The 54,944-nt window shown below is 67.5% G+C and carries 55 protein-coding genes (1 of these 55 running past the window's edge); 14 read left to right on the forward strand and 41 right to left on the reverse strand.

Going from position 1 to position 54,944, the window contains the following annotated elements; translation table 11 throughout:
* Positions 1-210 precede the first annotated feature (210 nt).
* The 3 genes from XarbCFBP7408_RS15955 to arfB are packed head-to-tail and all read right to left on the reverse strand — an operon-like array spanning position 211 to position 1,608.
* Positions 211-495, reverse strand: coding sequence for a DUF6881 domain-containing protein (locus tag XarbCFBP7408_RS15955; protein ID WP_104563788.1), 285 nt, complete (start codon positions 493-495; stop codon positions 211-213).
* A gap of 49 nt (positions 496-544) precedes the next feature.
* On the reverse strand, positions 545-1,174 hold the full coding sequence (locus XarbCFBP7408_RS15960) for a lysophosphatidylcholine acyltransferase (protein ID WP_104563789.1): 630 nt from the start codon (positions 1,172-1,174) through the stop codon (positions 545-547).
* Positions 1,175-1,176: 2 nt separating this feature from the next.
* On the reverse strand, positions 1,177-1,608 hold the full coding sequence (arfB, locus tag XarbCFBP7408_RS15965; RefSeq protein ID WP_006449817.1) for an alternative ribosome rescue aminoacyl-tRNA hydrolase ArfB: 432 nt from the start codon (positions 1,606-1,608) through the stop codon (positions 1,177-1,179).
* Between the two features lie 55 nt (positions 1,609-1,663).
* Here arfB and XarbCFBP7408_RS15970 point away from each other — a divergent pair, with 55 nt between their 5' ends.
* A complete protein-coding gene (locus XarbCFBP7408_RS15970; RefSeq protein ID WP_181106689.1) occupies positions 1,664-2,248 on the forward strand; it encodes a DUF2059 domain-containing protein in 585 nt (194 codons plus the stop codon).
* Between the two features lie 246 nt (positions 2,249-2,494).
* Here the strand turns inward: XarbCFBP7408_RS15970 and XarbCFBP7408_RS15980 are convergent, their stop codons facing one another.
* From XarbCFBP7408_RS15980 to XarbCFBP7408_RS15995, 4 genes are all read right to left on the reverse strand, one after another.
* Positions 2,495-3,265, reverse strand: a complete 771-nt coding sequence (locus tag XarbCFBP7408_RS15980) for a pseudouridine synthase (protein ID WP_181106688.1) — start codon at positions 3,263-3,265, stop codon at positions 2,495-2,497.
* Positions 3,266-3,376: 111 nt separating this feature from the next.
* The gene (locus tag XarbCFBP7408_RS15985; protein ID WP_104563792.1) at positions 3,377-3,964 is read right to left on the reverse strand and encodes an O-methyltransferase; all 588 of its coding nucleotides are present in this window, start codon (positions 3,962-3,964) and stop codon (positions 3,377-3,379) included.
* Positions 3,965-4,062: 98 nt separating this feature from the next.
* A complete protein-coding gene (gene ubiB, locus XarbCFBP7408_RS15990) occupies positions 4,063-5,736 on the reverse strand; it encodes a ubiquinone biosynthesis regulatory protein kinase UbiB (protein WP_104563793.1) in 1,674 nt (557 codons plus the stop codon).
* Positions 5,733-6,377, reverse strand: coding sequence for a ubiquinone biosynthesis accessory factor UbiJ (locus tag XarbCFBP7408_RS15995; protein ID WP_104563794.1), 645 nt, complete (start codon positions 6,375-6,377; stop codon positions 5,733-5,735). The genes ubiB and XarbCFBP7408_RS15995 overlap by 4 nt, the downstream gene beginning before the upstream one ends.
* Positions 6,378-6,570: 193 nt before the next feature.
* On the opposite strand from XarbCFBP7408_RS15995, the gene ddlA reads away from it, so the two are divergent.
* Positions 6,571-7,677, forward strand: coding sequence for a D-alanine--D-alanine ligase (ddlA, locus tag XarbCFBP7408_RS16000; protein ID WP_104563795.1), 1,107 nt, complete (start codon positions 6,571-6,573; stop codon positions 7,675-7,677).
* Complete coding sequence (locus XarbCFBP7408_RS16005) at positions 7,674-8,156, forward strand: GNAT family N-acetyltransferase (protein WP_104563796.1); 483 nt, start codon at positions 7,674-7,676, stop codon at positions 8,154-8,156. Before ddlA ends, XarbCFBP7408_RS16005 begins: the two co-directional genes overlap by 4 nt.
* A gap of 117 nt (positions 8,157-8,273) precedes the next feature.
* Here the strand turns inward: XarbCFBP7408_RS16005 and XarbCFBP7408_RS16010 are convergent, their stop codons facing one another.
* From XarbCFBP7408_RS16010 to oleC, 3 genes are all read right to left on the reverse strand, one after another.
* Entirely contained in the window at positions 8,274-8,432 is a 159-nt protein-coding gene (locus tag XarbCFBP7408_RS16010; protein WP_003468167.1) for a DUF1328 domain-containing protein, read from the reverse strand.
* 64 nt (positions 8,433-8,496) lie between these two features.
* On the reverse strand, positions 8,497-9,507 hold the full coding sequence (gene oleD / locus XarbCFBP7408_RS16015; RefSeq protein ID WP_026064697.1) for a 2-alkyl-3-oxoalkanoate reductase: 1,011 nt from the start codon (positions 9,505-9,507) through the stop codon (positions 8,497-8,499).
* Positions 9,508-9,597: 90 nt separating this feature from the next.
* On the reverse strand, positions 9,598-11,256 hold the full coding sequence (gene oleC / locus XarbCFBP7408_RS16020) for an olefin beta-lactone synthetase (protein ID WP_104563797.1): 1,659 nt from the start codon (positions 11,254-11,256) through the stop codon (positions 9,598-9,600).
* A gap of 311 nt (positions 11,257-11,567) precedes the next feature.
* Here oleC and XarbCFBP7408_RS16025 point away from each other — a divergent pair, with 311 nt between their 5' ends.
* Positions 11,568-11,951: a YkgJ family cysteine cluster protein gene (locus XarbCFBP7408_RS16025; protein WP_104563798.1), complete on the forward strand. Its 384-nt coding sequence runs from the start codon at positions 11,568-11,570 to the stop codon at positions 11,949-11,951.
* 146 nt (positions 11,952-12,097) lie between these two features.
* Here XarbCFBP7408_RS16025 and XarbCFBP7408_RS16030 read toward each other — a convergent pair whose 3' ends face one another.
* The 4 genes from XarbCFBP7408_RS16030 to XarbCFBP7408_RS16045 all read right to left on the reverse strand — a co-directional run bounded on the left by XarbCFBP7408_RS16030 (position 12,098) and on the right by XarbCFBP7408_RS16045 (position 15,854).
* Complete coding sequence (locus tag XarbCFBP7408_RS16030) at positions 12,098-13,000, reverse strand: alpha/beta fold hydrolase (RefSeq protein WP_104563799.1); 903 nt, start codon at positions 12,998-13,000, stop codon at positions 12,098-12,100.
* 129 nt (positions 13,001-13,129) lie between these two features.
* Positions 13,130-14,299: a Fic family protein gene (locus tag XarbCFBP7408_RS16035; RefSeq protein WP_181106686.1), complete on the reverse strand. Its 1,170-nt coding sequence runs from the start codon at positions 14,297-14,299 to the stop codon at positions 13,130-13,132.
* A gap of 115 nt (positions 14,300-14,414) precedes the next feature.
* Positions 14,415-15,431 carry a 3-oxoacyl-ACP synthase III gene (locus XarbCFBP7408_RS16040; protein ID WP_016903994.1) on the reverse strand — a complete coding sequence of 339 codons (1,017 nt, stop codon included), beginning with the start codon at positions 15,429-15,431 and terminating at the stop codon, positions 14,415-14,417.
* A 102-nt stretch (positions 15,432-15,533) separates the two neighbouring features.
* The gene (locus tag XarbCFBP7408_RS16045; protein WP_104538928.1) at positions 15,534-15,854 is read right to left on the reverse strand and encodes a DUF4156 domain-containing protein; all 321 of its coding nucleotides are present in this window, start codon (positions 15,852-15,854) and stop codon (positions 15,534-15,536) included.
* A 397-nt stretch (positions 15,855-16,251) separates the two neighbouring features.
* Here XarbCFBP7408_RS16045 and XarbCFBP7408_RS16050 point away from each other — a divergent pair, with 397 nt between their 5' ends.
* Entirely contained in the window at positions 16,252-16,713 is a 462-nt protein-coding gene (locus XarbCFBP7408_RS16050) for a hypothetical protein (RefSeq protein ID WP_104563801.1), read from the forward strand.
* Positions 16,714-16,738: 25 nt separating this feature from the next.
* Positions 16,739-17,215, forward strand: a complete 477-nt coding sequence (locus tag XarbCFBP7408_RS16055) for a tRNA (cytidine(34)-2'-O)-methyltransferase (protein WP_104563802.1) — start codon at positions 16,739-16,741, stop codon at positions 17,213-17,215.
* 161 nt (positions 17,216-17,376) lie between these two features.
* Here the strand turns inward: XarbCFBP7408_RS16055 and XarbCFBP7408_RS16060 are convergent, their stop codons facing one another.
* The 6 genes from XarbCFBP7408_RS16060 to poxB all read right to left on the reverse strand — a co-directional run bounded on the left by XarbCFBP7408_RS16060 (position 17,377) and on the right by poxB (position 25,205).
* Positions 17,377-18,600 (reverse strand): MFS transporter, encoded by a 1,224-nt coding sequence (locus tag XarbCFBP7408_RS16060; RefSeq protein WP_104563803.1) that lies wholly within the window; start codon positions 18,598-18,600, stop codon positions 17,377-17,379.
* A gap of 104 nt (positions 18,601-18,704) precedes the next feature.
* The gene (locus XarbCFBP7408_RS16065) at positions 18,705-19,319 is read right to left on the reverse strand and encodes a hypothetical protein (RefSeq protein WP_104563804.1); all 615 of its coding nucleotides are present in this window, start codon (positions 19,317-19,319) and stop codon (positions 18,705-18,707) included.
* 131 nt (positions 19,320-19,450) lie between these two features.
* Complete coding sequence (locus tag XarbCFBP7408_RS16070) at positions 19,451-20,248, reverse strand: hypothetical protein (RefSeq protein ID WP_104563805.1); 798 nt, start codon at positions 20,246-20,248, stop codon at positions 19,451-19,453.
* Between the two features lie 436 nt (positions 20,249-20,684).
* Positions 20,685-22,022 (reverse strand): sigma-54-dependent transcriptional regulator, encoded by a 1,338-nt coding sequence (locus XarbCFBP7408_RS16075; protein WP_104563806.1) that lies wholly within the window; start codon positions 22,020-22,022, stop codon positions 20,685-20,687.
* A complete protein-coding gene (locus tag XarbCFBP7408_RS16080) occupies positions 22,007-23,449 on the reverse strand; it encodes an ATP-binding protein (protein WP_104563807.1) in 1,443 nt (480 codons plus the stop codon). The genes XarbCFBP7408_RS16075 and XarbCFBP7408_RS16080 overlap by 16 nt, the downstream gene beginning before the upstream one ends.
* A gap of 46 nt (positions 23,450-23,495) precedes the next feature.
* Positions 23,496-25,205, reverse strand: coding sequence for a ubiquinone-dependent pyruvate dehydrogenase (poxB, locus tag XarbCFBP7408_RS16085; RefSeq protein WP_181106690.1), 1,710 nt, complete (start codon positions 25,203-25,205; stop codon positions 23,496-23,498).
* A gap of 364 nt (positions 25,206-25,569) precedes the next feature.
* Between poxB and XarbCFBP7408_RS16090 the strand changes: the two genes are divergently transcribed.
* Positions 25,570-26,166 carry a diffusible signal factor-reguated Ax21 faimly virulence factor gene (locus XarbCFBP7408_RS16090; protein ID WP_016904049.1) on the forward strand — a complete coding sequence of 199 codons (597 nt, stop codon included), beginning with the start codon at positions 25,570-25,572 and terminating at the stop codon, positions 26,164-26,166.
* 272 nt (positions 26,167-26,438) lie between these two features.
* On the opposite strand, the gene XarbCFBP7408_RS16095 is transcribed toward XarbCFBP7408_RS16090, so the two are convergent.
* From XarbCFBP7408_RS16095 to XarbCFBP7408_RS16115, 5 genes are all read right to left on the reverse strand, one after another.
* Positions 26,439-27,464: an NAD(P)H-dependent glycerol-3-phosphate dehydrogenase gene (locus XarbCFBP7408_RS16095; RefSeq protein WP_104563844.1), complete on the reverse strand. Its 1,026-nt coding sequence runs from the start codon at positions 27,462-27,464 to the stop codon at positions 26,439-26,441.
* Positions 27,465-27,479: 15 nt separating this feature from the next.
* Positions 27,480-27,995, reverse strand: coding sequence for a protein-export chaperone SecB (secB, locus tag XarbCFBP7408_RS16100; protein ID WP_065033159.1), 516 nt, complete (start codon positions 27,993-27,995; stop codon positions 27,480-27,482).
* Positions 27,996-28,105: 110 nt separating this feature from the next.
* Entirely contained in the window at positions 28,106-28,543 is a 438-nt protein-coding gene (locus XarbCFBP7408_RS16105; RefSeq protein WP_016903395.1) for a rhodanese-like domain-containing protein, read from the reverse strand.
* Positions 28,544-28,618: 75 nt separating this feature from the next.
* On the reverse strand, positions 28,619-29,041 hold the full coding sequence (locus tag XarbCFBP7408_RS16110) for a hypothetical protein (protein ID WP_104563845.1): 423 nt from the start codon (positions 29,039-29,041) through the stop codon (positions 28,619-28,621).
* Positions 29,042-29,069: 28 nt separating this feature from the next.
* Positions 29,070-29,540 (reverse strand): YiiD C-terminal domain-containing protein, encoded by a 471-nt coding sequence (locus XarbCFBP7408_RS16115; protein WP_104563846.1) that lies wholly within the window; start codon positions 29,538-29,540, stop codon positions 29,070-29,072.
* Between the two features lie 139 nt (positions 29,541-29,679).
* On the opposite strand from XarbCFBP7408_RS16115, the gene XarbCFBP7408_RS16120 reads away from it, so the two are divergent.
* The 3 genes from XarbCFBP7408_RS16120 (at position 29,680) to XarbCFBP7408_RS16130 (ending at position 32,922) form a co-directional block, all read left to right on the forward strand.
* Complete coding sequence (locus XarbCFBP7408_RS16120) at positions 29,680-30,579, forward strand: uroporphyrinogen-III synthase (RefSeq protein ID WP_308632324.1); 900 nt, start codon at positions 29,680-29,682, stop codon at positions 30,577-30,579.
* A 103-nt stretch (positions 30,580-30,682) separates the two neighbouring features.
* A complete protein-coding gene (locus tag XarbCFBP7408_RS16125) occupies positions 30,683-31,660 on the forward strand; it encodes a uroporphyrinogen-III C-methyltransferase (protein WP_104563810.1) in 978 nt (325 codons plus the stop codon).
* Positions 31,657-32,922 (forward strand): heme biosynthesis protein HemY, encoded by a 1,266-nt coding sequence (locus XarbCFBP7408_RS16130; protein WP_104563811.1) that lies wholly within the window; start codon positions 31,657-31,659, stop codon positions 32,920-32,922. Before XarbCFBP7408_RS16125 ends, XarbCFBP7408_RS16130 begins: the two co-directional genes overlap by 4 nt.
* 183 nt (positions 32,923-33,105) lie before the next feature.
* Here the strand turns inward: XarbCFBP7408_RS16130 and XarbCFBP7408_RS16135 are convergent, their stop codons facing one another.
* On the reverse strand, positions 33,106-33,648 hold the full coding sequence (locus tag XarbCFBP7408_RS16135) for a hypothetical protein (RefSeq protein WP_104563812.1): 543 nt from the start codon (positions 33,646-33,648) through the stop codon (positions 33,106-33,108).
* A 132-nt stretch (positions 33,649-33,780) separates the two neighbouring features.
* Positions 33,781-35,076, reverse strand: a complete 1,296-nt coding sequence (locus tag XarbCFBP7408_RS16140) for an acetyl-CoA C-acetyltransferase (RefSeq protein ID WP_104563813.1) — start codon at positions 35,074-35,076, stop codon at positions 33,781-33,783.
* An 88-nt stretch (positions 35,077-35,164) separates the two neighbouring features.
* Between XarbCFBP7408_RS16140 and XarbCFBP7408_RS16145 the strand changes: the two genes are divergently transcribed.
* Together XarbCFBP7408_RS16145 and XarbCFBP7408_RS16150 are read left to right on the forward strand one after the other, a co-directional pair.
* Positions 35,165-36,049: a hypothetical protein gene (locus XarbCFBP7408_RS16145; RefSeq protein ID WP_181106684.1), complete on the forward strand. Its 885-nt coding sequence runs from the start codon at positions 35,165-35,167 to the stop codon at positions 36,047-36,049.
* A complete protein-coding gene (locus XarbCFBP7408_RS16150) occupies positions 36,046-36,483 on the forward strand; it encodes a VOC family protein (RefSeq protein ID WP_181106682.1) in 438 nt (145 codons plus the stop codon). Before XarbCFBP7408_RS16145 ends, XarbCFBP7408_RS16150 begins: the two co-directional genes overlap by 4 nt.
* A gap of 264 nt (positions 36,484-36,747) precedes the next feature.
* Here the strand turns inward: XarbCFBP7408_RS16150 and XarbCFBP7408_RS16155 are convergent, their stop codons facing one another.
* From XarbCFBP7408_RS16155 to glnA, 8 genes are all read right to left on the reverse strand, one after another.
* Positions 36,748-37,395 carry a superoxide dismutase family protein gene (locus XarbCFBP7408_RS16155; RefSeq protein ID WP_024940497.1) on the reverse strand — a complete coding sequence of 216 codons (648 nt, stop codon included), beginning with the start codon at positions 37,393-37,395 and terminating at the stop codon, positions 36,748-36,750.
* A 48-nt stretch (positions 37,396-37,443) separates the two neighbouring features.
* Positions 37,444-38,043, reverse strand: a complete 600-nt coding sequence (locus XarbCFBP7408_RS16160; protein WP_181106680.1) for a superoxide dismutase family protein — start codon at positions 38,041-38,043, stop codon at positions 37,444-37,446.
* A gap of 304 nt (positions 38,044-38,347) precedes the next feature.
* A complete protein-coding gene (ntrC, locus tag XarbCFBP7408_RS16165) occupies positions 38,348-39,778 on the reverse strand; it encodes a nitrogen regulation protein NR(I) (RefSeq protein WP_104563815.1) in 1,431 nt (476 codons plus the stop codon).
* On the reverse strand, positions 39,771-40,826 hold the full coding sequence (locus XarbCFBP7408_RS16170) for a two-component system sensor histidine kinase NtrB (protein WP_104563816.1): 1,056 nt from the start codon (positions 40,824-40,826) through the stop codon (positions 39,771-39,773). Before XarbCFBP7408_RS16170 ends, ntrC begins: the two co-directional genes overlap by 8 nt.
* Positions 40,820-40,972, reverse strand: coding sequence for a hypothetical protein (locus XarbCFBP7408_RS22975; protein WP_181106678.1), 153 nt, complete (start codon positions 40,970-40,972; stop codon positions 40,820-40,822). Before XarbCFBP7408_RS22975 ends, XarbCFBP7408_RS16170 begins: the two co-directional genes overlap by 7 nt.
* A 118-nt stretch (positions 40,973-41,090) precedes the next feature.
* Complete coding sequence (locus XarbCFBP7408_RS16175; RefSeq protein WP_181106676.1) at positions 41,091-42,533, reverse strand: ammonium transporter; 1,443 nt, start codon at positions 42,531-42,533, stop codon at positions 41,091-41,093.
* A gap of 22 nt (positions 42,534-42,555) precedes the next feature.
* Positions 42,556-42,894: a P-II family nitrogen regulator gene (locus tag XarbCFBP7408_RS16180; protein ID WP_002808480.1), complete on the reverse strand. Its 339-nt coding sequence runs from the start codon at positions 42,892-42,894 to the stop codon at positions 42,556-42,558.
* A 276-nt stretch (positions 42,895-43,170) separates the two neighbouring features.
* Complete coding sequence (glnA, locus tag XarbCFBP7408_RS16185; RefSeq protein WP_016903411.1) at positions 43,171-44,580, reverse strand: type I glutamate--ammonia ligase; 1,410 nt, start codon at positions 44,578-44,580, stop codon at positions 43,171-43,173.
* Between the two features lie 221 nt (positions 44,581-44,801).
* Between glnA and XarbCFBP7408_RS16190 the strand changes: the two genes are divergently transcribed.
* Together XarbCFBP7408_RS16190 and XarbCFBP7408_RS16195 are read left to right on the forward strand one after the other, a co-directional pair.
* Positions 44,802-45,596 (forward strand): undecaprenyl-diphosphate phosphatase, encoded by a 795-nt coding sequence (locus XarbCFBP7408_RS16190; protein WP_104563818.1) that lies wholly within the window; start codon positions 44,802-44,804, stop codon positions 45,594-45,596.
* Between the two features lie 124 nt (positions 45,597-45,720).
* Complete coding sequence (locus tag XarbCFBP7408_RS16195) at positions 45,721-46,533, forward strand: META domain-containing protein (RefSeq protein WP_104563819.1); 813 nt, start codon at positions 45,721-45,723, stop codon at positions 46,531-46,533.
* Positions 46,534-46,640: 107 nt separating this feature from the next.
* Here the strand turns inward: XarbCFBP7408_RS16195 and XarbCFBP7408_RS16200 are convergent, their stop codons facing one another.
* The 6 genes from XarbCFBP7408_RS16200 to XarbCFBP7408_RS16230 form a co-directional block, all read right to left on the reverse strand.
* The gene (locus tag XarbCFBP7408_RS16200) at positions 46,641-47,252 is read right to left on the reverse strand and encodes a YbhB/YbcL family Raf kinase inhibitor-like protein (protein WP_104563820.1); all 612 of its coding nucleotides are present in this window, start codon (positions 47,250-47,252) and stop codon (positions 46,641-46,643) included.
* A 992-nt stretch (positions 47,253-48,244) separates the two neighbouring features.
* Entirely contained in the window at positions 48,245-50,317 is a 2,073-nt protein-coding gene (locus XarbCFBP7408_RS16205; RefSeq protein ID WP_104563821.1) for a tetratricopeptide repeat protein, read from the reverse strand.
* A gap of 58 nt (positions 50,318-50,375) precedes the next feature.
* Entirely contained in the window at positions 50,376-51,362 is a 987-nt protein-coding gene (locus XarbCFBP7408_RS16210) for a YheT family hydrolase (RefSeq protein WP_104563822.1), read from the reverse strand.
* A 63-nt stretch (positions 51,363-51,425) separates the two neighbouring features.
* On the reverse strand, positions 51,426-52,325 hold the full coding sequence (locus XarbCFBP7408_RS16215) for a lysophospholipid acyltransferase family protein (protein ID WP_181106674.1): 900 nt from the start codon (positions 52,323-52,325) through the stop codon (positions 51,426-51,428).
* A 21-nt stretch (positions 52,326-52,346) separates the two neighbouring features.
* Complete coding sequence (locus XarbCFBP7408_RS16220) at positions 52,347-52,775, reverse strand: hotdog fold thioesterase (RefSeq protein WP_104563823.1); 429 nt, start codon at positions 52,773-52,775, stop codon at positions 52,347-52,349.
* 291 nt (positions 52,776-53,066) lie between these two features.
* Positions 53,067-54,944 carry the 3' portion of a phospholipase D family protein gene (locus XarbCFBP7408_RS16230; RefSeq protein ID WP_104563825.1) on the reverse strand. Its footprint extends 144 nt past the window's final position, so 1,878 of the gene's 2,022 nt are visible here — the last part of the coding sequence; its start codon lies off the right edge, out of view; the stop codon is at positions 53,067-53,069.

The raw sequence follows: 54,944 nt of genomic DNA on the forward strand, positions 1-54,944 counted from the left end.
CCAAAGCGCACTAGGGATCTCGTTGCGACGTGTCATGCCGGCAATGTTGTCGCCGACTCAACAGAATTCAAGGGTTTTGTTAGCCGCTCTTAGTTCGACGCCGGCCAATGCGCCATATCGAATGCATGCATGGCTCAAAATGATGCCTCCCACGATTGGCCAAATACCAGAGTTAGCAGACTCGCGACACGGCGTTGTCTTGAGTAAGTGTTAGGCCTTCACCGGTGCATGAGCCGCCCACAGGCTCTCAAATATCTGAGCGCTGATGCAAACTCCATTGAACTCGGATGATTGGTTGACCTCCGCAAGTGGAGGTATTGCAGTGCTGCTTAGTTCGGTCCCAGGGGAGTTGATGTGCCGGGTCGCAAAACCGACCTTGCCATCTAGGAAGAACTCAAGTTTGCGGATCTCGCAGCGGTGGTGATCAAGCTCCAACACCAACCGTGTCGGCTCATCGATATTTTGATGCTTCCACTCAACGTCAATGTATTTCACGTGACCTGACACCTGTTGGCAAGGCGCATGGGCGCCACTAGACGCTCACCTACAGCGTATCGCGATGCTTGCCGCGCCACGGCCGGTACCAGGTGCGGATGGCGGCGATATCGGCGGCCATGTCGGTGCCGGTCCAGAACGGCTCGCCAATGCCCACGGTCTTGCTGGGGTAGTCGAAATACACCGGCAGGATCGGCACCTTGGAATCGGAGGCAATCTTCCAGAAGCCGGCCTTCCAGTGCTCCACCCGCTTGCGGGTGCCCTCGGGGGTGATCACGTACCACATCTGTTCGGAATTGCGGATCAGCCGCACCGCCTGGCCGATGGTGCCCTGCGGCGAGCTGCGGTCCAGCGGGATGCCGCCGAGCTTGCGCAGCAGCGGGCCCAGCGGCCACCAGAACAGCTGCGCCTTGCCCAGCACGCGCACGTCGAAGCCCAGCGCGAACTTGGCCGCAAAGCCCAGGAAGCCGTCCCAGTTGGACGAATGCGGGGCGACGATCATCACCAGCTTGGGTTCGTCGGGCAGCCGGCCGAGCAGGCGCCAGCCGGTCAGACGCAGCGCCGTGCGCCCCAGCCAGCGGCCGAAGCGGCCATGGGCGCGTGGCATTCTGGGTGGAGAGGGCTGCAGCAGGATGTTGGCCTGTGTTACCGGTGGCAACGACGGGTCGGTGTGACTCACGCTTACTCCCAGTGGGACGCAGAGCGTCCACGCTTGATATGGCTGCGCTCACGCTTGGCATCCAGCCGCCGCAGCTTGGCACCATGACTCGGTTTGGTGGCGACCCGGCGCTTGGGCACCGACAGGCAGGCACTGATGATCTCGACCAGCCGCTCGCGTGCATCCTCGCGGTTGCGGTCCTGGGTGCGGAAGCGCTGCGCGTCGATCACCAGCACGCCATCGGCGGTCATGCGCCGGTCGCGCCGCGACAGCAGCCGCGCGCGCAGGGGCTCGGGCAGCGACGGCGACCCGGCCACGTCGAAACGCAGCTCCACCGCGGTGGAGACCTTGTTGACGTTCTGCCCGCCCGCGCCGCTGGCGCGCACGAAGCGCTCGACGATCTCGCTGGGCGGGATCGTCAGGCTGGGGGTGATCTGGATCGGGTCGCTGGCCATCGGGCCGATTGTATCGGCACCGGCGTGGACGCGCGCGCGAACGCCGGCTTCCCGTATGCTGCGGCCGGTTCCCCCGACTGTGCAGGATGCTCCGATGACACCGCCCCGTTCCGTTGCCGCCGCCCGCGCCTTGGCGCGCCGCCTGATCGTGCTGGCCGCGCTGGCGCTGGCCACGCCCGCCGCGTTTGCGCAGGCGCCCAGCGATGCCGACATCAACCGCCTGCTGGCTGCCTCACGTGCGCAGACCATGCTGGACACGATGCTGCCGCAGATCGAAGCGATGCAGCAGCAGCAATTCGCCCAGCTCACCGCCCAGCGCCAGCTCAATGCCGACCAGCAGGCCCAGCTGCAGCGCATTCAGGAGCGCACCCGCCAGACAGTGCGCAAGGCGTTGTCGTGGTCGGAGCTGCGCCCGATGTATGTGGACATCTACAAGCGCTCGTTCTCGCGCGAGGACGTGCTGGCCATGGCCGAGTTCTACGAGAGCTCGGCCGGCCAGAGCCTGCTGGACAAGACCCCGGCGCTGACCCAGAACCTGATGGGCGCGATCCAGCAGAAGATGCTGCCACTGTTTGCCGACCTGCAGAAGGATCTGGAAAAGATCGTCAATGAGCCGGCGGCGGCACCGCAGAAGCCCTGAAGGGCGGGGAATGGGGAATGGGGAATCGGAACAGCGTGCCTGCTGCGGCGGTTGCTGCTTGCGACGGTGGCGTTGGTGGCGTTGGTGGCGTTGGTGGCGTTGACGATGATTGCGCCAACCCGCTTGTCCCACTCGGTGAGGAGGCGCTTGGCCCCTCTCCTGCGGGAGAGGGGTTGGGGTGAGGGTACGCTTGCGCGGATCTTCAGCAGATCCAGTGGGCTGGTTGACCGTTAGCCGCATACCGCATCAAGCCGTCTGCACCGCTCCCAGCGCGGCCACCTGCCACCCGAACAATGCGCAGGCCTTGGAAAATTCAACGTCCAGCGGTGCGGTGACGCTGATGCGCCTGCCGTCGGCCGGGTGCGGAAACTCCAGGCGCTCGGCGTGCAGCAGCATGCGGTGGATGCCGAGCATGCGGAAGCTGCGGTTGTGCCGGCCATCGCCGTGGCTGGTGTCGCCGATCATGTGGTGCGACAGGTGTTTCATGTGCCGGCGGATCTGCCGGAACCGCCCGGTCTGCGGCTGGCAGCGCAGCAGCGCATAGCGCGAGGTGGCAAAGCCGGTGGACGGGATCTCCAGCTCGCCGGTGGCCAGGCGCTGGAAGTGCGTCACCGCCGGCTTCTTGACCGGCTTGCCGGGGCCGCCGTCCAGATCGTGGTCGACGATGAAGCACTCCTCGGCCGGCCAGCCGCGGCACACGGTCAGATAGTCCTTCTCCAGCTCGCCGGCCATCAAGGCCTTGCCCAGCGCGCTGGCGGCCTCGCGGTCGAACGCCAGCAGCAGGCAGCCGCTGGTCGCGCGGTCGAGCCGGTGCACCAGGAAGATCGACCGGCCCAGCTGTTCGCGCAGGCGGTCGGCCAGGAAGTCGTCCTCCCCGCGCGCCAGCTTGCTGTCGTGGACCATCAGGCCGGCGGGTTTGTCGACGACGGCCAGGGCCTCGTCCTGGAAGAGAATCTGCAAGTGCTTGGGGGATGTACTCACCGGCGGATTATCCGCGTCGTCGACACCGCATGCCACTGCGCCGCCGCGCCGTTACGCCATCGACTGCACCCGGGCGTTGGCAGCGCATGTGGCGCATGCCAGTGACGCGCCTTGGGGCGTAAGGGCGTGGCGCGTAGCGGCGCGCACTCAGGCCGCGCCGCACACCGCCAGCAATTCGCCCTTGCCCACCGGCACCACGCTGCAGGTGACTGCCGGATCGTCAGCCAGCAGCGCGGTGAATGGCGCCAGTTCGTCGGCATGCGAGAGTGCGTTGTCGACCACCAGCAGGCCGCCGCCGCGCAGCACGCGGCGCAGTGCCGGCCACCAGCGCACGTACTCGCCACGCGCCGAATCCAGGAAGACCAGATCGATGCTGGCGCTGGCGGCCTGGGTCAGCCACGTGCCGCCGTCGCCGTGCACCACCTCCACCGACGCGGCCAGGCCGCTGCGTGCAAGCGTGGCCTGCGCCAGGCCCACCTTGTCGGCCGCAAGCTCCACCGTGGTGACGTGCCCACCGATTGCGGCGGCCGCTTCGGCCAGCCACAGCGTCGAATAACCGTTGGAGGTGCCGATTTCCAGCACGCGCCGCGCAGCGGTGGCGCGTACCAGCACGGCCAGCAATTGCCCGGTGTCGGGCGTGATATTGAGCATGCGCCGGCCACGCTCCGGCTGGTGCGCATCGTTGTCGCTACCGAACCGCGCCAGTTCATCCTTCAACGCCTGCAGATCGATCATCACTACCTCGCCGGGGACGGCTTCGTCATCGTGCCGCTGCAGGCGCTGCCGCTACCCAGCCGGATGCGGCAGGCCACCTGTCGCAGTGCTTGAGTGCTTCAGCGCCGCAGCCAGGCGACCAGCAGGGCCACCGAGCCGGCCGCGCCGCTGACCCAGCTCCACACCGGCACCGTGCCCAGGTACCAACCATCCGGGTGCAGGCCATACAGCACGGCAGCCACCACCAGCAGGCCGCTGCCGGTGATGGCAGTGACCACGCGCGTCTGCAGCTTGCGCAGGCTCAGGTCCAGCGCGCGCAGCTCGGCCGAGCGGATGTCGAGCTGGTGGCGGCCTTCCACCTGCTGCTTCAACCAGCTGTGCACCAGGCGCGGCATGTCCGGCGCATGGGTCATGATTTCCGGCAGGCGCTTGCGCAACTCGCCGAGCACGCGGCGTGGGCTGTAACGCTCGCGCAGGATGCGTTCCAGCACCGGCCGCGCCACCGCCCAGATATCCAGCCTGGGGTCGAGCTGGCGGCCGACTCCTTCGATGTTGAGCAAGGTCTTCTGCAACAGGATCAGCTGCGGCTGCAGGGTCAGTTCGTAGCGCTGGGCGACGCGGAACAGCTTGATCAGCACTTCGGCCAGCGAAATCTCCGACAACGGCCGGGTGAAGTACGGCTCGCACACCGAGCGCGCGGCCGCTTCCAGTTCGTCGATGCGCACGTTGTCGGGCATCCAGCCCGCCTCCACGTGCAGCTCGGCCATGCGGCGGTAATCCTTGTGGAAGATCGCCATGAAGTTCTCGGCGAGGTAGTACTGATCCTCCTGCGAGAGCTGGCCCATGATGCCGAAATCCAGCGCGATGAAACGCGGATTGAGCCGGCGCTCCGGGTCACTGTCGACCCAGATGTTGCCGGCGTGCGCATCGGCATGGAAGAAGTTGTCGCGGAACACCTGCGTGTAGAACACCCGCACGCCCTTGGCCGCCAGCGCCGTGCGGTCGATACCGGCCGCATCGAGCCTGGCGATGTCGTCGGACGGAATGCCGTACACGCGCTCCAGCGTGAGTGCACGCTCGGCGGTGTGCGACCAGATCACCTCGGGCACGTACAGATCGTCCGAGCCTTCCCAGAACCGGCGCAGCACGCTGGCGTTGGCGCCTTCGCGCTGCAGGTCGAGTTCGGCCGACAGGGTGCCTTCGATCTCGGCCACCACTTCGCGCGGCCGGATCTTGTCCGCGCGCGGGTGGGTGCGTTCGACCAGCGTGGCCAGCGACTGCAGCAACGCGATATCGGCATCGATCTGGCGCTCGATGTCCGGGCGCAGCACCTTGACCACCACCTCGCGGCGCACGCCGTTGGCATCCGGCGGCAAGGTGGCCGCGTGCACCTGCGCGATCGAGGCCGAGGCCAGCGGCACGGTGTCGAATGCGGCAAACGCCACGCTCACCGGCAGGCCCAGCGCGCGCTCGACGATCAGCCGCGCCGCTTCGCCGTCGAAGGGTTTGACGCGGTCCTGCAGCAGGGTCAGTTCATCGGCCACGTCGGCCGGAATCAGGTCGCGCCGGGTCGACAGGATCTGCCCGAACTTGACGAAGATCGGCCCCAGTTCCTGCAACGCCAGCCGCAGCCGCGCACCGCGCGATTGCGCGGCGATTTCGGCACTGGCGCGCGGCACGAACGGCTTGGCCAGGCGCAGCCAGCGCTCGGCCGGCGTGTCCTGCAACAGGTCGTCCAGGCGGTAGCGCAGGATCACCCGGCCGATGCGGCTGGCCCGCAGCAGCGCCTTCATGCCGCAGCTCCGGCCGCGCGCAGGCGCGCCACGCGTGCGGCCAGCCGTTCGACGTCGTCGCGCAGTTCGTCGACATCGTCGTGAAAGGCGTCCAGTTCGGCGCGCGGCACCACGTCGCGCGATTCCTCGGTCACGAATTCGGCCGCGCTATGCGCCAGATCCACCGCGCTGCGCCGCGCCTGCTGCAGCGCTGCACGCACCGCATTGGCGATCTGCACGCCGAGGATCTCGCCGAACACCGCCACGAACGGCAGCTGCCAATCCGGATCGAAGCGGCCGGCCAGTTGCTGCAGCTGGCGCGCCAGCTCGGCATCGCCGGAGACCTTGAGCCGCCCGGCCGGTGCGCCGCTGCGGCGCGCGTTGGCCAGGAACGGCAGCTGGCCGAGCAAGCCGGCCAGGCTGCTGCGCACAGCCAGGTCCGGCTCCTGCGCCTGGTCCACCGGGCCCACCAGCAAGCGGCGCTCGTGCACGCGGATCTGCACGGCCAGCGCAGGCGCCTCCAGGGTCAGTGCGATGCGTTGGCCTTCCAGTGGCAGCAGGGCATCACGGGTATCGGGGTCCAGTGCCAGCGCGCGGTTGAGCGCGGCTTGCAGGGCCTGGCCGGCGAGCGGCTTGAGTGAGTTGAACAGGGATCCGGGCATGGGCGCATTCTACCGTCCCCGCATGTCGCCACTGCTTGACGGTGGTGTGGCGAGTGCAAGCCGGAGGCCGGGGTGGCGACCATGACAGGGCGCCTTGCGGCCAGGCCGCGTGCGTCGATCATCCAGGACTTCCTTCGGCACGCCTGCCGCGGGCATGCTGGCGACCTCATCACGCAGGTGGCAGGAGCAGGCAATGCGCAAGATCCGGGTCGGTCTCATCTTCGGCGGCAAATCGGCCGAACACGAGGTCTCGCTGCAATCGGCGCGCAACATTCTCGATGCGCTGGATCCGCAGCGCTTCGAGCCGGTGCTGATCGGCATCGACAAGCAGGGCCAGTGGCACGTCAACGACCCCGACCGCTTCCTGCTCAATGCCGACGACCCGGCCCGCATCGCCCTGCATCGCAGCGGTCGCGGCGTGGCCCTGCTGCCGGGCGCGCAGCAACAGCAGCTGCGCCCGACCCAGCCGGAGCAGGCGCTGGCACAGATCGATGTGGTGTTTCCGATCGTGCATGGCACGCTCGGCGAAGACGGCTCGCTGCAAGGGCTGCTGCGCATGGCCAATCTGCCCTTCGTCGGCTCCGGCGTGCTCGGCTCGGCGCTGGCGATGGACAAGGACCTGGCCAAGCGCGTGCTGCGCGATGCCGGGCTTGAGGTGGCGCCGTTCGCCTGCTTCAACCGCCACAGCGCCGCACGTGCCGACGTGGATGCATTGATCGCGCAATTGGGTTTGCCGTTGTTCGTCAAACCGGCCAACCAGGGTTCGTCGGTCGGTGTCAGCCAGGTGCGCAGTGCCGACACATTTGCCGACGCGCTCGCATTGGCGCTGGCGTACGACCACAAGGTACTGGTGGAAGCGGCGATCGCCGGGCGCGAGATCGAATGCGCCGTGCTGGGCAATGCCACCCCGCAGGCCAGCGTGTGCGGCGAAGTGGTGGTGCACGACGCGTTTTACTCCTACGAGACCAAGTACATCAGCGAACACGGCGCCGACATCGTGATCCCGGCCGACATCGATGCGCAGACGCAGCAGCGCATCCAGCAGATTGCAGTGCAGGCCTACCAGGCGCTGGACTGCGCCGGCATGGCGCGTGTGGACGTGTTCCTGTGCGCCGATGGCCGCATCGTGATCAATGAAGTCAACACATTGCCGGGCTTCACCCGGATCAGCATGTATCCCAAGCTCTGGCAGGCAAGCGGGCTGGACTACCGCAGCTTGATCACGCAGCTGATCGAACTGGCACTGCAACGGCATGCTGACGATCAGCTGCTGCGCAGCTCCGTCGAGCCAGGCGCATGAGCCAGGCCCGTGTGCGCGCCGTGCAACCTCACGACCACGGCGCACTGCTTGCGCTCAACAATGCGCATGCCACCGAGCTGTCGCTGCTGGATGCCGAAGGGCTGGCTGCATTGCTGCAACTGGCGTGGCACGCACGCCTCGTCGCGCCGGCGGATGGCCTGTTGATCGCGCTGGATCAAGGCGCGGCCTATGCCAATCCGAACTTTGCATGGATGGCGCAGCGCTTCGCGCGCTTTGCCTACATCGACCGCATCGTGATCGCGACGCATGCGCAGCGGCGCGGGCTTGCCAGGCAACTGTATGGCGAACTCATCCACGCCGCGCGCGCGGCGGCGCAACCGCGCCTGGTCTGCGAGGTCAACCTGCTCCCGCCCAATCCGGCGTCGCTGGCGCTGCATCTGCAGCTGGGTTTCCTGCCCGTCGGCGATGCGTTGCTGGGCAACGGCAAGCATGTGCAATATTTCGAAAAACTGCTTTGAAACAGATGCGATTCAACGATGGAGCGTCTATAACGCACATGGCCCGCCTCCTTGCGGAAGCGGGCCATGTGAGCGTCGACCGGCAGCGCCGCTGCCGTGACGTATCGCAGCTAGGCGTTATACCTTGCCGCGACGGAACATCGAGATCACAGCCAGGATCAGGAACACCACGAACAGGATCCAGGCGATGTTGGTCGCCGCACCGGCGATACCGCTGAAGCCCAGCACGGCGGCAATGATGGCGATGACGAAGAAGATGATGGCGTAATGCAGCATGGCAAGGATTCCAGAAGTTGTCGTGCCGAATCGGCGCAGACGTATCCTGAAGATGCGGCGGTCTTTATCGAGTGATGGCGATGTCGTTGGAAGATGAGGATCGCAGCCGTTGCAGCCCCTCTTCGATGCTGACCTGCGGCACATAGCCGAAGTCGCGACGTGCCGGCTCCATGCTGTACCAGTGCGGCGTGCACAGCTGTTCCACCAGAAAACGCGTCAACGGCACTTCGCCAGGCAGACGCAACAGTGGCCACATGGTCTCGCAGATTGCACCGATTCTGTACGCGGTCTTGAACGACAACGAACGCGTCACCGCGGGAGCATCCACCGCGGCCAGCAGGCGATTGAGCAACTCGCGCATCGGCAAGGGCTCGCCGTTGGAGATGAAGTACGCCTTGCCCGCACACGCAGCACCTGCAGCCAGATGTGCGAACGCATCGAAATGCGCCTGCGCGGCGTTGTCGATGTAGGTGCTGTCCACCAGGTTGCTGCCATCGCCGACCATGCGCAAGCGGCCGGCGCGCGCACGCGCGGCCAGGCGCGGCAACAGATGATTGTCGCCCGGGCCCCAGATCAGGCGCGGACGCAAGGCCACCGTCGCCAGTTGCGCATCGTTGGCCGCCAGCACCGCGCGCTCGGCGATCGCCTTGGTCGCCGCGTACGCCGCGCGCAGATCTTCGCCATAGGGCACTTCGTCGGCACCCAGGCCTTCCACCGGATTGGTGGCGCGATGGGTCACGCTGGGCGTGGAGGTATAGATCAGGCGCGGCACACCATTGGCCCGACACGCGTCGAGCACGTTCTGCGTGCCCACCACATTGGCCTGGTGATAGCTGTCGTAGCTGCCCCACGCACCGGCCTTGGCGGCATTGTGGAAGACCGCATCGATGCCGGCGAAGGCATGCCGCACCGCCTGCGGATCGGCCAGGTCGCCACGGATCTGGCCCACGCCCAAACTCTGCAGCACCGGGTAATCGCCGCGCTGGAAACTCACCACCTCATGCCCACGCGCGATCAAGCCGCGGCACAACGCCTGGCCAAGAAAGCCACCACCACCGGTTACCAGGATGCGCACGCATCACCTCCATCGCAAGGACGCACACGATAACGGGCGCGGCCGGAATTGGCGATGCGGCCAGCTGCGTGCGCGATACGCATCGACAGCTCAGCCACGTTGCTGGGCCGCCCAGATCGCCAGCGTTTCGCGGCCGATCTTGGCGTTGTGGCGAATGTCCACCGGAAACCCGGAATGGCGCAGGAAACGCGTGATTCCAGCCGTGTGCGGGTGCGCAGCGCCCAGCGCGCGCAATGCGGTTTCCACTTGCGCAAATACCGATGCCGCCACGCCAGGCTGCACTTCCACGCACAGCACCGGCTGCTGCTGTCCGGGTGCGCCGACACCGACCAAGGCGGTGCGCCGCACCTGCGGATGCACGTTGAAGACCGGCTCCACCTGCTCGGTGTAGAGCGGGCCGCTGGCAGTTTCCACGCGGTGGGTCTTGCGCCCGCAGAACCACAAGCGTCCTTCGGCATCGAAGTAACCTACATCGCCCATGCGATGCACGATGCGTTCGCTGCCGTCCGCGTTGCGCTCGCGGATCTTGGCAATCCGCGTGGCCGCGTCGCGGTTGAAGTAGGTGTCGGTGGTGGTGGGGCCGGCGACGGTGATCTCGCCGACCTTGCCCACCGCCAGCACGCGCGCGCCGCTCCACTCGGGAATGGCGGCATCGTCGATGGCGATGATGCGCACCTCGTTCGGCGCGACGACCTGGCCGACGCAGGTGCCGGCACCGACCTCGGTGGCCGCACGGGTGGCGTCCAGCATACGCCCTTCAATCGCTGCCACCGGCAGGCATTCGGTGGCGCCATACGGCGTCCAGAATTGCGCATCTTCCGGCAGCAGCGCGCGGATCTTGGCCACCACGTCCGGCGGTACCGGCGCACCGGCCGAGGTGGCCAGGCGCACGTTTGGCAAGGGCTGGCCGTGGTCGGCCAAGACGCGCATCAATGCCGGCGAGCCGAACAACTGCGTGACTCCGAAGCGGTCGATCGCATCGTGCAGCTTGCGCGGATCGGCAGTGGCCGGGCGGGTCGGATCCATGTCCGGAATCACCGAGGTCAGCCCCAATGCCGGATCGAACAGGGCAAACGGCGGAAACGTCGGCAGATCCACGCCACCGGGCTGCATGCCGAAGGCATTGCGCAGCAATTCGATCTGGCCGACGAAATGCCGGTGGCGGTACACCACGCCCTTGGGCACGCCGGTCGAGCCGCTGGTGAACAGGATCGCCGCCACATCGTCCGGCCCGGTGTTGGCCAGCTGACTGCCGGCGCCGGCGCCATCGCGCTCCACGCGCGCCAATGTCACCCCGCCCCAGCCGTAACGGCCACCGACGCTGACGATCTGCTTCGCAGAGCGCGCCCACCGCAGCAGACGACGCGCCAGCTGCGCAAGCGGAATGCCGATAAACGCCTGCGGCTGCGCTTCGTCCAGGCATTGCTTGAGCGCACGCTTGTCGATGCCCGGATCCACCAGCACCGGCACCGCACCGGCCTTGAACAGGGCAAACATCAGCAGGAAGAATTCCGGCGAGGGCCGCACCATCACCACCGCGCGCGCGCCGCGTCCGATGCCGTGCAGGGCCAGGCCGGCCGCGATCGCATCGCTGCGCGCGTCCAGCTCGGCATAGCTCAAGGTGACATCGTAGGCGGCAAATCCGTTGGCGGCGCGGCGGCCCGGGCAACGGATGGCGATCTGCTCGGGGCGCTCGCGCGCCAGTTTCGGCAGGGTGGCGGCGATATTGCAGAGAGTCGTGGTAGTCATTGCCGCATTATCACCCATGCACCGACGGTGCCGGCCGCTTGATCGCGCGCGAGTCGCCTGCGCTGGTACCTGCTGCCATCGCGGCTATCGCTGACGCGGTGATTGCGCGTCAGCGAGCCGCAACGATGCGGCACAGTGCTCGCGCGACACGCACTGCCCGCGCGGGGCGCAGCGCCTTGCACACACGCGCTGCGTCGAGCGACGCAGATGAACCGCTAACCGGCGCACGGCCGTGCCACTTGTATCGCACCGCGATTCGGTCAGAATGCCGCGCTCACCACGTTGTTTCGCCGCGCAAGGCCCGGCATTCCATGGCACATCCCTGCCTTACCTGCGGCGCCTGCTGCGCCTATTTCCGCGTCAGTTTCCACTGGAGCGAAGCCGATCGCGCATTGGGCGGCAGGGTGCCGATCGAGCTGACCGATGCGCTGCGCACGCACGAGCGCGTCATGCGCGGCACCTCGCAATCGCAGCCGCGCTGCATCGCGCTGGACGCGGACATCGGTCGCTACAGCCGCTGCAGCATCCATGATCGCCGGCCCTCCTCCTGCGCTGCCGTGCCGGCCTCGCTGGAATTCGGCCAGCGCAGCGCGCAATGCGACAAATCGCGGCTGGCGCATGGCCTGCACACGCTGACCGAGGCCGACTGGCTGGGCGTGGACGAAGCCCAGCGCAATCCACTGCCGCCGCTGTAACGGCCATCGCTGCGAGCGAGTGCGCTCTCCGCTCGCAACGGCCAGCAGCGCGCCGGCATGGCCGCCCTCATCCCGTTCGTGCATCCGCTGTCTGCGCTGCGCAGGCACTCGTCTGGCGAGCGCCTGCGCAGCGATGTCGGCAGCGTTTACAGTGGATTGCGCTCCAGAAACGCCCGGATCGCCGGCACCAGCACTTCATGCTTGTCTTCCAGCACATAGTGATTGGCATCGTCGAACGCGGTGACCTCGGCATTCGGCAGTGCCTTGCGGAAGCCGGCCAGGAAATGCTTGTCGAAGCAGATATCGCGCAGGCCCCAGGCGATGAACGCCGGGCGATCGGCGAACGACGGCAATGCCTGCGCCGAGCGCTCCAGCAGCGACCAGGCCCGGTCGGCCGGCGACAGCGGAATATCCTGCATGAAGCGAATGGTAGAGATGCGGTTGCGCCAATTGTCGTAGGGCGCCACATAGGCGCGACGCACCTCCGCCGGCATCCGCCGCGACACCCCAAACCACGACGCGCCGGAGGAAAACGCATTGAACGTGCGGATGAACCACTCGCCCGGTCCCCAATGCCGACCCATTGCGATCTGCCACGGCATCGGTTTTTCCGGCGGCAACGGGAATGCGGCGGTGTTGGTGATCACCAGCCGCTTGACCTGCGCATGATGCGACAACGCCCAGCCGAACCCGATCATGCCGCCCCAGTCGTGCACCGCCAGCGTGACCGGGCCGGTGATGCCCAGATGCCGCAACAGCGTGTCCAGATCGTCCACGCGCGACTGCAACGTGTAGCCGTAACGCGGCTGCGCGTCGGGCGCATCGTCCGGCTTGTCGGACAGCCCCATGCCGATATGGTCCGGCACGATGCAGCGGTAACGATCCGACAGGCCACTGACCAGGTGCCGCCACAGATAGCTCCACGACGGATTGCCGTGCAGCATCACGACCACCTCGCCATCGCGCGGACCTTCGTCCAGATACGACATCGCAATGCCGGGACGCACCTCAAGGCGCTGGGGAATGAAAGGATAGCCGGGGAAGTTCATGGATCTCTCTATTTGCTAAAGCTCGGACTGAGTGTGTCTGGCAAGTCGCCAGCTACATCGCCACGACAGTATCGAAAATATGCTGGGTGTCTCTGCATCGTCGGCAGCGGCCGTGCGCAAACGAATCGCTCACAGCGGCTGCGCTCCTTCGCTGAGGATGTCGAGATAGGCGTGGTAGGCAAAAATACGATGCCGCTGCTGGCCGGTGAGTTCGTTGACGATTTCCAGCTCCTGCAGGGTGCGTACCGCAGCACGGATGGTGGGCGCACTCAACGACAGGGTGGGCGCCACTTGCGGCACCGCCAACACCACGCGCCGCGCGAACTGCTCAAACACCAGGCCGACGTTGCCTGCTCGCTGGCCCAAAGCAGCAATGCAGGCCCGATCACGTGCCAACAGTGCCAGCAGGCGCTGCGCGGTGTCGACGGCTTGTTGCGCGGTCTCTGCCACACCATCCAGAAAGAAACCCAGCCATCCTTCCCAGTCACCGTTGAGTCGCACCGCATTGAGGCGATCGTAGTAATCGGCGCGACGGCGCTTGAAATACAGGCTCAGATACAGGCTGGGCTCCCGCAGCACGCCTTCGCTGCACAGGATCAAGGTAATCAACAGCCGTCCCAGGCGCCCATTGCCATCGCTGAAGGGATGGATGGTTTCGAACTGCACATGGGCAAGCGCCGCCTTCACCAACGGCGGCATCTGCCCCTGCGGCGCATGCAGAAACTGTTCGAGTGCCGACAGCACGTCGGGCAATGCATCTGGCGGTGGCGGAACAAAGTGTGCAAGTGCAGGCGAGGCCCCGCCTACCCACACCTGACTGCGGCGGAATTCACCTGGCTGCTTGCCGGCACCACGCCCGCCCTGCAGCAATAGCGCATGCATCTCGCGGATCAAACGCAGCGACAGCGGGAAATCATCCTTGCGCAGGCGCCGCAAACCATGGTTGAGGGCCGCGACATAGTTGAACACTTCTTCGACATCGTCGACAGGCACGCCCGGTGCCGCATCCATCTCGAACAGCAACAGGTCCGAGAGCGATGACTGGGTTCCTTCGATCTGGGACGACAGCAAGGCTTCCTTGCGGATGTACTGATAGAGAAACAGTTCCGGGTCCGGCAGCATCAGCGTGATGCCGTCCAGTCGCCCTAGTGCCTGGTCAGCGCGCTCTTTGCGCGCCACCAGTTCAGCCTGTGCGAAATCCAGTGCCGGCACTGGCGGCAGCGGATCAGGGACGAACGCCTGGTAACGGCTCCCTGCGAGAGCGCCAGCAACATAATGTCCGGTGATGCGCTGAGCCATCGTCTTTCCTTACAGACCGCAGCTGTTCCTGCAAGGAAACTTAGATACCACTTTTTTACCTAAGCAGCGATCTTGCCCGGCGCGCAAGAGCATCGGCCGGGCACTCTCACACGCATCACCAGACCACTTCCGCCATCGAGCAGTTCAGGCCAGAACCAATCCCCATCAACGCGATGCGGTCGCCCTTCTTCAAGCGGCCGAGCTCCTTGAGCTTGCTCAGCACGATCGGTACTGAAGCCGGGCCGATGTTGCCGTGTTCGCCGAAAATGGTCATGACCTTGGCCGGGTCGATGCCGAACGACTTCACGAACGAAGCGGTATGCGGGCGGCTGACCTGGTGGATGACGAACTGGTCCAGCTCGTCCACTGCCCAGCCCATCGCCTGCTTGGCGGCCAGGAAGGTCTTCTGCGCCAGCTTGATGCCTTCGATCAGCAGCAGGCGGGTGTCGGTGACCATGCGGTCCAGGTTGCCGCGGCACAGCTTGTTCCACTCGGTGGCCGAGCGGGTCACGCCACCCTTGTAGCGCGGGGCGTCGGGCACCAGCTCGGTGCGCGCCATCACCATCGCTGCGGCACCGCAGCCCAGGGTCAGCGCAGCGAGTTCATTGCGGAACTCTTCTTCGGTGACGTCGGGCGAGGTCATGCGTTCGAGGGTCTTCTCGTACACCAGGTTGGCGGTCTCGCCATCGACGACCAGCGCATAGTCGATCTCGCCGCGCTCGAGCATGCGGGCGGCGATGTCCATGCCGTTGATGAAGGCAAGGCAGGCGTTGGCGACGTCGAAGGTGACGCAGTGGTCGCCGACCCCGAGGTTGCCGGACACGATGGAGGCGGTGGACGGCTCCAGGTAGTCGCGGCTCACCGAGGTGTTGACCAGCAGGCCGATCTTCTCGATGCCGATGCCGGCGTCGAGCAGCGCCTTGCGCGCCGCCTGGGTGGCGGCGTCCGAGGCCTGGACATCCTGGTCCCACAAGCGCCGTGCATGGATGCCGGCAACGTCGCCCAACACGTCGGTTCTGATCCCGAGGCGGTCGTAGGTGGGTTGCAGGCGCTCGTTGATTTCCTTGGAAGTCAGCGTGTGCGGCGCATCAATATGCGCCAGTCCCGCGATGGAGACATTCTGGAAGAGCATCGAAGTAGCGCCATGGCGTCAGGCGAGGGGGGCGCTAGTCTAGCCGCTGGCTGGTTTTACCGCATCTTTACAATTGCAGCGGCCGCGCCCCAGCCCAACGGTTCAGCGCGGCGGGCAGCGGAAGGCGTTGAAACGCTGGCTGCCATCGGCCGGCTGGCCCTGCGCCTGGACCGCATTGGCATTGGCGCCCGGCGCCTCGTTGCGTGCCAGCGTTTCCAGCTCTTCCTGCACCCGCAACGGGTTGCGGTTGTAGAAGCCGACCTTGCTCTTGACCGACACCACCACCTCGCCCTGCTGCTGACAGCCAGCTGGCACAGGGCCTGCGGGCAGCACCTGCACGCCCTTGCCGCTTTGCTCGATCGGCACCCAGGTGCAGGCCGTGGCGGTGGTGGCAACCAGAACAGACAGCATCAGCACGCGCATAAGTCTTAGACCCTGAGGACGAAGCCGGATTGTGCCGCAGTTGCCGGCCAGCGATCGGCGTGCGCTGCATGGCCGCACGCCGCGCATTCAGCGCCCTGAATATCGCGCAGACCGTCGGGTCTCTCCACGTGCAGCGGTGTCCGGCGCCCGCAGCCGCGTCCGGGTGTCCGGACACGGACACCGCCATGGAACTTTAATCCCTTTGGAAAACAACGGCCTGCATATGGCACGCCGCTTGCTCTAAGGCATGGGCAAGCATGCCGGCACGCGGCCTCGCTCTACAAAAATGACTACCAGCTGAATAAATAAAAACATGCCACGAAAGTTATTGCACTTACCGAAACGGTGTACTACATTACTACCACACCACTGATAGCCCACACCAAGAGACCTCGCCATGACGACCCAGACCCTGCGCATCGCCCTCTCCGCCGCCCTGATCGCCGGCACCGCCCTGGCTGGTTTCGCCCAGGCCGCCAGCCTGACCACGCTGGACACCGTGCAGGTCCGCCCATCTGCCGACCAGATCGCCCAGCAGGCGCTGGAGCGCAGCAGCGACATCCGCACCCTGGCCACCGTGCAGGTGCGTCCGTCTGCCGAGCAGCTGGCCGCCCTCGCCGTCGAGCAGGCCGGCCCGCGCATCCCCACCCTCGCTGCGGTGCAGGTGCGTCCGTCCGCCGACCAGCGCGCCGACCTGGTGACCCGCAACGCCGCTGCCAGCGCGCAGAGCAGCTCCGGCCAGGCTGCTGCTGCCATCGGCGCGCTGATGGGCCAGGTCATCGTCAACCTGCCGGTGCCGCAGCTGCAGCCCTCGCCGGTCGAACTGGAAGCGTTGGTCAACGCCGCCATCAGCCTTTGAGCACGCGCGCCGCTACACTGCGCGCATGTCAGCCCCCGTCCTCGATGTCATCCTGTTTCAGCCGGAAATTCCGCCCAATACGGGCAATGTGATTCGCCTGTGCGCCAACACCGGCGCGCGCCTGCACCTGATCGAGCCGCTCGGCTTCGACCTCAGCGACAAGCAGCTCAAACGCGCCGGCCTGGACTATCACGAATACGCAAGCCTGCAGGTGCATGCCGACCTGCCCACCGCCCTGGCCGCGATCGCGCCCAAGCGCGTGTTTGCACTGAGTACGCGCAGCACCGTGCGTTACGACACACCGCAATTTGCCGATGGCGATGCCTTTCTGTTTGGTCCGGAAACACGCGGCTTGCCCGCCGACGTGCTGGAGTCGATTCCGCCACAGCACCGGCTGCGCCTGCCGATGCGCCCGGACAACCGCAGCCTCAATCTGTCCAATACCGTTGCGGTGATGGTGTTCGAAGCCTGGCGCCAGTGGGGCTTCAGCGGCGGCCGTTAGCCGTGGCGATGCAGACGGCTGGCTGACGGCGACATCGTCCGCCCCCCGATCCCGGCGCGCTGCATGGTTCCCGTATCGGTCTGTCATTCAAAGCGTGCTCCGTGCGTATGCCAGTCGCGGGCGTTGCCGTTTGCCTGCGGCTCCGCGCCGATGTCATCACCTCACTGCATCGCCTGGGCATCGGTCGCTGCCTGCAACATGCCGCGGCAGCCTGCCCAGAGCGCCACCGCCAGCAAGGCGATGCCGCCCAGCGCCAGAAACGCGATGCGATAGCCGAAGGCGTGCGCCAGCCAGCCGCCCAAGGCCGGGCTCAGCGCCGCGCCCACACCTTGCACCGTCATCACCGCGCCCTGGCCGACATTGACGCGCCCGGTGCCCTGCAGCAATCGCGCCACCAGTGCCGGCACCACCACGGCCTGCAGGCCGGCGCCGAGCCCGTCGAGGATCTGCACCGGAAACACGCCCCAGCCATGGATCAGCGACGCTGCCACCAATGCACGCAGCGGCAAGGCCATGAAGGCCACCAGCAGCACCCACCAATGCCCGTGCACGCGGATCCAGCGCATCGCCAGCAACGCCACCACCACCATCGTGGCCTGCGCGACCACGATGGTGGTCGCCGTCAGCGCACTCGCATCGCCCGCATGCGCGGCCACGATGGCCATGCCGTAGAGCGGCAGCATCGCCGCATTGCCCAGGTGGAACAGCCCCAGGGTGATGGCCAGCAAGGCCAGTGGCCGGCAGGTCAGCAACACCCGCCAGCCGCTGAGGGTGTCCGCGCCGTCGGCGTGGCCCAGGCCGCGCGCGGCACGATGGTCGATGGCCGCAGACGGAATCAGCAGCACCGCCGCGATCGCCAGCACGCCGAACGCGGCGGTGAGCACGAACACCGCCGCAAACCCGTAGCGCCAGCCCAGCCAGCCGGCCAGCACCGCGGCCAGCATGTTGCCGGCGTGGTTGGCGACCTGATTGCGCGCCAGTTGATGATCGAATCCGCGCACGTGCACCAACCCCAAGGTGATGCCGGTGAGCGCCGGACCGATGCCGGCTGCGGCCAACGCCGAGACGATCTGCGCGGTGACCACGCCGGTGGAGGTCGGATGCAGCCAGATCAGCGCCGTGGCCAACAGGATCGCCACGCAGCCGACCACCACCACGGTGCGCTTGCGCCGGGTGCTATCGACCAGCGCACCGGCCGGGGTGGTGGCGAGCATGCCGGCGATGCCGCCCACACTCATCACCGTGCCGATCGCCGCCACCGACCAGCCCCTGGATTGCAGGAATACGCTGAGAAATGGCCCCAGCCCGTCCTGCACATCGGCCACGCTGAAATGCAGCGCCTCCAGTGCGCGGCTGCCACGGGGACGCGGTGTGCTCATGCGCATCGGCGCTCTCCACGAAACGATGAAAGGCGACTGCGCATGCCGGGCCGCGTGGGCGACCCGATTGCGATCGCACGGCGCCAGCACGGCAGTCGCATTGCAGGCTGCTAGTGCTTCGGCTTCGGCTTATGCGCACCCGGGCCATGCGGATGCTCGATCTGCTGCAGCGACGCGGTCTTGGCGCCCAGGGCATGTGCATGGACCAGCACGCAGTGCGGGGTCGTGGTGGTATCGCCTTCGGCCACCAGCGTCTTGCCGACCACCAGCTGCTTGGCGAAGTCGGCCCCGGCATGCGGCGGGAACCGCACCGTGACCTCGTCGTCCAGCAATACGCCATGCACCTGCCCGTGCGGGCCGTGCAGCAGGCGCGCGATGGTGCCGCTGTGCTGGGTGAGCTGCGGCTTGGGCGGCTTGCCGGCGGGCGGTTTGGGCTTGGGCTTGGCATGCGGCCCGTGCGGGCCTGCATCGACGATGCGCTCGCCACCCTCCGGATCGATCGCCAGGGCCACCAGCATGTCCACGTCGCGCGGCTTGAGGCCACGCACGCTCAAGGTGCTGCCGGGCTTGAGCGCCTTGAGCAAGGCGGCGGACAGGTGCGGCGGCGTATGCACCTCGGTGCCGTCGGTCAGCAGCAGGCCGTCGATATCGGCCTTGGGATTGAGCAGAAAGCGCGCCAGCGTGCCGCGGGTTTCGGGAAGGAAATCAGGGTCGACCCAATGCATGAAAAACTCCAGAGAAGTGAGAACCGGCCGATGCCGGCAAACCGCGCCCGTCGCCACGCATGACGCGTGGTGAACAGGCGCGCAGGGAACGAAGGGTGTCGGCGCCGCCGCGTGCGCAGCGGCGCCCTGGATTACCGCGGAGCCGGAGTCGACGCTGGCGGTGCGGCCGGCGGGACAGGCGGCGCCGGTGGTGCGGGCGGCACCGGGCCGTCCGGGCGCGGCGGGCTGAACAAGGCACGCTGCGAGGCGCGATCGCGGCCCAGTTGGGTGGCTTCGATGGCGCGGCCGTTGGCGGTGGCAACCCCGAAGCCGCTCACGCTCAATGGCGCGCCGGGCCGCAGCAGATCGCCGAACTGCAGCGCCAGATGCGGCGGCATCCGCACCAGCGTGCCATCGCTCAGCAACGCGCCATTGGTCTCGCCACCCGGGCCGTAGACCAGCCGCTCGATGCGTCCTTCCGCCTGCAACGGCGTCAACGCGGCAGGTGCCGGCGGCGCCGGCGGCATGGCGGCCGGCGGCGGCTGGTCGACCACTTCGCGCCCACCACGATTGGAGCGGATGCTGCTGGCGCGCAGTACCGGCAGGCTGCCCAGACGATAGCCCTGCACGCTCACCGTATCGCCGCGGCGCACCGCGGCCTGCAACTGTGCGGACAGATGCGGTGCAAATGCCACCTGGGTGCCATCGCGCAACCACAGGCCGTCGACCTCGCCATTGGGATTGAGCATGAAGCGCTCGACCGTGCCGGTAATGCGTACCGGGGTGGCGGCCAACGGCGCGGGCGGTGCGGGCGGCAGCGGCGGAGCCAGCGGTGGCGTGCCGACCGGCGCACGCGGCGCCAGCGGTGCTGCCGGCGGTGTGGGAGCCTGCGCGGCAGCGGTCGCCACGCTGCAGGCCAGTGCGAAAGCAAGTGCGGTCTGACGGATCATGCGATGTCTCCAACGCGGCAGGAGCGCCGCTCGCCCTGGAGACAAAGCAGCAATTGTGCCAACCTGTAAACCATTGTTTTACAAAGATTTTTTGTGAGAACGATCGGGCACCATCGTCTGCGTTTCATACACCGCTGTCCGCTTTGCAGACACGTCGCAGCCTCGGGTTGTGCGTGGCTCCCAAGCCAGGAACGTGCCGGGCACGCTCGACCGTGGCCTGCGCGTGCCGACGTCCGGGCCGGATTTCGAACGCGTGGCGCTGCGCTCCCGGCTGCACCGTTTGCTGCTGGAATGCCCTAGGCCAATGCTGCGAGTGGCGGCAGCGGCATGCAATCTAAAGGTGCGCACGGCAACAGCTGCGCGTGCTGCTGTCGCGTACTGCGTCGTGGCCGACGTGGTCAGCCTGCGAACACCGCGCCCGGGCTGATCGCTGCGATTACTGCAGGCCATACTCATCGAGCTTGCGGTACAGCAGCTGGCGATGAATGCCGAGCCGGCGCGCGGCTTCGGCGCGGTTGCCGCCACTGTGCGCCAAGGCGTCCTGGATCATCTGCTTTTCCAGCCGCGCCACCGCCTCGGGCAAGGTGCCTTCAGGTGGCGCTGCAGTCATGGGCTGCTCGGCACCGTACTCGAGCGCGTCGTCCAGATCGGCGGCAACGATGCTGTGGCCGCGCACCAGCAGCTGGCTGCGTTGCATGACGTTACGCAGCTCGCGCACGTTGCCGGGCCACGGGTAGGCCAGCAGCCGCGCCTGCGCGTCCGCCGACAGCGCACGCGCCGCGCCTTCGCCGCTGCGCAGAAAATACTGCGCAAGCAGCACGATGTCCTGCCCGCGTTCGCGCAGCGGCGGCAGTTCGATCGGCACCACATTTAGGCGATAGCGCAGATCGCTGCGGAACTGTCCTGCCGCCACCCACGCCGCCAGATCGCGATGCGTGGCCGCCAGCACGCGCACATCCACCTTCTGCGCGCCGCGCCCGCCCAGCGGCATCACTTCGCCTTCCTGCAGGAAGCGCAACAACTTGGCCTGCATCGGCAGCGGCATGTCGCCGATCTCGTCCAGAAACAGCGTGCCGCCATCGGCTTCGCGAATCAGGCCGATGCGGTCGCTGGTCGCCCCGGAAAAGGCGCCCTTGCGATGGCCGAACAATTCGCTTTCCATCAACTCCAACGGGATCGCCGCGCAATTGACCGCGACAAATGCCGCCGCCGCGCGCGCGCTGGCGCGATGCAGGGCGCGCGCGACCAGTTCCTTGCCGGTACCGGTTTCGCCGGTGATCAACACCGGCAGATCGGAAGCTGCCGCCAGTCCGATGCGTTTATGCACGGTACGCATCGCCGGGCTGTGGCCGACCAAGCCGTCGTCGTCGGAAGGTTCGCTCGCTGCGGTATCTGCGTTGGCATCGGCGCGACTTGCCAATGCACGCTCCACAACATGGACGATATCCGCACGCCCCACCGGCTTGACCAGGTGATCGAATGCACCCAGCGTCATCGCTTCGATGGTGTTGCCGCTGGAGGCGTACGCGGTGAGCATCACCAGCGGCACCTGGCGCGCGCGGGGATCGTCCGCACGCGCACGCAGCACCTGGATTCCGTCCATGCCGGGCATGCGGAAGTCCACGAACGCCAGCTCGATGCCGCCCTCGTTCAGGCGCAGCAAACCATCGGCGCCGTTGTCGACCGCGATCACCGTATGGCCGAGCGAGCACAGCGTTGACTGCAAGGTGGCCAGAAACGCCGCATCGTCGTCGATGATCAGGATGCGCGCCATGGCAGCTCCAGAATGAAATCGGTCATACCGTCGGCGTGTGCATAACGCACCTGCCCGCCATGTGCACGGGCGATCTCGCGCACCAGCGCAAGCCCCAGGCCATTGCCGTCGGCGCGACCGCTGACGAACGGCTCGAACAATTGCGAAGCGATGGCATCGGCGATGGCCGCGCCACGATTGCTCACCCGTAGCTGCAGCAAGCCATCGCGGGTGCTGGCCTCCAGTGTCACCGCGCTGCCTGCATCGGCGTGCTGGAGCGCGTTGCGCAGCAGATTGTGTACGGCACGGCCGAGCTGCTGCGGATCGAGCATCCACTGCAGCGGCGTGTCCGGGACGCGCAGCTGTGGCGCCGGGGCGCCTGGCGGCAGCAAGGCCGGATCGAGCAAGCTCGCCAGCCAGTCCTGCACCACCACCGTTTCCAGCTGCAAGCGGATCGGCTGCACCATGCCGAGCAGGCTTTCGACCACCCCATCCAGGCGACGGATCTGCCCCAGCATCAGCTCAGCGTGCGCGGCATCGTCCGGCGTGCCCTGGCGCGTGGCGATTTCGTTCTCCACGGCCAGGTGCATCGTGGCGATGGGGTTGCGAATCTCATGCGCCACCGTGGCGGTCAGGCGCCCGAGTGCGGCCAGCCGCTCGTGCCGTGCCAGCTCGTCGGCCAGCCGCCGCGTCTGCGCCAAGGCCTGCGCATTGCGCTGTGCGTAATCACTGACCGCAGCGCCCAGCCGGTCCAGCTCGGGTGCGCCGGTGACCGGAATCTGCGGGAGTTCGGTATCGGCGGCCAGCGCCTGCTGGATGCGCTGCAGGCGCTGACTCCAGCGCCGTACCACCACGCCCAGGGCAATCGCCGACACCGCCACCATGGCGAAGATCAGCAGCATGCCGACCGCCAGTGGCCGCCAGGCATCGGAGGTGCTGGCCGGCACCCGCGACATGGTCCAAGCGGCGGTGCCCGCGGCCAATGGGCAGGCGCTGATCAACACCACTTCGCGGCTGCCGTCGCGACGAAAATCCACGGCCTTGTTGCCCACCGCACTCTGCCGCGCGGTACTGACGATCGTGGTCCACTCGGCGGCCGGGATATCGGTCTTGTGATCGCTGCCGTCGTAGGTGGGATAGGCGTAGGCAACGAATCCCTTGTCGAGGTTCCACACACCGCCCTCCACCCCCGGCGCATCGGCCAGCACCAGCTGCACCACCACCGCGGCCAGCCCGGCGCCGTTGTCGCCACTGCGCGCTGCCTCGCTCGCGCCAGCATAGCGCTGCGCGATGCGTGCGCATTGCGCGGTCAATTGCTGGCGCGCATCGTCCAGTCGCACGCCTTCGGTCTGTTGGTACAGGCCATACAACATGGTGGCCACGCCCACGCAGGCAGCCAGGATCACCACCCAGATCAGCAGCAACTGGCGCAACAACGAACGAGGCATGCGAGGGTCCGGTAAAAACGTGCAGTTTCAGAACGCGGTCACTGTGTCAGCGCATGTTGGTCTTGACCAGATCGATCACCTCGTCGCCACGCCCGCTCATCACTGCCTTGAGCAGATACAGGCCCATGCCCTTGGCCTGTTCCAGCTTGATTGCCGGCGGCACCGCCAGTTCCTGCGTGGCGATGCGCACATCCACCAGCGCCGGACCAGAATGCGCGAAAGCCTGCCGCAACGCCCGCTCCAGCTGCGCGGACTCATCGACCCGGATGCCCAGGATGCCCATCGCATTGCTCATCGCTGCGAAGTCCGGATTGCGCAACTCGGTGCCGGTGTCCAGATAGCCGGCGGCCTTCATCTCCATCGCCACGAACCCCAGCGAGGCATTGTTGAACACCACGATCTTCACCGGCAGGCGCAGCTGCGCCAGCGAGATGAAATCGCCCATCAGCATCGCAAAACCGCCATCGCCAGACAGCGCAATCACCTGACGGCCCGGATACGCCGACTGCGCACCCAGCGCCTGCGGCATCGCATTGGCCATCGAACCGTGGTTGAACGAACCGAGCAAGCGGCGTTGCCCGTTCATGCGCAGATAGCGCGCGGCCCACACCGTCGGGGTGCCGACATCGCAGGTGAATACCGCATCCTGGTCGGCGATCTGGCTGATCATGCGCGCCACGAATTGCGGATGCAGCGGCTCGCCTGGATCGGCCGGCACCGCCAGATCGTCCAGCCCCTCGCGCGCCTTGCGATAGTGCGCCAGCGCCTTGTCCAGGAAGTCGCGTTGCTCGCGTCGCTGCAGTTGCGGCAGCAAGGCGGCGATGGTTTCGCCCACGTCCGCTGCGATGCCCAGCTGCAACGGCGTGCGCCTCCCCAGCGCGCCCGGGTCGCGGTCCACCTGCACGATGGTCGCGTCCTTCGGGTAGAACTGCCGATACGGGAAGTCCGTGCCCAGCATGATCAAGGTGTCGCAGTTGAGCATCGCGTGGTAGCCGGAGCTGAAACCGATCAGGCCGGTCATGCCGACATCGAACGGGTTCTCCCACTCCACATGCTCCTTGCCGCGCAAGGCATGCACGATCGGCGCGCCCAGGGTGTCGGCCAATGCCACCACCGCATCGTGCGCACCCGCGCAACCGCTGCCGCACAACAGCGTGATCGCCTCGCTCTGTTGCAGCAGCGCGGCCAGCTGCTGCACATCTTCGGGGGCCGGCAGCACGCGCGGTTGGCGCAGTTGCGGCCAGGCCGTGGGCATGTGCTTGTCCACGTCCAGCAGTGCGATATCGCCGGGGATCACCACCACCGCCACGCCTTGCTGCAGGATGGCCGCACGCATCGCGCGGTGCAGCACTTCCGGCAGCTGCGCCGGATTGGTCACCAATTCCACGAAGTGACTGCACTCGCGGAACAGTTCCTGCGGATGCGTCTCCTGAAAATAGTTCAGCCCGATCTCGGACGAGGGAATATGCGCGGCGATCGCCAGCACCGGCTGGCGGCTGCGATGGCAATCGAACAGCCCGTTGATCAGGTGGAGGTTGCCCGGCCCGCAGCTACCCGCACACACCGCCAGCTTGCCGGTCACCGCCGCCTCGGCGCCGGCAGCGAACGCGGCCACCTCTTCGTGGCGCACGTGCATCCATTCGATCGTCTGCATCTCGCGCAAGGCATCGGTCAGGCCGTTGAGGCTGTCGCCGGCCAACCCCCAGATCCGCTCCACGCCTGCACTCTGCAGCGTCTCGGCCAGAAACCGCGCCAACGTCTTCTTCTTCGCCACGATGCAGCTCCACGCTTGTTCGACAAGCCTGTCATGCTCCCAGTCACAGTGTCAGCGCAATGTGCTTGCACGCTGCAAACGCAGTAAAAATCACTGAAAAACAGCCGCTTCTATACATGCGCATCACATCGACGCGATGTAACCGCCAATGCATCACGCTTTGCGCGTGCGCCACGCGCATTGCGATTTGATGACAAGGAAGCGCAGCTGAACCGGGCGCGATGATTCATGGGCCAGTCAGTTCAAAATTCATGTCGCGTTCCATCGAATAACGGAGAATTTACATCTCGGCAGCGAACGGCATCCGCCTCAGCGCCGGCCCAAACCATAAGTACAGGTATCGATCATGAAGAATTCCCTGCTGGCCCTCGGCCTTCTCGCAGCCCTGCCGTTTGCGGCCTCCGCTGCTGAAAACCTCTCCTACAACTTCGTCGAAGGCGACTACGTGCGCACCCCGACCGAAGGCCGCGACGCGGATGGTTGGGGCGTGAAGGCGTCCTACGCCGTCGCTCCGAACTTCCACGTGTTCGGCGATTACAGCAAGCAGAACGCTGACGACAACGACAACGTGTTCGAAAGCTCCAACTCCGACTTCCAGCAGTGGGGCGTCGGCGTGGGTTACAACCAGGAGATCGCCACCAGCACCGACTTCGTTGCCCGTGTTGCCTACCGCAAGCTGGACCTGGACACCCCGAACATCAGCTTCGACGGTTACAGCGTTGAAGCCGGCCTGCGTAACGCCTTCGGCGAGCACTTCGAAGTCTACGCCCTGGCTGGCTACGAAGACTTCTCCAAGAAGCGCGGCATCGACATCGGCGACAACTTCTACGGCCGCCTCGGCGCCCAGGTCAAGTTGAACCAGAACTGGGGCATCAACGGCGACATCCGGATGGATGGCGACGGCAACAAGGAATGGTCGGTCGGCCCGCGCTTCAGCTGGTAAGCCGCAGGTTTGACTGCAACGCGACGCTCTCTCCCACGTTGCATTGGAAGCCCGGTCCCCCGACCGGGCTTCTTTCTTTTGGGCGATCGGCTGGCACTACGCACGTTGTGCCATAGCGGCATGTACGCAATGCGGGTTCAGAAACGCGAGCGCAGCGCGCTCAAGCGCTACGTCTTGCCGCCAACCTTTGCGATCGACACCAACCAAGAAGCCCGGCAATGCCGGGCTTCTTGGTTGGTGTCTACGCAGCGCGCCAATGCGCGCTGCTGCGGTCAGGTGAACAAGGTCTGCGGGTACTCGGGCTTGCGCTCGCGTGCCAGCAACTCCTTCAGGCCTGCCTCCGGGGTGATCTCGCCATGCAATACCGCACGCACGGCGTTGGAGATCGGCAGCTCGATGCCGTGATGCTCGGCCTGACGCATGACTTCGTCGGCGGTCTGCACCGATTCCACCACCTGACCGATCTCGCGGATCGCATCGCTCAGGCTCTGCCCGCGTCCCAGGGCCAGTCCCAGCCGTCGGTTGCGCGACAGGTCGCCGGTGCAGGTCAGCACCAGATCACCCAGACCCGCCAGGCCCATCAAGGTCTCCGGACGCGCACCGATCGCCGCCGCCAGCCGCAGCATCTCGTTCAAGCCGCGCGTGATCAGGCCGGCGCGTGCGTTCAGGCCCAGCTGCATGCCATCGGCCACACCGGTGGCCACCGCCAGCACGTTCTTCATCGCACCACCCAGCTCGGCGCCCACCATGTCGTCGCCGGTGTAGGCGCGGAAGGTGGGGCCATGCATGGCATCGGCCACGACCTGCGCAAACGCCCCATCGTCGCCGTGCACGGTGATGGCGGTCGGCAGGCCGAGCGTGACTTCCTTGGCGAAGGACGGCCCGGTCACCACGGCCAGCGCAACGCCGGGGCCGAGGATGTCGCGCGCCACTTCGTGCAGGAAGCGCCCGGAACCAGGCTCGAAGCCCTTGGTCGCCCACGCAACGCCGGCAGCGCCCGGACGCAGCGGTGCGATCAACCGGATCGTCTCGGTGAATGCATGCGAGGGCACCACGACCAGGATCCAGCCGGCATCGGCAATGGCCAGTTGCAGGTCGGTGGTCGCGCGCAGGCTCTCGGGCAGTGCAATCCCCGGCAGATAACGCGCGTTTTCGTGGGTGCGGTCGATGGCATCCACCATCGCCGCATCGCGTCCCCAGAGCACGGTCGGGTGACCGTGCCTGGCGAGCAGCGCGGCCAGGGCCGTGCCCCAGGAGCCGGCGCCGAGAACGGCGATCTTCTGCGTCGAATCGCTCATCGGCGCACGCAAGGCTTAGGCGTTGCCAGCCGGCTCGGAATCGGCCAGCGAGGTGCCTTCGCCCTGCGAACGCTGGCGCAGGGTTTCCGCGTACAGCGCTTCGAAGTTGATCGGCTGCAGGTAGAACGGCGGGAAGCCGCCGGCCTGGATCAGGTCGCTGACCAGGGTGCGCACGTACGGGAACAGGATGTTCGGGCACTGGGTGCCGAGCAGCACGTCGATCGCCTGCGGCTCCAGGCCGACCAGGCCGAACACGCCGGCCTGCTGCACTTCGGCCACGTAGGCGGTCTTGCCACCGGCGGTGCAGGTCAGGGTCACGGCCAGCACTACTTCGAAGGCGTTGTCGTTGAGGCGCTGCACCTTCTGGTTGAGGTTCAGCTGCAGCTCGGGCTGGTTGGCGTCATTGAAGACGGACGGCGCGTTCGGCGATTCGAAGGAAACGTCCTTGACGTAAATCTTCTCGATGGTGAAAGCGGGGCCAGCAGCGGCGTCGGCCGGCGCAGCCGCGCCGTTGATGATTTCGTCGGACATTCCTAACTCCAGAAACGGTTCGGTGGATGCAGCGTTGAATGATGCAGACGTGAAAGCGCGAGTCTCTCACGCCAGCAATGGGGACTTGCCCGGCGCCTCACAAGGTGCGGTCAGGCGCGGCCCTTGACCAGCGGCAGCTCGGCCATCTGCCAGGCGGCCACGCCGCCATCGAGCCAGTAGACCTGCTCGAAACCGGCTTTCTTCAGCGTCTTGGCCGCGCCTGCGGAGGCATTGCCGTTGCGGCACACCACCACCACGGGCGAGGACTTGGCGTTGGCGAGCAGCTTGCCGGCCGGGTCGAACTTGGCCAGCGCCACGTTGCGGCTGCCGGCGATGTGGCCTTTTTCGAAATCGGCGGTCGGCGACAGGTCGATCACCAGCGCGTTCTCGCTGTTGATCAAACGGGTCAGCTCGGCCGGCTTGAGCGCGCGATACCCACGGAACAGGCGCGCGACCTCGGTGACGATCAGGGCGATGGTCAGGCCCACCAGGGCCAGCGACAACATGGGGTTGCGGCCGACAAAGGCCTGCAGCTCTTCGAAATTCACGGGGTCAGGGTCAGGCTAGCGGGCGGGAATTGTCGCACAGCTGGCGCGCGCGACGGCCAGGCACCGGTGGCGCGGCTACTGGCCGTGCCACAGATCGGGCAGGCCGCTGGCCAGCCACCAGCGTTTGCGCTCGGCATCCCAGCGCCACAGCTCGATGCTGCGCACCAGCCGCTCGGCCTGGGTATTGCGGTTGATCACCCGCAACTCGACCTCGCGGCGCAGGTCGCCGTTGCCATCCTCGCCCACCCGCAGCTCGCGGTAGCCGGAAATCTGCACCTGTTCGTAGCGCGAGCGTTCCAGATCGCTGAGCGGATGCGCCTGGGCGTAGGTCGGTTCGACAAAGCCCTGCGCGGCATCGAAATCGCTCCAGCGCACCGCGGCCGTGTAGGCGGCCTGGGTGGTTTCCAGCGCGCGTGCCTGGGCACGGCTGCCGGCAGACGCCCCCCCGCCGACCATCATCAGCCCGAGCAACAGCATTGCCCCGATCACTGCCCGCATGCGCATTCCCCCAAGTCCAGCGCGCATCCTACCGTTTTGGAAACGCCACGAAACGCCCGCTCAGGGTGGCCGCCGCCGCGCCGGACCCCAGCGCGATGTGCGCACGCATGCCGATGCGCGCCTTGCCGCGCTGCCGGAAGGTGGCCAGGAACGCCTCCCAGCTGCCGAGTTCGGACGGCTCGGCATTGGCCACCAGGTCTTCGTAGACCGGAGCGACATAGCGCAGCTGGCTGTCGGCCACGTAGACATCGGCGCTGTGCCCGGCCAGTTGCAGTTGCAGCGTCAGCCAGCCCCAGCTGGCCAGCGTCATCAACGAGGCCAGGCTGCCGCCGAACGCATTGGCCTTGTCGTTGACGTTGGCCTGCAGTGGCGCACGCAAGCGCAACGCGCCGTCATGCAAGCCGTCGACGGCAATGCCCATCGACAGGACCGGCGGCATGGCGATGAACTGCTGCTGCAGCGACTGCAGGGCGGATGCGAGCGTGCACGAAGGAGTCATCGGCGAAGGCTGGAAGACGGCGAAGGGCGGCATCATGCCGCAATGTCCCGCGAGCGTCTTGTGCACTGGAATGACATGCGGTACCGCATGGTGAACGCGTACGGCATCGCGCCGTCGCAGGCCTGGGTCTCGCCCAGAAATGCAGGCATCACGTCGAGCCCGAACGCACGGCCAGGCAGCGGGCAAGCGCCGAATCGCCGCCAGCGCCAGCGCAGCGCGCGATACCCGCCCCGAGACCGCGCGGCTCTCGCATAATCGCTGGATGACACGTCCCGCTTCCGCTGCCGACGCCTGGACCCTGATCTCGCTGCGGCCCAGCGGTGAGCACGCACCGCTGCGGCGGGCCGCCGCGCGTCACGGCGGACGGCTGCTGGCGCTGTCGCCGTGGCGGCTGCAGACCAACCACACCCCGCAGGCACTGGCCGCATTGCGGCAGGCCTTGCACGCGCCGATCGCGGTGTTCACCAGTCCGGCCGCGGTGCACGCGGCGCATCGTCTGGTGCCGCTGCAGCGGCCGGCGCAGGCGCAGTGGGTGAGCGTGGGAGACGGCACCGCACGCGCGCTGCAGGCCTGTGGCATCGACACGGTGATACGCCCGGCGCGCATGGACAGCGAGGGCCTGCTCGCATTGCCGCTGTTGCAACACCCGCTGCAGGCCGTCGGGCTGATCACCGCCCCGGGCGGGCGCGGCATGCTGGCGCCGGCCCTGGAGCAACGCGGCGCCCGTATCCTGCGCGCCGATGTCTACCAGCGCGTGGCGCTGCGCCTGCGCGCATCGGCAGTGCGTGCCCTGGCGGACGCGCTGCCAGCCAGCGTGCTGGCGCTGAGCAGCGCCGAAGCGCTGACGCTGGTGCTGCAGCAATTGCCTGGACCGCTGGTCGACGCCTTGAAGCAACGCCCGGTCGTGGCCTCCAGCGAACGCATGCTGCAAGCCGCACACGTCGCCGGCTTCCAGCAGGTGCTGCGCGCCGCAGGTCCCTTGCCCGGGCAATTGACCGCTGCCGCCGCCGCGATCGTGACACCATCGCGATCTTGCTGAACTTCGAACTCAAGCACGGCTTGCGGCTGTCTGCCGCTGCAAGCCATGCTGTGGCAGATGACTGCGGCACCTGCACCCGTCGTGACCGCGCGAGGATGGACGAATGACCGAAATGCCCGCTCCCACGCGACGCTTTCCCCTGGCATGGCTGCTGCTCGTCGTCGCGCTGGCCGCCGTGGGCGTGGCGCTGTTCTTCGGTTGGCGCGCATGGCAGGGCTATCAACGTGCGCAGCTGCAGGCCGCCGAAGCGCAGCAGCAGCGCTGGGATGGCACGCAGCAGATGCTGGAAACCTTGCGCCGCGATCAACGCCTGGCCAACGAACGCCTGGCGGATGCGGCAGCCACCAACCGTGTGCTGCGCGACGAGATGCTGGGCCTGAGCCAGCGCAGCGCCTTGCTCGAAGAAACCGTGCAAAAGCTTGCCGATCCCAACCGCCACGGTGAGCAGGCGCTGCGGCTGGATGAGGTGGAGTTGCTGCTGCGGCTGGGTCAGCAGCGGCTGAGCATCGCCGGCGACGCCGACGGTGCGCGCCGCGCCTACGCGCTGGCCAATGCCGCGCTCAATGGCATCGACGATCCCGGCTATCTCAATCTGCGCCAGACGCTGGTGCAGGAGCGCGACGCACTGGATCGCCTTGGCACAGGCCCGCAGGCGCAGGCCGGCAAAACCCTGGACCAGTTGGCCGGCGACCTGTTGCGCCTGCCCGAGCAGACCGCCAGGGACAGCGAAGCGGCGCAGCCGTGGTGGCAGAAAGCACTCGCACCGCTGGTGGACATCCGTCCCAGCCGTGGCGATGCGCTGCTGACCGGCGGCGATCGCCACGCCGCGCGCGACGCCTTGCAGATCGAGGTCAGCCTGGCCCGCGCCGCGGCCGAGCGCGGCGATGCTGCCGGCTTTGCGCAATCGCTGCGGCGGGTCGACACCTGGACCACCCGGCTATGGCCGGATTCGCCACAACGTCGCCAGGCACGCACCCGCCTGCGCACGCTGCAACAAGCGCCACTGCGTCCGCGCCTGCCGGAACTGGGCACCACCCTGCTGCAACTGCAGGCCATGCGTGAAGGGAGATCCACCCAATGAAAGTGTTGCGTACCGTCTTGATCCTGTTGATTGCGGTGGCGCTGGGCGTGCTCGGTGCGCAATGGCTGTCGCATCAGACCAGTTACGACCTGGGCAATGTGGTGGTCAGCGTCGGCGGCAACGACTACCGCGCCGCCATGCCGCAGGCGCTGCTGATCCTGGTCATCGCGCTGCTGGTGCTGTGGCTGGTGTGGACGCTGGTCAGCCTGCCGTTCCGGGTCTGGGGCAAATACCGCCGCAGGAAGGGCCGCGCCCGCCTGATCGAAGGCCTGCGCGCAGCCGATCACGGCCAGTGGCAGCGTGCCGAGCGCCTGTTGGTCAACGCCAGCGAGGATGCGGACGTCAGCGGCATCGCCCTGGCCAGTGCAGTGCGGGTCGCCGATGCACGCGGCGATGAGGTGGCGGCCAATGCGTTGGCCCAGCAATTGGCCGAGTGCGACCCCACCGCGCATGCGTTGCTGCAAGGCGAGCGGCATCTGGCGCGGCAACGCCCGGTCGAGGCGATCAATGCGCTCGATAGCGCCAACGCGCAACCGCTGCCGGCGCGCGGCCTGCTGCTGCGCACGCACGCCCTGGCGCAGATCGGTCGCGCCGACGAGGCTTACGGCCAGCTGGGTGCATTGCGTCAGCAGGCAGTGCTGGCAGCGGAGGCCTACAGCGCACTGGAAGCCACGCTGGCCGAGCAGACGCTGTTGCAGGCCGGCGATGCCAATGCCCTGGCCGAACGCTGGGAAGCGCTGCCCAAACCGCTGCGTACCTATCCCGCGGTGGTGGGTGCCTATGCACAGCGCGCGGCAGTGCTGCACTGGGACGATGCGGCGGTGCATAGCCTGGAGCAGGCGCTGGATACGCAGTGGGACGAATCGCTGGTGCGCCTGTATGGCGTGCTGCCGCTGGAAAAATACGATTCGCGCCGCGCCAGTGCGCAGCGTTGGCTGACCCAGTACCCGGACAGCCCGGGCCTGTTGCTGACCCTGGCGCGCCTGGCACGTCACCAGCAGCAGTGGGCGCAGGCCGAAGAGTTCCTGCATCGCGCGGTGGCCAATGGCGCGGGCAGCGAGGCCTGGGAAGAACTCGGCCACGGCTTTGCCGCCGCGGGCGATCTGCTGTCCGCGCAGCATTGCTACGCCAACGCCCTGCGCGCCGCGCGCGGCGAGCCGGTGCACGAAGGCTTGCCACAGCAGTCACTGCGCGGGCCGATCGTGTCGGCGTATGCAACGCCGCCGGCCGATCCGCTCGCACCGGACGATCGCGTGCTTTGACCCGAGGTCTGATCGCTCCTGCGGCGATGCGCGGATGCACCCAAGAGCCCCGGCATGTCCGGGGCTCTTGGTGATCTACACCTGAGCACAGACGCTGCCGGCAACGTGTGCCGGCCTGTCATCAAGCCTGCAGGGACGGCCGCAAGGGCACGACAAAGCAGTCTGCAAACGCAGCAGCGCAGCTCACCAATCGCGCGATTGCCGGGGCGGCGCCGGCAATGCGCGCAAAAACGCCTCGCAGGCGCCGAGATAACGCGCCTGCTCGTGATCGACTAATTGCGCCGACAACACGCGCGAACCGCGTCTGCCGATCAACAGCATCGCCGCCATCACACCGGCACCGGTCAGCCAGCCGGTCGCGCCACCGATCCACAGCACGCCGACCAGCAGCGGCACGATCGACGCCATCGCGATGGCGACACAACGCACGCGGCGGCGCTCGTGCCGCGCGCACAGGCTCAGCACATGCGCACTGCGCTTGCGCAGCACGATGGCCAGGATCAGGTATGGCAGCACCCCCATCAACAGCGCCAGATAGATCGCCGGATGATGCCAATGGAAAATGTAGCGGCGCGGCGGGATGTCCGCCGGCGCATCGCACTTGACGCAACGCGGCGGCAGATCGGCGCCCGGCGTGCATACCAGCACATCGCCCTCGCGCCACACGGCGCCGCGCGTCGGAGGCAGATAAAGCGTCGGGGGTTGGCGTGAATCGACGTTCGACATCCATGCGTCCTTGCAGGTTCGGGATTGGGGATTGGGGATTGGGGATTCGCAAGAGCAGACGCGGACTCCTGATTTTTACGAATCCCCAATCCCGAATCTCCCGAATGCCCAATCCCACGCTGCGCAGCAGCGTCAGCGCTCGACGATGGCCACCACGCCCATGCCGCCGGCGGTGCAGATGGAAATCAACGCACGGCCGCCGCCGCGTTCTTCCAGCTGCTTGGCGGCCGTTGCCACCACGCGCGCGCCGGTGGCGGCGAAGGGGTGGCCAGTGGCCAGCGACGAGCCCAGCGGGTTGATCTTGTCCGGGTCGATACGGCCGAGCGGCGCGTCCAGCCCCAGGCGATTGCGGCAGTAATCCTCGCTCTCCCACGCGCGCAACGTACACAGCACCTGCGCGGCGAAGGCCTCGTGGATTTCGTAGATGTCGAAGTCCTGCAGCGTCAGGCCCTGGCGCGCCAGCATCTGCGGCACCGCGATGGTCGGCGCCATCAACAGGCCTTCGCCATGCACGAAATCCACCGCCGCCACCTGCGCATCGCGCAGATAGGCCATCGGGGTATGGCCATGCGCCAGCGCCCAGGCCTCGCTGGACAGCAGCACCGCGGCCGCGCCATCGGTAAGCGGGGTGGAATTGGCCGCGGTCAGCGTGCCGCGGCCGGAGGTCTTGTCGAAGGCCGGGCGCAGCGTGGCCAGCTTTTCCAGCGAGGTGTCGGCGCGCAGGATGTTGTCGCGCGAGACGCCGCGGAACGGCGCGATCAAGGTGTCGAAGAAGCCGCGCTCATAGGCGGCGGCCAGCTTGTGGTGCGAGGCCACCGCCCATTCGTCCTGCGAATCGCGCGAGATGTTCCATTCCTTGGCCATGTCCTCGCAATGGTCGCCCATGCTCTTGCCGGTGCGCGGCTCGGCCACGCCGGGGAATTCGGGCTTGAGCTCGCTCAGCTTGAAGCCGCGCAGCAGGGCCTTGAGCTTGTCGCCGGTGGCCTTGGCGCGGTTGGCGGCCAGCAGCCGCGCGCGCAGCTTCTTGCCGTAGACGATCGGTACTTCCGAGGTGGTGTCCGAGCCGCCGCCGATGCCCGAATCGATCTGGCCCAGCGCGATCTTGTTGGCGATGGTGATCACCGAATCCAGGCTGGTGCCGCAGGCGCGCTGCAGGGTGATGCCCGGCGTCAGCGGCGACAGCCCGGACGACAGCGCCGCCTCGCGGGCCAGGTTCCAGTCCGAGGAGTGCTTGATCACCGCTCCCATCGCCACTTCGCCCAGTTGCTGCCCGTGCAGCCCGAAGCGCTCGACCAGCGCGCCCAGCGTGCGCACCGACATGCCCAGGTTGCCCACGTCCGCGTACGCGGTGTTCTGACGACAGAACGGGATACGGACGCCGCCCAGAATGGCGACGGGACGGGCTGCGGGCATCGGTTGACCTGGCATGGAGGACTCGGGGACATGGCCTGCACAGGGCCGGCAGGCATAATGGCCGCAGTGTAGCTTCGACCCCGTGATGGGCCAACCGCGAATCATGAGCAAGACCGAACACGGCGTGACCGCCATGGGTGTACTGGCGCTGGAATTGACCGGCGGCACCGCCCCCGAGCGCGGCGCCCTGGCGCCCGAGCAGGCCGGCATGCTGGCCGAACGCATCGGCCGCGACCTGGCACAGTGGATCCCCGAAGTCCGCGAGCTCGAGCTCAGCGTGGCAATGGCGCACTTCGACCCGGCCGAGGTGCTGCGGCCGGGCTGGCCGCTGCATCGCCGGCTGGACGAGCTGCATGCGCGTGCGCCCGGGCGCGATCAGGGCCCGCGCGTGCTGGCGTTCGGCGCCGATGCGCAGGGCGAGATTCCGCTGCCCTTCCAGGCCGACGCGCAGCTGACCGGCGGCGGCCTGCGCGTGCTCCCGTTCCTGCTGTCCGGCGATCCGCAGATCGTGGCGACGGTGGCCGATGCGATGGAAGACGTGCTGCTGGCCCAGGGCATGGCGCAGGCCGATACCGCGCTGCTGGCGCAGGAAAGCTTCGGCGCACGCATCGAACATGCGCGGTATCTCACCGCCAACGATCTGGCGGCGATGATTTCGATGCAGTACGACAACCAGGGCCTGGCCCCGTTGTGGCCGCTGATCGAAGCCGCCCTGCTGGCGCCGCGCAGCGAAGAGTGGCTGGAGCAGCCACCCGAGCCGGTGCTGCGCTACGTCGATGGCGAAGTGCGCATCGCGCTGTTCGACCCGGCCGGCTGGTGCGATTACTACGCGCACGACCGCGAGAATTGCGAACGCCTGCGCGGCGTCTACGAACAATTCCTCTCCCGCCAGCGGCAGATGGCCGCAGTGCTGGAAGCGCACGGGCTGCCGGTACTGTACGTGCACGTGGAACCGGGCCAGGATCCGCGCCAGGCACTGGCCGCATGAGCCAGACGCCGGCGTCCGTGGCGCCGGCGTTGCAGGGCGTGCTGGAAACCGGCGTGTATGTGGCAGACCTGGAGCGCGCCTGCGCGTTCTATGCCCGCGTACTGGGGCTGGCAGCCATGTACCGCGACACGCGCATGGCCGCGTACACAATCGCGCCCGGGCAGGTGTTGCTGTTGTTCCTGCAGGGCAGCACCGCCACCACGGTCACGCTGCCGGGCGGCACGATTCCGCCGCATGATGGCAGCGGGCGCGCGCATTACGCATTCGCCATCGCCCGTGATGCGCTGGCCGGATGGGAGGCACATCTGCAGTCCTGCGACGTGCCCATCGAGGGCCGCACGCAATGGCCGGGCGGCGGGCAGAGCCTCTACTTCCGCGATCCGGATGCGCATCTGCTGGAGCTGGCGACGCCGGGGCTGTGGCCGAATTACTGAGTCGTTGATAGTGCGGGTCTTGCGCAGGCCAACGATGTCGGCCACCCGTGCGGTGCGCCCGGTGTGAGGGTGTATCGATCGTTGGAGGCGTACCGGCAGCTCGATGCGTACCGACAGGAAGCATGCACTACGTGAGGTATCGCATGCAGGATGCGCTGGCGCCGGCACCACGCATGACCGGATCGCTCCCACCGCAGCCCAGAAACAACAACGCCGCGGTGATCGATCACCGCGGCGCTCTGCCTGGCTGCTGGCTTGTCCTGCTTACTTGGCTGCAGCTGGCGCGTTGTCGGTGGTGATCACGCCGCAGGCCAGACGGCCGCCGGCGTTGCCGGTGGGCTGGGTTTTGTAGTCGTCCGCATCGGCATGCACGATCACCGCGTGGCCGGCGATATCGAACTGGTCGGCCTTGCCCAGATTGACGTTGCTCGACACCGGGCCATCGATGCTGGCATTGCCCTGTGCATCGGCCTTGATGTTGGGCATGTCGCCGCCGTGGTGCGGGTCGGCACTGACGGCGCCGTGATCGGACTGGGCCGGGTTGAAGTGGCCGCCGGCGCTGCTGCCGTCCGGTGCGCTGCAATCGCCCTTTTCGTGAATATGGAAGCCGTGTTCGCTGTCGGGCTTGAGGCCACTGAGCTGGCCGGTGACGCGCAGCGCGCCGTCGACGATCTTGAAGCTCACCGTGCCTTTGACGTCGCTGCCCTTGGTCGGCTTGAGCTCGGCGGTGGCGGTGGTGGTGGCCGCCGCTTCGGTGACCATGGACGCGGCGTGCTCGCCGCCATGCGCCGCTTCGGCCGCTGCGCCGGCCTGCGGTGCGGGTGCAGGATCGGCCGGAGCGGGTTCGTCGCGCTTGCACGCGGTCAGCACCAGCGCGGTGGCCAGGAACAACGTCGTTGGAAGAATGCGCATGAGAAAACTCCTGTAGAAAGGCCGCAGCTGCAGCCAGGGTGCCCCGACTCAGGGCTGCGAAGGGGGTGTGCGCCACTGGGTGACGCGGATGACGCCGCAGGCCAGACGTGCGTCGGCATTGCCGCTGGGTTGGCTGCGATAGTCGTCGGCATCGGCATGCACGACCAGCGACTTGCCGACCACGTCGGTAGGGGCGGCGTCACCCAGGGTGATGCCGGCGACGATCATGTCCAGATGCGCGACACCTTCGGCATCGGCACGCAGGTTGTCCATGTCGCCGGCGTGGTGGGGAGTGCTGCCGGCACGTCCATGCGCCACACCGGTCGGATTGAAATGCGCGCCGGCACTGCTGGCGTCGGCGGCGCTGCAATCGCCGCGTTCGTGCACATGGAAACCGGCCACGCCGCCCGGGCGCAGGCCACCCACCGTACCGGTGATACGGATGCCTTGCAGCGCAGGGACCAGCACCACCCGACCGCTGACCAGGCTGCCCGACGCCGATGCCAGCGCCGCTTCGGCCTGCTGGACCGGACGCACGGGCACCACGCGCGCCGCCGGGGGTGGGGGCGGCGGTGGCGGTGGCGTGCTGCTGCAGGCGGCAAGCGCCAGCGCGGTGAGGGCAACGATCGTGGACGACAGGTAACGCATCGAGCTGTTCTCCTGATCAGGCTGAAAACCTATGCGGGCGCATGTTCACATGCCATGAAATGCGCGCGCTGGCAGCACAGGAGTTTACGGGGTTGATGTGGTGGGTCGGGTTGTTGGAGGTGCGTGTCGATGGGATGCGGGTTGTTGGGATTTCGCTGTCCCTTCTCCCCTCGGGAGAAGGTGCAATGACAAACGCGTCGCCACGCGCCGGCAAAGGTGATCATCGACTGCCCCACTGCTTCGCCACGTACCCTCACCCCAACCCCTCTCCCGCAGGAGAGGGGCTTCAGCAGAGCGCTCGCAATCAGCGGCGTTTACGGCCCGGGCCGAGTTTGCGGGTGACGGTGTTGCGGCCCAGGCCCAGGCGGGCGGCGGCTTCGGCACGGCGGCCCTGGGTGAGTTGCAGGGCGGCTTCGAGCAGGGTCTTGTCCAGGCGTTCGCGGGCTTCGGCGTGCAGGCCCTGGGCGCCCTCGCTCAGGCGTTGCGCGGCCCAGCTGGAGAGCATCTCGTCCCATTGCCCGTCGCCGCGGCCGGCACGCTGGCGGCGGCCGCCGCGCGCCAGTGCCGATTCCACGTCGACCACGTCGATGATGTCGGCAGTGGCCAGGGCCGCCAGGCGCCAGCAGACGTTTTCCAGCTCGCGCACGTTGCCGGGCCAATCGTATTGGCGCAGTTGTTCCAGCGCCGCCGAGGACAGCCGCTTGGGCAGCATGTCGAGCTTGCGCCCGGCCATGGCCAGGAAGTTCTCGGCCAGTTGCGCGATGTCGCCGCGGCGCTCGCGCAACGGCGGCAATTGCAGGCGCACCACGTCCAGGCGATGCAACAGGTCGGCGCGGAAGCGGCCTTGTTCGACCAGCGCCTCCAGGTCCTGGTGGGTGGCGGCGATCACGCGTACATCGACGCGGATCAGCTCGCGCCCGCCGACACGGAAGAATTCGTTCTCGGCCAGCACGCGCAACAGGCGGGTCTGCAGCGGCAGCGGCATGTCGCCGATTTCGTCCAGGAACAGCGTACCGCCGTCAGCCTGTTCGAAGCGGCCGATGTGGCGTTTGGTGGCGCCGGTGAAGGCGCCGGTTTCGTGGCCGAACAACTCGCTCTCCAGCAGTTCCGCCGGGATGGCGGCGGTGTTGAGCGCGACGAAGGGCTTGCGCGCGCGCGGCGATTCGTTATGCAGCGCGCGCGCCACCAGTTCCTTGCCGGTACCGGTTTCGCCGTTGATCAGCACCGACAGCGGTGCCTGCGCCAGCCGGCCGATCGCGCGGAACAGCGCCTGCATCGCCGGGGTGTCGCCGATCAGCGCCGCCGAGCCTTCTGCCAATGGTGTCCCGATGATCTCCTCGACACCGGCATCGGCATCCGGCAGCGCGCGTGCGGCCAAGGCCACCGCATCGTCCAGATCGAAGGGCTTGGACAGGAACTCGTGCGCGCCGCCGCGGAAGGCGCCGGCGGTGCTGGCAACGTCGGTGTAGGCCGACATCACGATCACCGGCAGTTGCGGGTGCCTGGACTTGAGTTTGTCGAGCAGGCTCAGGCCGTCTTCGCCGGGCATGCGCACGTCGGTGAACAGCAGGTCCGGCGTGGGCCGCATCGCGAGCGCCTGCAGCGCGGCCGCAGCGCTGTCGAAACCGTCCACCGCGTAGCCGGCATCGCGCAAGGCGGTGGACAGCACGAAGCGGACCGAACGGTCGTCGTCGACCACCCAGATGTGGTGGGATGCGGCGGCGGCCTCAGCCATGCAGATGCTCCTTGTCGTGATCGCCGGCCAGCTCGGGCAGCAGCAGGGTGAAAACGGTGTGCCCCGGCCGCGAGCGGTAGGTCAGCGTGCCGTGGTGCTCGCGCGAGACCTGCTGGGCCAGCGCCAGGCCCAGGCCGCTGCCTTCGGCGCGGCCGCTGACCAGCGGCAGGAACAGGTGCTCGGCCAGTTCTTCCGGCACGCCGCCGCCGTCGTCGATGATCTCCAGCCGCAGCGACATCGCATGCACGCGGTCGCGGATGCGCTGGCCATGCTCGACGCGGGTGCGCAGGGTCACGCGGGTGGCGCCGGCCTGGAACGCATTGCGCACCAGGTTCCACACCGCCTGGGTCAGGCGGTCGCCATCGCCGAGGATGTCGGGAATGCTGGGGTCGTAATCGCGCTGCACCTGCACCGACCAGCCGCCCTCGGCCTCGGCCAGGCGCAGCACGCGTTCGAGCACGACATGAATGTTGAGGCGGTCGTGCGGGCGCGCCGGCGTGGGCGAGAGCAGGCGTTCGAGCAAGGTGTTGAGGCGTTCGATCTCGGTGCCGATCAGCTCGATCAGCTCGCGCTCGTCCTCGTCGCGCCCGGCCGAGCGCCGCGCCAGCAACTGCGCCGCGCCCTTGAGCCCGGCCAGCGGATTGCGCAGTTCGTGCGCCAGCCCCTTGAGCGCGGCGCTCAAGGCATTGGGCAGCGCATGGGTGGGATCCAGCGCGGGGAATTCGTCGACCGGGTGGGTCTCCAGCAGCCAGCCACCGTCGTCCAGCCGCGACAGCCAGCCTTCGGCAAAGCGCGGTGCGTCGTTGGGCAGGCCCAGTGCCAGCCGATGCAGGCGCAGCACGTCGCGCTCGTCGTTGAGCAGGAAGCGCGCCAGCGCATCGCCCTGCACTTCCAGCGCGGCCAGCGGTTGGTCGACCAGGCGCCGCGCACTGACCCCGAGCCAGCGCGCGAAGGCCGGATTGACGCCCAGCACGCGGCCCTCGCGGTCGGCCCAGGCCACCGGTGTGCCCAGGGTGTCCAGTGATGGCATGGAAGACGAGGTCACCATTGCACCAATTTAGTGCAAGCAGCATCGCCGTGCGCGAATGTCGCGCCGAACGACGCATGCGTCGAAAAAATGCTGGCCGGACGGCAGCAGGTCGCACCGATCCAGCGGGCATCCGCGCCGACAGTCACAGGCGTGGGGCTGGTCATGCAGGCACCTCGGCAGTTGGTCCGCGCCCGGCGGGGCAGCGGAGAAAACCGACCCGGCACGGCTGTTCCGGCCGGGTCGTTGCGCCACCCGCGGCAGCGTGGCCGCGGGTGTGCATGCTCAGGACTCGTATGCCGCTTCGCCGTGCGAGGTGATATCCAGGCCCTCGCGCTCGGCTTCTTCGGTGACGCGCAGGCCGAACACCAGCTTGGCGACCAGGAAGCCCACCACCGACACCACGCCGATCCACACCAGGGTGATGCCCACGCCCAGCGCCTGGATGCCGACCTGATGCACGATGTCGTAATCGCCGCCCTTCTGGCCGCCCAGCGAGGCTGCCGAGAACACGCCAGTCAGGATGGCGCCGATGATGCCGCCCAGGCCATGCACGCCGAACACGTCCAGGCTGTCGTCGGCGCCCAGCAGACGCTTCAGGCCGGTGACGCCCCACACGCACAGCACGCCGGCGGCCAGGCCGATGACGATCGCACCGAACGGACCCACGGTGCCGCAGGCCGGAGTGATGCCGACCAGGCCGGCGACCATGCCCGAAGCCACGCCCAGCGCGGACGACTTGCCCTTGATGACCTTCTCGGTCAGCGACCAGCCCAGGATGGCAGCGGCAGTGGCCAGCAAGGTGTTGAGGAAGGCCAGTGCCGCACCGGCATTGGCTTCCAGGTTGGAGCCGGCGTTGAAGCCGAACCAGCCCACCCACAGCAGCGAGGCACCGACGAAGGTCAGGGTCACGTTGTGCGGCTTGATCGCCTCGCGGCCCAGGCCGGCGCGCTTGCCGACGAAGTAGGCACCGACCAGGCCGGCGATACCGGCGTTGATATGCACCACGGTGCCGCCGGCAAAATCCAGCGCGCCCAGGCCGAACAGATACCCGCCGGTGGCCCAGACCATGTGCGCCAGCGGCAGGTAGCCGAAGGTGAACCAGATCACCGAGAACAGCAGCACCGCGGCGAACTTGGCGCGTTCGGCAAAGGCGCCGACGATCAGCGCGCCGGTGATGCCGGCAAAGGTCGCCTGGAACGCCACGAACACGTATTCCGGCAGGCTCACGCCCTTGGTGAAGGTGGCCGCCAGCGTCTCGATGGTCACGCCCTTGAGCAGCGCCTTGTCCAGATTGCCGATCCACGGGCCTTCGCCGGAAAACGCCAGGCTGTAGCCGTACACCACCCACAGGATGGTCAGCAGCGAGAACACCACCGCGACCTGGATCAGCACCGACAGCACGTTCTTGGCACGCACCATGCCGCCGTAGAACAACGCCAGGCCCGGCACCACCATCAGCAGCACCAGCAGCGTGGAGGTCAGCATCCAGGCGACGTCGCCCTTCTCCACCACCGGCGCGGCCTCGGCCGCGGCCACCGGTGCGGCGGGCGGCTGCGCCGACGGCAGCGGTTCGGTGGTGACCGGCTCGGTCGGTAGCGGGGTGACCTGCGGAGTGGACTGCGCATGCGCGCTGCCCATGCCGCCCACCACCAGCGCGCTGAACAGCATCAGCATGCAGACACTGTAGAACCGGGCTTTCCACCCGGCAAAAAGGGCTGTCTTCATAAGAACTCCGGGGGTGGGGGACTCAGAGCGCATCGGCGCCGATCTCGCCGGTGCGGATGCGCACGACTTGCTCGATCGCGGTCACGAAGATCTTGCCGTCGCCGATCTTGCCGGTGCCGGCGGCGTTCTGGATGGCCTCGACCACTGCGTCCAGCCGGTCGTCGGTCACTACCGTCTCGATCTTGATCTTGGGCAGGAAATCGACGACGTACTCGGCGCCGCGGTACAGCTCGGTGTGGCCTTTCTGGCGCCCGAAACCCTTGACCTCGGTCACGGTGATGCCCGACACGCCTGCTGCGGACAAGGCCTCGCGGACCTCGTCGAGCTTGAACGGCCGGATGATGGCGGTGATCAATTTCATGCGCATACCCCGAATGGTGGAAAAGACCGGCCGGCATTGCGCCGCCCGGCGGTGTCATTCACCTGGATGCCAACCCCGGCATCCGCGCGTTCGCGATTACGCAGACCTCGGCCGATGCAGATGCATCCGCGCCGTGGGAGAGGTCAGGCCCGCGCGTCGCGAACTGTGTGCTCTCTCAACCCCCCTTCGCTCCCCGGCCGGTGCCGTGGAGCGATCGAACATGTGCGGCGATGGCGGAGGTGGGAGGGGGGGCCTCCACCATCACCGCGGTGGAACTCAGTTGCCGTAGTACAGCTGGTACTCCAACGGATGGGTCGCAGCACGGAACTTGGTGACTTCCTGCATCTTCAGCGCGATGTAGCCGTCGATGAAGTCGTCGCTCATCACGCCGCCGGCCTTGAGGAACTCGCGGTCCTTGTCCAGCGCTTCCAGCGCCTGATCCAGGCTGGAGCAGACCTGCGGGATCAGCTTCTCTTCTTCCGGCGGCAGGTCGTACAGGTCCTTGTCGCTCGGCGCGCCCGGGTCGATCTGGTTCTTGATGCCGTCCAGGCCGGCCATCATCAGCGCGGTGAAGGTCAGGTAGCCGGACTGCAACGGATCGGGGAAGCGCATTTCGATACGGCGCGCCTTCGGGTTGGTGACCCACGGAATGCGGCACGAGGCCGAGCGGTTGCGGGCCGAATAGGCCAGCATCACCGGCGCCTCGAAGCCCGGAACCAGGCGCTTGTAGCTGTTGGTGCCGGAGTTGGAGAAGGCGTTGATCGCACGTGCGTGCTTGAAGATGCCGCCGATGTACCACAGCGCCATCTGCGACAGGCCGCCGTAGCCGTCACCGGAGAACAGGTTGACGCCGCCCTTGGTCAGCGACTGATGCACGTGCATGCCCGAGCCATTGTCGCCCACGATGGGCTTGGGCATGAAGGTCGCGGTCTTGCCGTTGCGGTAGGCAACGTTCTTGATGATGTACTTCATCGTCAGCAGTTCGTCGGCCTTCTGCACCAGCGAGCTGAACTTGGTGCCGATCTCGCACTGGCCGGCGGTGGCCACTTCGTGGTGGTGCACCTCGGTCTCGATGCCGACCTGTTCCAGCGTCTTGATCATTTCCGCGCGCAGGTCGTGCAGCGTGTCGGTCGGCGGGACCGGGAAGTAGCCGCCCTTCACGCCCGGACGGTAGCCGCTGTTGCCGCCGTCGTACTTGGCGCCGGTGTTCCAGGCAGCCTCTTCGGAGCCGACCTGGAAGAAGGTGTGGCCCATGTCGTTGGCAAAGCGCACCGAATCGAAGATGAAGAATTCCGGCTCCGGGCCGAAGAACGCCTGGTCGGCGGTGCCGGAGGATTTCAGGTAGGCCTCGGCACGCTTGGCGATGCCGCGCGGGTCGCGCTCATAGCTCTGCATGGTGGCCGGATCGAGGATGTCGCAGGTCAGCACGATGGTCGGATCGGCGAAGAACGGATCCAGATACGCAGTGCCGGCGTCCGGGAGCAGGACCATGTCCGACTCGTTGATGCCCTTCCAACCCGCGATCGAGCTGCCGTCGAACATCTTGCCTTCTTCGAACAGCGCCGGCTCGATGATGTTGGCCGGGAAGGTGATGTGCTGCTGTACACCACGCATATCGACGAAGCGCAGGTCGACAAACTCGACCTTGTTGTCCTTGATCAGCTTTTCAACATTTTCCACGGACATCGGAAGAAACCTCTGCAGGAGTTAAGTGGCTCGTGAGCGGGACTAGAGCAGGGACCATGCCAAGCGCCGAGCCTTCACAAGTCCTTGATTTTGCTTGCATCGCTCGAGGTCGCTCACGCCTAGATAGCACCACTCCGGTGCCAATCAATCGCATGTTGCACCGATATGGTGCATGCCGCAATGCACTATCCTGACGCCTCCCCCATCCCCTCTCCAGTCCGATGTCCGATCTGATTTTCGCCCTGCTGTTGGGCATTCTCGAAGGCCTCACCGAATTCCTGCCGATCTCCAGCACCGGCCACCTGTTGATCGCCGAACAATGGCTCGGACGCCGTTCTGACTTCTTCAATATCGTCATCCAGGCCGGCGCGATCCTGGCCATCTGCCTGGCGCTGCGGCAGAAGCTGTGGACCCTGGCCACCGGCCTGGGCGAGCGCGACAACCGCGATTACGTGCTCAAGATCGGCGTGGCCTTCCTGGTCACCGCGGTGGTTGGGCTGATCGTGCGCAAGGCCGGCTGGCAGTTGCCGGAAACCGTGCAGCCGGTGGCCTGGGCGTTGCTGATCGGCGGGCTGTGGATGCTGGTGGCCGAGCACTTTGCCGGCAAACTGCCCGAGCGCGATGTGGTGACCTGGAAAGTGGCCATCGCGGTCGGTCTGGCGCAGGTGGTCGCCGGTGTGTTCCCCGGCACCTCGCGCTCGGCCTCGGCGATCTTCCTGGCCATGCTGCTGGGCCTGAGCAAGCGCTCGGCGGCGGCGGATTTCGTGTTCATGGTGGGCATCCCGACCATGTTCGCGGCCAGCGGGTATGCGCTGCTGGAGATGTACAAGGAAGGCGGCTTCGGCAGCGAGAACTGGGCCGATGTGGCAGTGGCCTTCGTGGCGGCGACCATCACCGGCTTTGTGGTGGTGAAGTGGCTGCTGGGCTATATCAAGAAGCACCGCTTCACGGTGTTTGCGGTCTACCGCATCGCGCTAGGCGCGGCCCTGCTGCTGTGGCTGCCGGCGCTGGCCTGAGAAGGCCGTGCCGTGCCGGTGAGCCGGCGCCGCATGCAGGCACGTGGCCGGGCAGTGACTTGCGTCATTGCCCTGGCCGCGCGGTGGCGGTATCACTGACCTATCGATCACCGGGAGCCGCCGCATGCGTGCCGTGTTGTTTGCCCCTGCACTGCTGGCAGCGGGCGTGACGGCCTGCGGGTCGAGCACGCCGCCGCAGGCACCCGGATCCAGCGCCGAAGCCGCTGCCGCCGAGCCGGCCGCGACCAGCGCAATCGCCGCCGACAACGCGCCACTGCAGGCCGCCTTGCGGGCGCAACACTGGCAGCTGCAGCAGGCCAGCGATGCGCACGGCACCGCCTTGCGCAGCCTGTTCGTCGCCGACACACCGCCCTTGCAGCTGGATTTCAGCGATCACCGCATCCAGGTCAGCCAGACCTGCAACGCATTGGGCGCCGACTACAGCGTGGCGCAGGCGCATTTGCAGATCGGCCGGGTGGTGTCGAGCAAACGCCTGTGCGCGCAACCGCGGCGGATGGCCCAGGAGCGCGCCGCCAGCGAGTTGCTGTCCGGCCGCTTCGCGGTGGCGCTGACCACCGTGCAGGCCTCGCCGCAGCTGACCCTGACCCGCAGCGACGGCACCCGGCTGGTGTTCGGCGGTGTCGCCACGGCTGACACCCGCTACGGTGGCCGCGGCCAGACGCTGCTGATCGAAGTGGCGGCCGACACCGTGGCATGTGGGTCCGACCCGGCGCGCCAATGCCTGCAACTGCGCGAACAGGATGCGGCAGGGCAGCCTGTCACCCAGACCTGGCAAGTCTTCAAGGGCAAGATCGAAGGCTTCGAGCACGAGGCCGGCATCCGCACCCTGCTGCGGGTCACCCGCTACCCGGCCGCCGCAGGCACCGACGGCGCGCCGGTGTACGTGCTTGAGCAGATGATCGAAGCCAACGGTTGAGCCGGTGTGGCGGCGATCGTGCGATTGACGCCGCACGCACCAGGTCACCGTTGGCCGCAACCGGCCCCGCGCCGACCTGACCGGTGGCGCAGGACCGCTCGTTGCCGTCAGCGCAGCGCCGGATTCAGCGTGTAGGTGCCGTGCAACGCCGCCTCGGCCAGCACGTGGCCCTGGATCGCCGCCAGCACATCGGCCGCGGTGAAGGTCTCGGGCAGGCTGAGCTGCGCCACGTCCAGCGCAAACACGCGGAAGAAATAGCGGTGCACCCGCAGGTCGTTGAACGGCGGGTACGGGCCGTCGTAGCCCAGATAGTTGCCGGCCATGTCGGCATTGCCGGCGAACCATTCGGTACACGAATTCAGGCCCTGGCGCGCACCGGCCGGGCCGGCCGGCTGCTGCTTGCCCTTGGGCACGAAACCGTCGCTGCAGCTGCCTGCGGCGATCTCATGCACGTCGGCGGGGATATCGGCCATCGCCCAATGCACAAAATCGGTGCGTGGCTGGTCGACCGGAATCTGCACATCGTCGCGGCCCACGGTTTCCGGCACGGTCGGCACATCCGGGTCCAGGCACAGCAGCGCGTACGAGCGCGTGCCGTCCGGCACCTCGCTCCAGGCCAGATGCGGGTTGCGGTTGGGCGCAAAGCCCCCGGGCGTCCCGGCGGCAAATTCCACCGCGATGGGCTTGCCGTTTTCGATGCTGTTGCTGGTCAGGCGCATGCAGAAGTCTCCGAGGCAATGAGGCCGACCAGGGTGCCTGGGTCCGCGCCGCAGAGGAAGCCATCGGCATGGAACCCTCTGGTGCGCCCGGCCGGGTTTATCGCGGCCGGTTCACCACGCCGGCGAACGCCGCGGCTGGGTGATCGTGCGTCTGCAGCGTGGGCGTGCCGGACAAGGGGCGCCATATTCGGTCAGGCCAATTTGCATTGCTCCGTAGGAGCGGACCTGGCCGCGATGAGGCCTTATCGGTAACGCCTCATCATGGGGGGCGCCGCATTATCGGTAACGCCGCATCGCGGCCGGGGCCGCTCCTACCGGGCAGTGCGAGCTGCGCCGCCGATGGCATGCCGCACCGGGCGCCGGCCGCGCCCACCGGGCAGTGAGCGCCACATCCGGTCGCTAGCCAATCCGCACCGACCGTAGGAGCGGACCTGGCCGCGACGGGACATAACGGTAACGCCACATCGTCGGTGACCGAATGCATCGGTAATGCCGCATCGCGGCCGGGGCCGCTCCTACGGGGCAGCGCGAGCTGCGCCGCCGAAGGCATGCCGCACCGGGCGCCGGCCGCGCCCACCGGGCAGTGAGCGCCATATTCGGTCAGGCCAATTTGCATTGCTCCGTAGGAGCGGACCTGGCCGCGATGAGGCCTTATCGGTAACGCCTCATCATGGGGGGCGCCGCATTATCGGTAACGCCGCATCGCGGCCGGGGCCGCTCCTACCGGGCAGTGCGAGCTGCGCCGCCGATGGCATGCCGCACCGGGCGCCGGCCGCGCCCACCGGGCAGTGAGCGCCACATCCGGTCGCTAGCCAATCCGCACCGACCGTAGGAGCGGACCTGGCCGCGATGAGGCCTTATCGGTAAAGCCTCATCATGGGGGGCGCCGCATTATCGGCAACGCCTCGTCGCGGCCGGGGCCGCTCCTACGGGGCAGCGCGAGCTGCGCCGCCGAAGGCATGCCGCACCCGCGCAGCCGTGCTGAGCGGCGCTCAGTCCTGCGGGTAGCCGAAGCGCACCGCGATCAGCGTGAGCAGATCGAATTGCGCGCCCAGTACGTTGCGGTAGTTGCGCCAGCGCCCCGCGGGCAGGCGGGCCGGGCCGCGCGGTTCGACCAGCGGAAAGCGCAGGCCGAACGCCTGTTCCAGCGCGGTGGAAATGCCTTGCGGGTCGCTCTCGATGCCGTCCAGGCGGATGATCCGGTGCGGATACAGATCGCGCTCGTGCAGCACCGCGAGCTGTTCCAGCGCGGTCAGCAGCCAATCGGCGGCCTGCTGCGGCGATTGCACGGCCAGCGGTGCCGGCGCGCCGGCCGACAGCCAGTCCAGCAGCATGTCGCGCGGGTCGCGCAGCGCGATCGCCAGCCGGCCTTCGGGCAGATGCGGGCGCAGCGCGGTCAGCAAGGTGTTGTCCCACCACAGCAGCCAGTCGATGACGTTGCCGTCGTCGATACCGCGCCGCGGCAGCTGCGCCTTCCAGCCTTCCACCAGCGCCATCGGCGCCAGCTCGCCCGACGCCAGCTGCTCGACGGTGCGGTAGCTCTGCAGCGCATCGGACGGCGGCGTGCTGCCATAGCGGTCGTCGCGCACCAGCGGGGTGGCCGCACCCATCACCGCGACCAGGCGTTCGACATGCGAGCCGGGCGCACCCCAGACGAACAGCGGACGTGCCGTCACCGTCTCCGGAATGGTCCCCAGCTCCGGCCACTGCATCGGCTGCTTGGCGGCCTGCGGCGGCAACGGCAGGCGGTGCTGGGCCTGTTCGCGCTGGAACTGCATCCAGGTCGCCATGGCGGCGTCGGGCTGGCCGGCGCGGTCCTGCACATTGCCCAGCCACGGCCGCAGCACGGTCTGCTGAGGCTCGGGCAGCGAGTCGATCAGCGATTGCACGCAGGCGATCGCCGCCGGTGGATCGCGCTCCAGCAGCGCCTCGACGATGCGCTGCTCGCCGCTGATGCGGCCCGGCTCCACCGCCACGATCTGGCGCGCCACCATTTCCGCCTGTTCGGCATGGCCCTGCATGTCGTGCACGCGCATCAGCGCTTCCAGTGCCGGCAGATGCTCGGGCATGGCCAGCAGCCAGCGCTCGATCACCGCCTGCGCCTGCGGCCCGCCGACCGGCTCCACCGCCAGGCGCGCCAGCCACAGGTCGTGCGCATTGGCCGAGGTGGCCAGCGCCGCGTCCAGGGTGTCGCGCGCATCGTCCACCGCACCCAGCCGCTCCCAGGCGGTCAGCAAGGCATGCAAGGTGCGGCGGTCGGCCGGCCAATGCGCCAGCGCCAGGCGCAGGTGGGCGGCGGCCTGGTCGGGGCGGCCGGCCTGCAATTCCATCTCGCCGGCGAGCCGGCGCATGGCCGGGAGATCGCCGCCGGGCTGGGCGAACACGCCCTGCATCGCGGCCAGCGCATCGTCCAGGCGGCCCTGGCGCTGGGCCAGCTGGGCGATGAAGGCGCGCAGCGCGGTGCCGGGGGGATTGAGCTCGACCACGCGCTCGAAGGCGCGCTCGGCAAACGCGAAATGCTCTTGCTGCAGATACGCAAAACCCAGCGCGAACATCACCCGCGGGTCGTCGGGCAGTTGTTCGGCGGCGCGGGTCAGCAGCGACAGCGCACCCGCGCCCTGGCCGCGGCGCAGCTCCACCACGCCATCGACGGCCAGCAACTGCGGGTGCTCGGGCGCCAGACGCGCGGCAGTGCGGCTCAGCCGCTGCGCCTCATCCAGATCGCCGCGCGCCACCGCCAGATGCGCCTGCATCACGTAGGCGTTGAACTGGTTGGGGTCGAGCGCGGTGGTGCGCGACAGCGCATCGTCCGCGGCGGACAGCTCGCGCATCGCCAGCAGCAGGCCGGCGCGCAGCAGATGCAGGTCGGCATCTTCCGGCGTCAGCGTCAGCGCGGTTTCGATGCTGGCCAGCGCCAGTGCCGGTTGACCCTGCTGCTGCAGGGCCAGGCCCAGCCAGCGATGCGTGGCGGCGTTTTCGGGCGCGCTGAGCACCCACTCGCGGGCCAGCGCCACCGCATCGTCGGCCGCATTGCGGCGCAGGGCTTGGAGAATGGCGTCTTGCATGGCGGAGGGCGTGTCCAGGACAAACGCCTATTGTAACGATGCGCGAGGTGGCGCCGACCTACGCCTGCGCCGCCAGCCGCTCGGCCACCCAGCGTTCGGCGAAACCATCGCCGCGGGCATTTTCCAGAAAGCCGCAGTGGCCGCCCCAGCGCGCGATCTCCAGCTGCGCATGCGCCGGCAGCTGCCAGGCGGCGAAATCCTCGAACGGAATGACCGGGTCGTCTTCGGCCATCAGGATGTCCACCGGCACCTGCAGGCCGGCCAGACGCTCGCCGGCGATCGAATAACTGTCGAAATACGCTTCCAGCGAGCCATGCCCGGTGTGCTGCTCGGCCAGCCAGGCCATCAGCCCGCGCATGTCCAGCGCCAGCGTGGCGTCGTCGTAGCCGTGCTGGTCGGGGAACAGCTCGCGCTTGCGCAGCAGCGACTCGCGCCACTTGCGGCGGAAATACCAGTCGTAGAACTGCGGGCCCTTTTCCAGCTGCAGCATGGTCGCCGCCGGATCCAGCAACGGGCACACCGCTGCCACGCGCGCCAGCGGCAGCCCGGCTGCCGGTGCACGCAGCGCCAGCCGCAAGGCGAAATTGCCGCCCAGCGAATAGCCCGCCGTCAGCAGCTGCGGCGCGGGAAACCGCCGCCACAGATCGCCCGCCGCATTGACCACTTCCTCGATGCGATCGGAGTGGAACAGGTCCACGTTGAGGTGGTGCGTGCCGCCGTGGTCGCGGAAATTCAGCCGGAACACCTGATAGCCCAGGCCGAGCAGGCGCGCGGCGGTCAGCCGCATGTAATTGGAGTCAGCGCTGCCTTCCCAGCCGTGCAGCAGCAGCACCGTGCCGCGCACTGGGGCATCGCCGGGCGGGATGCTCATCCAGCCCTGCAGGCGCACGCCGTCGCCGCCGTCGAGAATGTGTTCGCTGGTGACCGCGCCGCTGGCGGCCAGCAACTGGCGGCTGCGGAGCCGGCGCAAGGCACTGCTGCCCAGCACCGATTGCACATGCGGATTGCGCAGCCAGCGCGGCGGCAGATAGTCGGAGGCGTTCATGCGCTCATCGGGCCAGACAAGGGGGGACTGGCCGCAGGGGTGATGAGCGCTTGCATCATCGGCTCAGGACTCCATTGCCGCGATGATGCGTTGCCGCGAGGTATCGGCCAGGCGGCGGCGGCCTTCGATATCCAGCGCGCGGATCGGCTCGAGAAAATGCACCTCGGCCAGCCGCGACGGCTCGCCGAGCAGACGCACGATATTGGCGAAGAAACTCTCGCGCTCGCCGAACGCCACCACCGCCTGCGCATTGCCGCGCTCGCCGTAGCGCAGCGCTACCGGCTGCACCGGCACACCGGCCTCGACCGCGGCCTGGAAGATGCGCGCATGGAACGGGCCGACTTCGGTACCGCCACGGGTGCGACCTTCGGGGAACACGCCCACCGGCTTGCCACTTTGCAGCCGCAGCAACATTTCCTGCAGCACCCCGCCCAGCGATTCGGTATTGCCGCGCTGATGGAAGATGGTCTGGCCCTTGGTCGCCAGCCAGCCGACCAGCGGCCAGCCGGCGATCTCGCGCTTGGCCACAAAGCCCATCACGCGCTGGCTGTGCAGCATCGAGATGTCGACCCAGCTGACGTGGTTGGCCACGAACAGGGTCGCGCCCGGCAGCGGGGTGCCGAAGCGCCGCAGGCGGAAGCCGAAGATGCGCATCAGGTTGCCCTGCCACCAACGGATCATCAGCTCGTCCAGGGTGTCGTCGCGCCCGGTGCGGATGCGCGCCAGCGGCGGCGCCACCACGCACAGCATGGTGATCGGCAGGCAGATGCTCAGATGCATCAGCAATAACGGCACCCGATACAGGTACCGGAACCAACGCAGCACGCTGCCAGCGTCGCGCGTGGCGTCCAGGGATGACTCGCTCATTGACGGAACGGGACCGGTACCAGGGGAAGGAAGCGCAACTATTGTGACAGCAGCGTGGCCTGCGCGCAGTCCCCGCAGCGGGTGGCGCTGTTCCACCCATGCACTTGCGCGGCGTGCTCAGCCATTGCCGCGCGAGACCACGGCCAGGGTCAGCCGCGAGACGCAGACACGCTTGCCGGCCGGATTTTCGATGGTGATGTCCCAGACCTGGGTGCTGCGCCCCACATGCACCGCACGCGCGGTGCCGGTGACCAGGCCATCGGTGGCGGCGCGCAGGTGATTGGCATTGATCTCCAGCCCGACGCAGATCTGCGCGGTCATATCCACGCACAGGTTGCCGGCGCTGCTGCCCAGGGTTTCGGCCAGCACCACCGACGCACCGCCGTGCAGCAGGCCATACGGCTGCTTGGTGCGCGCATCCACCGGCATGGTGGCGCTCAACCAGTCGTCGCCGGCAGCGGTGAACACGATGCCCAGATGTTCGATCAAGGTGTCGCGGCTGGAGGCATTGAGGGCGGCCAGGTCGACGGGTTCGCGGAAGGTCATAGGCTGGGGATTGGGGATTGGGGATTGGGGGAATCGGGAATCGGGAATCGGGAATCGGGAATCGGGAATCGGGAATCGGGAATCGGGACAGCATCTGCGGCGCTGGGGTCTGATGCAACTGCCTTTGGCTGGCGCTACGAGCCGGGTTGCGACGTTGATTTTCAGGGGGTTGGCAGCGTGCTGCGCCCCATCTACTGCAGTGCACCGCGCCATTGCAGCTACGCTGCACTTCACGATGCACCGGTTGCCACGCGCCGTCTCGATGCCGGCCCCGGGCCGGCACCGCTGCGATCAGAGGATCGGCACCAATCCCGCACCGAAGGCGGTCAGCATCCGCACCAGCAGCCACTTCGGGCCGACGTTGACCTCGGGGAAATCGCCCACCGCCACATAGCATTGCCGGAACTGCGGGTCCTGGCGCTTGAGCGGGAACGGGCAACCCGGGCCCGGCTGGAACTCGTAATTGGTGGCGTAGCGCCAGGGCCAGAAATCCAGCACCGGCAAGGCTTCGGACACCTTGCCCACGCTGTAGTTCAATCCGCTCAGCACCGGCGGCTTTTCGCGCGGGGCCACGGTCCAGGCGTTTTCCGGCGCCATGTCGCGCTCGATGCTGGCGGCCAGCGCCTGCGCAAAGCGCGCATCGTCGATCACCACCGCCGCTTCGGTGTTGTAGTTCTCGCTGCGCGGGTCGAAGTTGTGCGTGCCGATCACGCCGATGCGGCGGTCCACCACCAACGACTTGGCATGCAGGCCCATGCGCGCACCGGCACGGGTCACCGGCAGCGGCTTGTTGACCGCGCGCGTGCCCAGGAACGAGGGCCGTGTCTCGGTGCGCAGCACACGCCGATCGACCTCGCTGCCGCCGGGCGCGCGGCCTGCGCCACCCCCGCTGCCGCGGATCGCAGTGCCGGCCGTGCCACCTCCACCGCCACCACTGCCACGCATGGCGTTGCCGGCCGCACTGCCGCCGATCACGCGGTTGACCCGACCATCGTCTTCGGCCGGCTCAGCCGCCGCGGGGTTGAGCGGATCGGGCACCAGATTGGCGTACTCCACCGGCGCGTTCAGCGGGAACGGCTTGAACTCGTAGACGTTGAAGCCCAGCTCGCGCATGTTGCGGCGTTTGAACTTGTACGACAGCGCATACACGATCGGGTTGTCGGTGGCGGCCAGGCTATTGGTCGACACCACGATCCGCGGCGGCTGTGGGCGCTGGCGCAATGCGCGGAAGATCGCCTGCGCCTCGTCGGACAGCACCAGATACGGGGTCTGCAGCAGCACTTCCTGCTGCGCGCCGGCAATCAGGCCGTCCAGTTCCGGCGCGGTGGACACCGCCTTGGCGGCGTGCTCCTTGCGATGCTTCTGCGGCAGATCGGCCACATACAGCACGCGCTGCACCGGCATGGCCGGGGTCACGAACGCATCGCGCACGAACTGCGGATCGCGCGCCTCCCGATCGACCCGTTCCACCCGATCGGGGCGGCGGAACGTGGCCGGCGGCATCTTGGGCGCGCCCTGCTCCAGCAGCAGGCGCCCGACATCGTTCAGACGTTCGGCCGGCACGCTGCGGCGCGCGCGCCAGAACGCATCGAAATTGGCCGCCATCGCGCGTACTTCCGGCCCGGCTAGGATCACGTCGCGGTCGCGGAAGTTGTACTCGCTGTCCCAGTCGTAATAGTCGTCCTGGTAATTGCGGCCGCCGACCACGCCGAGCACGTCGTCCACCACCAGCAGCTTGTTGTGCATGCGCTGGTTGAAGCGACGGAAGCAGCACAGCACGCTGCCGGCATAGTCGAAGTAATTGAGTTTGACCTTGCCGAAGGTCGGGTTGTAGATGCGCAGCTGCAGGTTTTCGTGGCTGCTGGCCAGCGCACCGAGAATCTGCAAATCGGCGATCGCCGAAAGCTGATCGATCAGGATGCGCACCTTGACCCCGCGCTGCGCCGCATCGGTCAGCGCATCCAGCACCATCCGCGCGCTGTCGTCCTTGTCGAAGATGTAGGTCTGCAGGTCGATGCTGCGGGTGGCGCTGCGGATCAGGTTGAGCCGCGCCACCAGCGATTCTTCGCCGTGATCGACGATGGTGGCGTAATGCCGCGGCGCGGCCGGCGTGGAGGCGGTGATCGCCTCACCACCCAGCGCGCGCAGCGGCGAGAGCTGGGCACAACG

The organism is Xanthomonas arboricola pv. guizotiae (genome assembly GCF_002940205.1).
In the GTDB taxonomy this organism is placed as follows: domain Bacteria; phylum Pseudomonadota; class Gammaproteobacteria; order Xanthomonadales; family Xanthomonadaceae; genus Xanthomonas; species Xanthomonas arboricola_C.

Coding starts and splice junctions, on each gene's coding strand:
- XarbCFBP7408_RS16070 (WP_104563805.1), bottom strand. CDS start 20,248: ATGATCCGTCAGACCGCACTTGCTTTCGCACTGGCCTGCAGCGTGGCG.
- XarbCFBP7408_RS16090 (WP_016904049.1), top strand. CDS start 25,570: ATGAAGAATTCCCTGCTGGCCCTCGGCCTTCTCGCAGCCCTGCCGTTT.
- XarbCFBP7408_RS16135 (WP_104563812.1), bottom strand. CDS start 33,648: ATGTCGAACGTCGATTCACGCCAACCCCCGACGCTTTATCTGCCTCCG.
- XarbCFBP7408_RS16030 (WP_104563799.1), bottom strand. CDS start 13,000: ATGAACTTCCCCGGCTATCCTTTCATTCCCCAGCGCCTTGAGGTGCGT.
- oleC (WP_104563797.1), bottom strand. CDS start 11,256: ATGACTACCACGACTCTCTGCAATATCGCCGCCACCCTGCCGAAACTG.
- XarbCFBP7408_RS16130 (WP_104563811.1), top strand. CDS start 31,657: ATGAAAGTGTTGCGTACCGTCTTGATCCTGTTGATTGCGGTGGCGCTG.
- XarbCFBP7408_RS16025 (WP_104563798.1), top strand. CDS start 11,568: ATGGCACATCCCTGCCTTACCTGCGGCGCCTGCTGCGCCTATTTCCGC.
- XarbCFBP7408_RS16040 (WP_016903994.1), bottom strand. CDS start 15,431: ATGCTCTTCCAGAATGTCTCCATCGCGGGACTGGCGCATATTGATGCG.
- XarbCFBP7408_RS16175 (WP_181106676.1), bottom strand. CDS start 42,533: ATGAAGACAGCCCTTTTTGCCGGGTGGAAAGCCCGGTTCTACAGTGTC.
- XarbCFBP7408_RS16125 (WP_104563810.1), top strand. CDS start 30,683: ATGACCGAAATGCCCGCTCCCACGCGACGCTTTCCCCTGGCATGGCTG.
- glnA (WP_016903411.1), bottom strand. CDS start 44,580: ATGTCCGTGGAAAATGTTGAAAAGCTGATCAAGGACAACAAGGTCGAG.
- XarbCFBP7408_RS16055 (WP_104563802.1), top strand. CDS start 16,739: ATGTCAGCCCCCGTCCTCGATGTCATCCTGTTTCAGCCGGAAATTCCG.
- XarbCFBP7408_RS16190 (WP_104563818.1), top strand. CDS start 44,802: ATGTCCGATCTGATTTTCGCCCTGCTGTTGGGCATTCTCGAAGGCCTC.
- ubiB (WP_104563793.1), bottom strand. CDS start 5,736: ATGAAGGCGCTGCTGCGGGCCAGCCGCATCGGCCGGGTGATCCTGCGC.
- XarbCFBP7408_RS16210 (WP_104563822.1), bottom strand. CDS start 51,362: ATGAACGCCTCCGACTATCTGCCGCCGCGCTGGCTGCGCAATCCGCAT.
- ntrC (WP_104563815.1), bottom strand. CDS start 39,778: ATGGCTGAGGCCGCCGCCGCATCCCACCACATCTGGGTGGTCGACGAC.
- XarbCFBP7408_RS16095 (WP_104563844.1), bottom strand. CDS start 27,464: ATGAGCGATTCGACGCAGAAGATCGCCGTTCTCGGCGCCGGCTCCTGG.
- XarbCFBP7408_RS16080 (WP_104563807.1), bottom strand. CDS start 23,449: ATGCCTCGTTCGTTGTTGCGCCAGTTGCTGCTGATCTGGGTGGTGATC.
- XarbCFBP7408_RS16220 (WP_104563823.1), bottom strand. CDS start 52,775: ATGACCTTCCGCGAACCCGTCGACCTGGCCGCCCTCAATGCCTCCAGC.
- XarbCFBP7408_RS15985 (WP_104563792.1), bottom strand. CDS start 3,964: ATGATCGATCTGCAGGCGTTGAAGGATGAACTGGCGCGGTTCGGTAGC.
- XarbCFBP7408_RS16170 (WP_104563816.1), bottom strand. CDS start 40,826: ATGGTGACCTCGTCTTCCATGCCATCACTGGACACCCTGGGCACACCG.
- XarbCFBP7408_RS22975 (WP_181106678.1), bottom strand. CDS start 40,972: ATGACCAGCCCCACGCCTGTGACTGTCGGCGCGGATGCCCGCTGGATC.
- XarbCFBP7408_RS16200 (WP_104563820.1), bottom strand. CDS start 47,252: ATGCGCCTGACCAGCAACAGCATCGAAAACGGCAAGCCCATCGCGGTG.
- XarbCFBP7408_RS16010 (WP_003468167.1), bottom strand. CDS start 8,432: ATGCTGCATTACGCCATCATCTTCTTCGTCATCGCCATCATTGCCGCC.
- XarbCFBP7408_RS16120 (WP_308632324.1), top strand. CDS start 29,680: ATGCAGGCATCACGTCGAGCCCGAACGCACGGCCAGGCAGCGGGCAAG.
- XarbCFBP7408_RS15995 (WP_104563794.1), bottom strand. CDS start 6,377: ATGCCCGGATCCCTGTTCAACTCACTCAAGCCGCTCGCCGGCCAGGCC.
- XarbCFBP7408_RS16205 (WP_104563821.1), bottom strand. CDS start 50,317: ATGCAAGACGCCATTCTCCAAGCCCTGCGCCGCAATGCGGCCGACGAT.
- XarbCFBP7408_RS16110 (WP_104563845.1), bottom strand. CDS start 29,041: ATGCGGGCAGTGATCGGGGCAATGCTGTTGCTCGGGCTGATGATGGTC.
- ddlA (WP_104563795.1), top strand. CDS start 6,571: ATGCGCAAGATCCGGGTCGGTCTCATCTTCGGCGGCAAATCGGCCGAA.
- XarbCFBP7408_RS16035 (WP_181106686.1), bottom strand. CDS start 14,299: ATGGCTCAGCGCATCACCGGACATTATGTTGCTGGCGCTCTCGCAGGG.
- XarbCFBP7408_RS16150 (WP_181106682.1), top strand. CDS start 36,046: ATGAGCCAGACGCCGGCGTCCGTGGCGCCGGCGTTGCAGGGCGTGCTG.
- XarbCFBP7408_RS16195 (WP_104563819.1), top strand. CDS start 45,721: ATGCGTGCCGTGTTGTTTGCCCCTGCACTGCTGGCAGCGGGCGTGACG.
- XarbCFBP7408_RS16060 (WP_104563803.1), bottom strand. CDS start 18,600: ATGCGCATGAGCACACCGCGTCCCCGTGGCAGCCGCGCACTGGAGGCG.
- XarbCFBP7408_RS16075 (WP_104563806.1), bottom strand. CDS start 22,022: ATGGCGCGCATCCTGATCATCGACGACGATGCGGCGTTTCTGGCCACC.
- XarbCFBP7408_RS15970 (WP_181106689.1), top strand. CDS start 1,664: ATGCTGCGGCCGGTTCCCCCGACTGTGCAGGATGCTCCGATGACACCG.
- XarbCFBP7408_RS16065 (WP_104563804.1), bottom strand. CDS start 19,319: ATGCATTGGGTCGACCCTGATTTCCTTCCCGAAACCCGCGGCACGCTG.
- XarbCFBP7408_RS16045 (WP_104538928.1), bottom strand. CDS start 15,854: ATGCGCGTGCTGATGCTGTCTGTTCTGGTTGCCACCACCGCCACGGCC.
- arfB (WP_006449817.1), bottom strand. CDS start 1,608: ATGGCCAGCGACCCGATCCAGATCACCCCCAGCCTGACGATCCCGCCC.
- secB (WP_065033159.1), bottom strand. CDS start 27,995: ATGTCCGACGAAATCATCAACGGCGCGGCTGCGCCGGCCGACGCCGCT.
- XarbCFBP7408_RS16160 (WP_181106680.1), bottom strand. CDS start 38,043: ATGCGTTACCTGTCGTCCACGATCGTTGCCCTCACCGCGCTGGCGCTT.
- XarbCFBP7408_RS16115 (WP_104563846.1), bottom strand. CDS start 29,540: ATGACTCCTTCGTGCACGCTCGCATCCGCCCTGCAGTCGCTGCAGCAG.
- XarbCFBP7408_RS16005 (WP_104563796.1), top strand. CDS start 7,674: ATGAGCCAGGCCCGTGTGCGCGCCGTGCAACCTCACGACCACGGCGCA.
- XarbCFBP7408_RS16050 (WP_104563801.1), top strand. CDS start 16,252: ATGACGACCCAGACCCTGCGCATCGCCCTCTCCGCCGCCCTGATCGCC.
- XarbCFBP7408_RS16145 (WP_181106684.1), top strand. CDS start 35,165: ATGAGCAAGACCGAACACGGCGTGACCGCCATGGGTGTACTGGCGCTG.
- XarbCFBP7408_RS16155 (WP_024940497.1), bottom strand. CDS start 37,395: ATGCGCATTCTTCCAACGACGTTGTTCCTGGCCACCGCGCTGGTGCTG.
- XarbCFBP7408_RS16140 (WP_104563813.1), bottom strand. CDS start 35,076: ATGCCAGGTCAACCGATGCCCGCAGCCCGTCCCGTCGCCATTCTGGGC.
- XarbCFBP7408_RS16180 (WP_002808480.1), bottom strand. CDS start 42,894: ATGAAATTGATCACCGCCATCATCCGGCCGTTCAAGCTCGACGAGGTC.